Annotated in this window: 47 protein-coding genes; 22 read left to right on the top strand and 25 right to left on the bottom strand. The window is 39.5% G+C overall.

Features of this window, described 5'->3' with window-relative positions:
• Positions 1 to 123 precede the first annotated feature (123 nt).
• The gene (gene pfkA / locus FZF08_RS20440) at positions 124 to 1098 is read left to right on the top strand and encodes a 6-phosphofructokinase (RefSeq protein ID WP_159472438.1); all 975 of its coding nucleotides are present in this window, start codon (positions 124 to 126) and stop codon (positions 1096 to 1098) included.
• Between the two features lie 102 nt (positions 1099 to 1200).
• On the opposite strand, the gene FZF08_RS20435 is transcribed toward pfkA, so the two are convergent.
• A complete protein-coding gene (locus tag FZF08_RS20435; protein WP_159472435.1) occupies positions 1201 to 1971 on the bottom strand; it encodes a YdcF family protein in 771 nt (256 codons plus the stop codon).
• A 106-nt stretch (positions 1972 to 2077) separates the two neighbouring features.
• Between FZF08_RS20435 and FZF08_RS20430 the strand changes: the two genes are divergently transcribed.
• Positions 2078 to 3487 carry a TlpA family protein disulfide reductase gene (locus FZF08_RS20430; RefSeq protein ID WP_159472432.1) on the top strand — a complete coding sequence of 470 codons (1410 nt, stop codon included), beginning with the start codon at positions 2078 to 2080 and terminating at the stop codon, positions 3485 to 3487.
• A gap of 64 nt (positions 3488 to 3551) precedes the next feature.
• Here the strand turns inward: FZF08_RS20430 and FZF08_RS20425 are convergent, their stop codons facing one another.
• Positions 3552 to 4655: a lactonase family protein gene (locus tag FZF08_RS20425; RefSeq protein ID WP_159472429.1), complete on the bottom strand. Its 1104-nt coding sequence runs from the start codon at positions 4653 to 4655 to the stop codon at positions 3552 to 3554.
• Between the two features lie 107 nt (positions 4656 to 4762).
• On the opposite strand from FZF08_RS20425, the gene FZF08_RS20420 reads away from it, so the two are divergent.
• Positions 4763 to 5101, top strand: coding sequence for a tRNA-binding protein (locus FZF08_RS20420; protein ID WP_159472426.1), 339 nt, complete (start codon positions 4763 to 4765; stop codon positions 5099 to 5101).
• Between the two features lie 81 nt (positions 5102 to 5182).
• Positions 5183 to 7420 carry a cation-translocating P-type ATPase gene (locus tag FZF08_RS20415; RefSeq protein ID WP_159472423.1) on the top strand — a complete coding sequence of 746 codons (2238 nt, stop codon included), beginning with the start codon at positions 5183 to 5185 and terminating at the stop codon, positions 7418 to 7420.
• A 3-nt stretch (positions 7421 to 7423) separates the two neighbouring features.
• Here the strand turns inward: FZF08_RS20415 and FZF08_RS20410 are convergent, their stop codons facing one another.
• The 4 genes from FZF08_RS20410 to FZF08_RS20395 are packed head-to-tail and all read right to left on the bottom strand — an operon-like array spanning position 7424 to position 13705.
• A complete protein-coding gene (locus tag FZF08_RS20410) occupies positions 7424 to 8281 on the bottom strand; it encodes a Wadjet anti-phage system protein JetD domain-containing protein (RefSeq protein WP_159472420.1) in 858 nt (285 codons plus the stop codon).
• On the bottom strand, positions 8278 to 11946 hold the full coding sequence (locus FZF08_RS20405) for an ATP-binding protein (protein WP_159472417.1): 3669 nt from the start codon (positions 11944 to 11946) through the stop codon (positions 8278 to 8280). The genes FZF08_RS20410 and FZF08_RS20405 overlap by 4 nt, the downstream gene beginning before the upstream one ends.
• Positions 11930 to 12499 carry a condensin complex protein MksE gene (locus FZF08_RS20400; RefSeq protein ID WP_159472414.1) on the bottom strand — a complete coding sequence of 190 codons (570 nt, stop codon included), beginning with the start codon at positions 12497 to 12499 and terminating at the stop codon, positions 11930 to 11932. The genes FZF08_RS20405 and FZF08_RS20400 overlap by 17 nt, the downstream gene beginning before the upstream one ends.
• 6 nt (positions 12500 to 12505) lie before the next feature.
• Positions 12506 to 13705 (bottom strand): hypothetical protein, encoded by a 1200-nt coding sequence (locus tag FZF08_RS20395; protein ID WP_159472411.1) that lies wholly within the window; start codon positions 13703 to 13705, stop codon positions 12506 to 12508.
• 203 nt (positions 13706 to 13908) lie between these two features.
• On the opposite strand from FZF08_RS20395, the gene FZF08_RS20390 reads away from it, so the two are divergent.
• The 9 genes from FZF08_RS20390 to FZF08_RS20350 all read left to right on the top strand — a co-directional run bounded on the left by FZF08_RS20390 (position 13909) and on the right by FZF08_RS20350 (position 22595).
• Positions 13909 to 14496 carry a Uma2 family endonuclease gene (locus tag FZF08_RS20390; protein WP_159472408.1) on the top strand — a complete coding sequence of 196 codons (588 nt, stop codon included), beginning with the start codon at positions 13909 to 13911 and terminating at the stop codon, positions 14494 to 14496.
• 159 nt (positions 14497 to 14655) lie between these two features.
• Positions 14656 to 14865 carry a heavy-metal-associated domain-containing protein gene (locus tag FZF08_RS20385; protein ID WP_159472405.1) on the top strand — a complete coding sequence of 70 codons (210 nt, stop codon included), beginning with the start codon at positions 14656 to 14658 and terminating at the stop codon, positions 14863 to 14865.
• A 48-nt stretch (positions 14866 to 14913) separates the two neighbouring features.
• The gene (locus FZF08_RS20380) at positions 14914 to 15378 is read left to right on the top strand and encodes an HYC_CC_PP family protein (RefSeq protein WP_159472402.1); all 465 of its coding nucleotides are present in this window, start codon (positions 14914 to 14916) and stop codon (positions 15376 to 15378) included.
• An 85-nt stretch (positions 15379 to 15463) separates the two neighbouring features.
• Positions 15464 to 17698, top strand: a complete 2235-nt coding sequence (locus FZF08_RS20375) for a TonB-dependent receptor (RefSeq protein WP_159472399.1) — start codon at positions 15464 to 15466, stop codon at positions 17696 to 17698.
• 61 nt (positions 17699 to 17759) lie between these two features.
• Positions 17760 to 18350 carry a helix-turn-helix domain-containing protein gene (locus tag FZF08_RS20370; protein WP_159472396.1) on the top strand — a complete coding sequence of 197 codons (591 nt, stop codon included), beginning with the start codon at positions 17760 to 17762 and terminating at the stop codon, positions 18348 to 18350.
• 22 nt (positions 18351 to 18372) lie between these two features.
• Positions 18373 to 18633 (top strand): heavy metal-binding domain-containing protein, encoded by a 261-nt coding sequence (locus FZF08_RS20365; protein ID WP_159472393.1) that lies wholly within the window; start codon positions 18373 to 18375, stop codon positions 18631 to 18633.
• A gap of 30 nt (positions 18634 to 18663) precedes the next feature.
• Entirely contained in the window at positions 18664 to 19008 is a 345-nt protein-coding gene (locus tag FZF08_RS20360) for a heavy-metal-associated domain-containing protein (RefSeq protein ID WP_159472390.1), read from the top strand.
• A gap of 106 nt (positions 19009 to 19114) precedes the next feature.
• Positions 19115 to 19267 carry a hypothetical protein gene (locus FZF08_RS20355; protein ID WP_159472386.1) on the top strand — a complete coding sequence of 51 codons (153 nt, stop codon included), beginning with the start codon at positions 19115 to 19117 and terminating at the stop codon, positions 19265 to 19267.
• Positions 19268 to 19463: 196 nt separating this feature from the next.
• Positions 19464 to 22595, top strand: a complete 3132-nt coding sequence (locus FZF08_RS20350; RefSeq protein ID WP_229216615.1) for a TonB-dependent receptor — start codon at positions 19464 to 19466, stop codon at positions 22593 to 22595.
• Positions 22596 to 22709: 114 nt separating this feature from the next.
• Here FZF08_RS20350 and FZF08_RS20345 read toward each other — a convergent pair whose 3' ends face one another.
• On the bottom strand, positions 22710 to 23915 hold the full coding sequence (locus FZF08_RS20345) for a DUF763 domain-containing protein (protein WP_159472380.1): 1206 nt from the start codon (positions 23913 to 23915) through the stop codon (positions 22710 to 22712).
• A 95-nt stretch (positions 23916 to 24010) separates the two neighbouring features.
• Here FZF08_RS20345 and FZF08_RS20340 point away from each other — a divergent pair, with 95 nt between their 5' ends.
• The gene (locus tag FZF08_RS20340; protein WP_159472376.1) at positions 24011 to 24256 is read left to right on the top strand and encodes a DUF1456 family protein; all 246 of its coding nucleotides are present in this window, start codon (positions 24011 to 24013) and stop codon (positions 24254 to 24256) included.
• 152 nt (positions 24257 to 24408) lie between these two features.
• Complete coding sequence (locus tag FZF08_RS20335) at positions 24409 to 25698, top strand: hemolysin family protein (protein ID WP_159472373.1); 1290 nt, start codon at positions 24409 to 24411, stop codon at positions 25696 to 25698.
• An 83-nt stretch (positions 25699 to 25781) separates the two neighbouring features.
• On the opposite strand, the gene FZF08_RS20330 is transcribed toward FZF08_RS20335, so the two are convergent.
• Positions 25782 to 28133 carry a right-handed parallel beta-helix repeat-containing protein gene (locus tag FZF08_RS20330; protein ID WP_159472350.1) on the bottom strand — a complete coding sequence of 784 codons (2352 nt, stop codon included), beginning with the start codon at positions 28131 to 28133 and terminating at the stop codon, positions 25782 to 25784.
• Between the two features lie 112 nt (positions 28134 to 28245).
• Between FZF08_RS20330 and FZF08_RS20325 the strand changes: the two genes are divergently transcribed.
• Complete coding sequence (locus FZF08_RS20325; RefSeq protein ID WP_159472347.1) at positions 28246 to 28602, top strand: hypothetical protein; 357 nt, start codon at positions 28246 to 28248, stop codon at positions 28600 to 28602.
• Positions 28603 to 28671: 69 nt separating this feature from the next.
• On the opposite strand, the gene FZF08_RS20320 is transcribed toward FZF08_RS20325, so the two are convergent.
• The 7 genes from FZF08_RS20320 to atpA form a co-directional block, all read right to left on the bottom strand.
• On the bottom strand, positions 28672 to 29361 hold the full coding sequence (locus FZF08_RS20320; protein ID WP_159472344.1) for an SDR family NAD(P)-dependent oxidoreductase: 690 nt from the start codon (positions 29359 to 29361) through the stop codon (positions 28672 to 28674).
• A 23-nt stretch (positions 29362 to 29384) separates the two neighbouring features.
• Entirely contained in the window at positions 29385 to 30248 is an 864-nt protein-coding gene (gene galU, locus FZF08_RS20315) for a UTP--glucose-1-phosphate uridylyltransferase GalU (RefSeq protein ID WP_137344081.1), read from the bottom strand.
• A 139-nt stretch (positions 30249 to 30387) separates the two neighbouring features.
• Entirely contained in the window at positions 30388 to 31383 is a 996-nt protein-coding gene (locus FZF08_RS20310; RefSeq protein ID WP_159472341.1) for a mevalonate kinase, read from the bottom strand.
• A gap of 223 nt (positions 31384 to 31606) precedes the next feature.
• Entirely contained in the window at positions 31607 to 32143 is a 537-nt protein-coding gene (locus FZF08_RS20305) for a YceI family protein (protein ID WP_159472338.1), read from the bottom strand.
• A gap of 152 nt (positions 32144 to 32295) precedes the next feature.
• Positions 32296 to 33033, bottom strand: a complete 738-nt coding sequence (locus tag FZF08_RS20300; RefSeq protein WP_159472335.1) for an outer membrane lipoprotein-sorting protein — start codon at positions 33031 to 33033, stop codon at positions 32296 to 32298.
• Between the two features lie 290 nt (positions 33034 to 33323).
• Positions 33324 to 34211, bottom strand: a complete 888-nt coding sequence (gene atpG / locus FZF08_RS20295; protein ID WP_159472332.1) for an ATP synthase F1 subunit gamma — start codon at positions 34209 to 34211, stop codon at positions 33324 to 33326.
• A gap of 96 nt (positions 34212 to 34307) precedes the next feature.
• Positions 34308 to 35882 (bottom strand): F0F1 ATP synthase subunit alpha, encoded by a 1575-nt coding sequence (gene atpA, locus FZF08_RS20290; RefSeq protein ID WP_159472329.1) that lies wholly within the window; start codon positions 35880 to 35882, stop codon positions 34308 to 34310.
• Between the two features lie 287 nt (positions 35883 to 36169).
• Here atpA and FZF08_RS20285 point away from each other — a divergent pair, with 287 nt between their 5' ends.
• Positions 36170 to 36928: an FKBP-type peptidyl-prolyl cis-trans isomerase gene (locus FZF08_RS20285; RefSeq protein WP_159472326.1), complete on the top strand. Its 759-nt coding sequence runs from the start codon at positions 36170 to 36172 to the stop codon at positions 36926 to 36928.
• 18 nt (positions 36929 to 36946) lie between these two features.
• Positions 36947 to 39070 (top strand): carboxy terminal-processing peptidase, encoded by a 2124-nt coding sequence (locus FZF08_RS20280; protein WP_159472322.1) that lies wholly within the window; start codon positions 36947 to 36949, stop codon positions 39068 to 39070.
• 31 nt (positions 39071 to 39101) lie between these two features.
• Here FZF08_RS20280 and FZF08_RS20275 read toward each other — a convergent pair whose 3' ends face one another.
• From FZF08_RS20275 to FZF08_RS20255, 5 genes are all read right to left on the bottom strand, one after another.
• Positions 39102 to 39257: a hypothetical protein gene (locus tag FZF08_RS20275; protein ID WP_159472319.1), complete on the bottom strand. Its 156-nt coding sequence runs from the start codon at positions 39255 to 39257 to the stop codon at positions 39102 to 39104.
• A gap of 133 nt (positions 39258 to 39390) precedes the next feature.
• Positions 39391 to 40833, bottom strand: coding sequence for a TolC family protein (locus FZF08_RS20270; protein ID WP_159472317.1), 1443 nt, complete (start codon positions 40831 to 40833; stop codon positions 39391 to 39393).
• Positions 40834 to 40911: 78 nt separating this feature from the next.
• The gene (locus FZF08_RS20265; protein WP_159472314.1) at positions 40912 to 44067 is read right to left on the bottom strand and encodes an efflux RND transporter permease subunit; all 3156 of its coding nucleotides are present in this window, start codon (positions 44065 to 44067) and stop codon (positions 40912 to 40914) included.
• Between the two features lie 34 nt (positions 44068 to 44101).
• Positions 44102 to 45253 (bottom strand): efflux RND transporter periplasmic adaptor subunit, encoded by a 1152-nt coding sequence (locus tag FZF08_RS20260; protein ID WP_159472311.1) that lies wholly within the window; start codon positions 45251 to 45253, stop codon positions 44102 to 44104.
• A gap of 208 nt (positions 45254 to 45461) precedes the next feature.
• A complete protein-coding gene (locus tag FZF08_RS20255; protein WP_159472308.1) occupies positions 45462 to 45887 on the bottom strand; it encodes a hypothetical protein in 426 nt (141 codons plus the stop codon).
• 337 nt (positions 45888 to 46224) lie between these two features.
• Between FZF08_RS20255 and bla the strand changes: the two genes are divergently transcribed.
• Positions 46225 to 46941, top strand: coding sequence for a subclass B1 metallo-beta-lactamase (gene bla / locus FZF08_RS20250; protein ID WP_159472806.1), 717 nt, complete (start codon positions 46225 to 46227; stop codon positions 46939 to 46941).
• Between the two features lie 5 nt (positions 46942 to 46946).
• Here bla and FZF08_RS20245 read toward each other — a convergent pair whose 3' ends face one another.
• Together FZF08_RS20245 and FZF08_RS20240 are read right to left on the bottom strand one after the other, a co-directional pair.
• The gene (locus FZF08_RS20245; RefSeq protein WP_159472305.1) at positions 46947 to 48764 is read right to left on the bottom strand and encodes an ABC transporter ATP-binding protein; all 1818 of its coding nucleotides are present in this window, start codon (positions 48762 to 48764) and stop codon (positions 46947 to 46949) included.
• Positions 48761 to 50500 carry an ABC transporter ATP-binding protein gene (locus FZF08_RS20240; protein ID WP_159472302.1) on the bottom strand — a complete coding sequence of 580 codons (1740 nt, stop codon included), beginning with the start codon at positions 50498 to 50500 and terminating at the stop codon, positions 48761 to 48763. Before FZF08_RS20240 ends, FZF08_RS20245 begins: the two co-directional genes overlap by 4 nt.
• 329 nt (positions 50501 to 50829) lie before the next feature.
• Here FZF08_RS20240 and FZF08_RS20235 point away from each other — a divergent pair, with 329 nt between their 5' ends.
• The gene (locus FZF08_RS20235) at positions 50830 to 51825 is read left to right on the top strand and encodes a GNAT family N-acetyltransferase (protein ID WP_159472803.1); all 996 of its coding nucleotides are present in this window, start codon (positions 50830 to 50832) and stop codon (positions 51823 to 51825) included.
• 87 nt (positions 51826 to 51912) lie between these two features.
• Positions 51913 to 52530 (top strand): YdeI family protein, encoded by a 618-nt coding sequence (locus FZF08_RS20230; protein WP_159472299.1) that lies wholly within the window; start codon positions 51913 to 51915, stop codon positions 52528 to 52530.
• A 95-nt stretch (positions 52531 to 52625) separates the two neighbouring features.
• Here FZF08_RS20230 and FZF08_RS20225 read toward each other — a convergent pair whose 3' ends face one another.
• The 3 genes from FZF08_RS20225 to FZF08_RS20215 form a co-directional block, all read right to left on the bottom strand.
• Positions 52626 to 53135: an HmuY family protein gene (locus tag FZF08_RS20225; protein ID WP_229216614.1), complete on the bottom strand. Its 510-nt coding sequence runs from the start codon at positions 53133 to 53135 to the stop codon at positions 52626 to 52628.
• Positions 53136 to 53311: 176 nt separating this feature from the next.
• Positions 53312 to 54709 (bottom strand): HmuY family protein, encoded by a 1398-nt coding sequence (locus FZF08_RS20220; protein WP_159472293.1) that lies wholly within the window; start codon positions 54707 to 54709, stop codon positions 53312 to 53314.
• A 32-nt stretch (positions 54710 to 54741) separates the two neighbouring features.
• Positions 54742 to 57009 (bottom strand): TonB-dependent receptor domain-containing protein, encoded by a 2268-nt coding sequence (locus tag FZF08_RS20215; protein ID WP_159472290.1) that lies wholly within the window; start codon positions 57007 to 57009, stop codon positions 54742 to 54744.
• A gap of 192 nt (positions 57010 to 57201) precedes the next feature.
• On the opposite strand from FZF08_RS20215, the gene FZF08_RS20210 reads away from it, so the two are divergent.
• Positions 57202 to 57402: a hypothetical protein gene (locus FZF08_RS20210; RefSeq protein WP_159472287.1), complete on the top strand. Its 201-nt coding sequence runs from the start codon at positions 57202 to 57204 to the stop codon at positions 57400 to 57402.
• Positions 57403 to 57671: the final 269 nt, after the last annotated feature.

Below are 57671 nucleotides of genomic sequence, written 5' to 3'. Positions count from 1 at the left end.
TTGATAGAAATCCGAAATAGGAAGTAAAATTTAAGAAAATACCCGATAAATTTGCAGAAATTGTGCCTTTAAGTTAAAAGCACAACTGTAGTTAGAATTGATTAGTAGTAACCCGATAGATAAATGAAAAGAATTGGAGTTTTCACCTCAGGAGGAGATGCACCCGGAATGAACGCTTGTATCCGTGCTGTGGTGCGCGGAGCGGTATACCATGGAATTGAAGTTTTTGGAATCAGAAGAGGATATAGCGGAATGATTGCCGGTGATGTTTACAAAATGGAATCTCACTCGGTAAGTAATATTGTGCAAAGAGGTGGTACGATCCTGAAATCGGCGCGTAGTAAAGAATTCATGACGCCCGAGGGAAGGAAAAAGGCATACGAGCAGCTTACGGCACACGGAATTGAAGGAATGGTTGCCATTGGCGGAAATGGTACGTTTACAGGTGCGATGATCTTTGGTAATGAGTACGGAATTCCTACCGTAGGAGCGCCGGGAACGATTGATAATGATTTATACGGAACAGATTATACAATCGGTTTTGATACAGCCGTAAATACAGCTTTGGATGCAATTGACCGTATCCGCGACACAGCCAGTTCTCACGACCGGATTTTCTTTATTGAAGTTATGGGCCGTGATTCAGGGTATATCGCCGTACAGTCGGGTATTGCCGGTGGGGCAGAGCTTGTGATGGTGCCGGAAGTATTGACGCCGCTTTCAGAGGTTGTGGAAACATTGAAACAAGGATGGAGCCGTTCAAAATCGTCTTCTATCATTGTGGTAGCAGAAGGTGACGAAGCCGGAAGCGCTGTTGAAGTAGCAGAAAAAATTAAATCGCAGGTGGATGAAAACGCGGATATCCGTGTGACAACCCTTGGACATACCCAGCGCGGAGGTTCTCCGTCAGCCTATGACCGTATCCTTGCCAGCCGTTTGGGACTTGGTGCTTTGGAAGGTTTGTTGGGTGGACAAAAAAATGTAATGGCCGGCATTATCAACAACGAGCTTGTTTACACACCGTTTGAAGATACAATCCGTTTGCCAAAACCAATCAGTGATGATTTGCTGAGGATGGTTAAAATATTAAGCGTTTAAATAATAATGAAATTTGTTGTCAGGAATAGTCACTTGTTGTCATTTGTTGTAGGAATACAAGCAGTGACAATAATTGGCAATTACCTGACTTTCCGGGGCGGATCAGCAGTATCCCATGATTTTGTAAATAATAATTCCCACCCATTCACGGAAAAGAAGCTGTGAAAAACCTACAATTTTCGGGTCTGGAACTACGGCTTCTTTGAAACTTGTATTTTCGTCACTTCCATAAAAATCGGCAGGAAATACGTCAGCTGATATTCCGACTTTTTTGAAACAACCGGTTGCCCTGCGCATGTGGAAGGAAGACGTAATAAGCACATAACTTTTGCCGGTAAATTGAGCCTTCAAAATTTTTGAAGTGAATAAAGCGTTTTCTCTGGTATTTTTTGCGTTAAGCTCCAATAATATATCACCTGGGTTTACACCCCAAAGCACTAATAATGCGGCTGCTTGCTGTGCTTCACCTTTTCCTGCGTCTCTCAATGATTTTTGGCTTGCTCCTGTAATCAGTATTTTTCTGATTTTATTATTTTTGTATAACAAATAAGCCTGTAAAAATCTGTCGGCCTGGATTCCTAAACCAGGATGATCAGCCGTTTGTGACAAACTTATCATCCCGCCGGTAAGGACAATGCCAACGTCATAAGTTTTTTTAACTTCGCTGATATTAACAGGTTTATATTCCCACCAATTGAAAGCCTTATTGATTAGGAAAGAATTGGATATCAGGTAGAGAATGAAAAACGAGGAAATAATGGCAATTCTTTTCCTTTTTAGCTTTTTTGTCCCTAAACCATAGATGATTAGTATCAGACTGATACTGAAAGGCATTAGGAGAAAATCGATTGTTTTGGACAGAAAGTAAAACATTTGGGTACGAAGCTGATAGAAGTATGCGTTTTGAGTTTAGTTTTGTATTCTCAGCCACGATTTACCTTAATAATTAAACAGTTCATAATTATCACATCATTTTCAAATGAAAAAAAGAACGCACACGGCCATTTTGATTTCTTTTTTTGTCCTCAGCTTAGCTACATATTCTTTCGGCCAGGGTTATCATATCGAAGCAACATTAAAGGGTTTAAAGGATAGTTCCTGTGTTTTGGGGCATTGGAGTTACAGCAACAAACAATTCGTTGCCAAAGACACGGCCAAAGCAGACGGAAAAGGTCACATGGTTTTTGAAGGAAAGACAAATCTTCCGGGCGGACTTTATCTGCTTCTTTTACCAGGTAATCAAAAATGGCTGGAATTTGTGTATTCAGGGAAGGAAACTAATTTTTCAATGGTCACGGATACGGCAGATTTTGTTGGTACCATGGAGGTGAAAGGGTCAAAAGAAAATCAGCTTTTTTATGCTTATCAAAAAGAATTAAAAAACCGGGTTAAGGAAATTGAAAGTTTAAACAAAACGCAATCTGCTGACGCCTCTGTAAAAATGAAACAGGCGCAGGATGAATTTAAAAATTACCGAGAGAAGTTTATAAAAGATAATGGAGATACTTTTACAGCCAAATTATTGAAAATGTCCAGTGATCCGGAAGTGCCTGCGGCTCCAAAACTGGCAAATGGAAAAACGGATTCAATTTGGGTTTTTAATTACTACAAAGCGCATTACTGGGATCAGGTTGATTTTTCTGACGAGCGGATTTTACGCACACCTTTTCTTGAATCAAAGCTGGATCGTTATATCAAAAACCTGGTTGTACAAACGCCGGATTCACTGATAAAAGATACGGACTGGCTGGTTGCCAAAGCTTCTGCAAACAAAGAAGTAAAATCGTACGTCGTTTTTTATATTATCAATCAATATGAAAATCCTAAAACGGTGGGAACAGAAGCGCTTTGGGTGCATATGGCTACCAAATATTATCTGTCGGGAGACATGGGCGTTTCGGAAGATACCAAGAAGAGAATTGGTGAGAAAGTTAATACGCTGAAATATCTGCTTGTCAACAAGACTTTTCCAACGCTGACCGTTACAGATCCGGCGGGTAAAAAGGTTGATTTGCAGACGGTAACCGCCAGTTATACAGTATTGTTTTTTTACGCCGCTACTTGCGGACATTGCAAAGAAGCTTCGCCGGTGTTAAAAAAGTTTTATGATAAAAATAAGGCAGACGGTGTAAAGGTTATTGCTATCGATATAGAACACAATCAGGAAGAATGGAAATCTTTTGTATCAACGTATCATTTGGACGAAATGATCAATGGTTCCGATCCGTTAAACCAGATTGATTTTAACAGAAAGTATGATGTAGTAACCACGCCAACGATTTATGTTTTGGATAAAAACAAAAAAATAATCGCGAGAAAAATGCCGGTGGAACAGTTAGATGATTTTCTTAATTACTATAAAAAGAAACAGCTGGCATCCGCGAAGTAGAAGAAATTATAATTCAATTACAGAATCCACACGATTTATTTCGTGTGGATTCTGTGTTTTAAACCTATAAAAAAGCGACACAAATTGGCAGTTTAATGGCAATGCTTTCATGTTTAAATGTAAGCTTTCCCGTTTTGGGATTGATCTCGTAAACCACCAGATTATCTTTGTCCTGATTCGCTACAATCATATATTTTCCGGTTGGATCGATATTAAAATCACGCGGAGTTTTGATCGCCTGCTTCACTTCATCCATTTTTTCCAATTCTCCGTTTGCCTTGATATGAAAAGCGCTGATACTGTTATGTCCGCGATTGGACGTATATACAAATTTTCCATTCGGGTGTATATGAATTGCCGCACTAGTACTAGGTTCTTTGAAATCGGCGGGAACGGTCGGGTAGCTTGCAAGCGCCGTGATAACGCCGGTTTCGCTGATCGAGCAGGCGGTTAGTGTCAGGTCAAGTTCGTTAAGCAAAAACATATATTTCCCGGAAGGCGACATTACAAAATGCCTTGGACCAGAGCCCGGTTTGGCATTAAAAGAGGCTTGCGCCGGATTCGGTTTCAGTTCACCAGTCTGCGTATTGACTACATAGTTCATGACATGGTCTGTTCCTAAATCAACAACATAAGCATATTTCCCATTAGGCGTAGTGGACGTAAAATGCGCATGTGCTTTTTCCTGACGTTTTTCGTTGGGGCCGGTTCCGGTAAATTGTTGGGAATACGTTGGCGGATTTACTTTGCCGTCCGCTGCCAAAGTATAAGCTGCAAAACTTCCACCGGTATAATTGGAAACAAAAGCCAATTTCCCGGCAGGATCCAAGGAAACATGACAGGGATTTAAACCTTCGGAAGGCTGGCTGTTCAGATAAGTTAGTTTTTGATCTGCGCCAATGGTGTAAGCAGAAATCTTATTATCAGAAGTTACCGCGTACAGGTTTTTTTTATTTGGAGAAATACTGACATATCCAGGTCCCGGACTTGTTTTAAAATTATCCTTCAACGTGATTTTTCCGGTTGCCAGATCCAGCTCACACAAAGAAATAGAAGCACTTTCTGTTTTGTCCTGACTTCCGATATAAAACAAAACCGTTTTCTCTTTGAAAGAAATCGCTGAAAAGCCCAAAATGAGGACAAGAGCAATACTTACTAATTTTCTCATGAGGTTGTAATTTAATGAACAAGCATTAAATCAGGAAAGCAGTTATTTGTAACTTTTTAATGGTGAAATGAATTATATATTGAAACATACCTCAATTTTAAGAAAAAATGGATCCAATTACCTGGCAGGATTTTGAAAAAGTCGAACAGCGGACTGGAACAATTATGCGTGTCGAAGACTTCCCGAAAGCACGGAAACCCGCTTATAAACTCTGGATTGATCTGGGCGAAGAAATTGGGATAAAACAAAGTTCGGCTCAGATTACCAAACTTTATACAATGGAAGAATTGGTTGGAAAGCAGGTTTTATGCGTCGTTAATTTTCCAATAAAACAAATTGCTGGTTTCCTCTCGGAAGTTTTGACAACAGGTTTTGTTTTACCGGACGGAGAAGTTATTCTGGCTTGTCCCGATAAGACCTTACCGAATGGAACACGCCTGGCCTGATAATCTTGCAAGTCTCAGCCTCAATTCTGTAATGCTAACTGTTTCGGGATGAGTTAACTTTGTATCAAAGAATTAGAAATCATGGAAGCTGATCATAAAGTTATCAATACAAAAAAAGTTACGGTGCCGGTCACCGGCATGTCGTGTGCGGCCTGTGCTGTTAGTGTGGAGTCGATGTTGAAAAGTACTTCTGGAGTGGAAAACGTCGGCGTGAATTATGCCAATCAGTCTGCCCTCGTAGAATTCGATCCAAAATCAACAAATTTGGAGTCTCTGGATAAAGTTTTGCAAGGCATAGGGTATGGTTTTATCATCAATGATGATGACGATGAAGCGATTGCAGAACAGGAAAAAATTCAGCTTGAACATTATCATGACTTAAAAAGGAAAACAATTCTTACCGGAATATTGGCTGTTCCGGTAGCCGTTATCGGCATGTTTTTCATGGATTTGCCATTCGGTAATTACATCATGATGGCTTTAACCATACCTGTTTTATTCATTTTTGGTAAAGATTTTTTTGTGAATGCATGGAAACAAGCAAAACATGGAAAGTCGAATATGGATACCCTTGTGGCGTTAAGTACCGGAATCGCCTTTCTTTTCAGCACCTTTAATACACTAAATCCGCAATTCTGGCATGCACGCGGTTTTCATCCGCACGTATATTTTGAAGCTGCTTCTGTAATCATTTTCTTTATTTTGTTAGGAAAATTGCTTGAAGAAAAAGCCAAAACTAATACTTCTGATGCGCTGAAAAAGCTGATCGGTTTACAACCTAAAACGGTAAAGGTAATTCGTTCTCAAAAGGAAATTGAAATTTCAGTTAAAGATGTCCAGCTGCAAGACGAAATCATTATTCGTTCAGGAGAAAAAATTCCGGTTGACGGCAAAGTAATCAGCGGAAATTCTTTTGTTGATGAAAGTCTGATGACTGGTGAACCAATTCCATCTGAAAAAATAGCGGGCTCGCAGGTTTTTGCAGGAACAATTAATCAGCAGGGAAGTTTTACTTTTTTGGCTGAAAAAATTGGAAAAAATACTGTTTTGGCACAAATCATAAAAACCGTTCAGGCGGCACAGGGAAGTAAGGCTCCGGTCCAACGTCTGGTTGATAAAATTGCCGGAATTTTTGTGCCTGTTGTGATCGGAATTGCGGTGATGACATTTTGTGTCTGGATGTTTTTTGGAGGAGAAAATGCAATTACACAGGCGTTGCTGGCTTCCGTTTCTGTTTTGGTAATTGCCTGCCCCTGTGCTTTGGGATTAGCTACTCCAACGGCGATTATGGTAGGTGTAGGAAAAGGAGCTCAAAATAATATCCTGATTCGTGACGCTGAAAGTCTTGAAAAAGCGAAAGAAGTGAATGTTGTTGTTTTGGATAAAACGGGAACTTTAACGCAGGGACATCCGGAAGTTACGAACTGGGAATGGGCGGAAAATCTGGCAAATCAGGAACGGTATGCCGAAGCGATCCGTCTGTTAGAATCCCGCTCAGAACATCCTTTGGCGCAGGCGGTCGTCAGGTTTATTAAGACAAATTCAGGTGCCAAAATAGAAAAATTTGAATCTGTAACAGGAAATGGGATAAAAGGTACTGTAAATGGTGAGAATTATTTAATCGGCACGCTTTCATTTCTGAAAAAAGAAGGAGTTGTGTTAAATCCTGAACTGGAAAAACTTGCAGAAGTTCAGTGCAAAGCTGCGCAAACGGTCATCGGCGTAAGCGTAAATTTGGTACAGGTTGCGTTAATTTCCATTGCAGATCAATTAAAAGCTACATCAGCCGAAGCAGTTCAAAAATTACAGGAACAAGGTATTGAAGTGTATATGCTTACCGGCGATAACGAACAAACAGCGGCCGCGGTTGCAAAACAGGTAGGGATTGTCAATTATATCGCCGAAGTAAAACCGGATGATAAAATGAAATTTGTCCAAAAATTGCAATCCGAAGGTAAAATCGTTGCTATGGTAGGTGACGGTGTTAATGATTCTCAGGCACTGGTGCAGGCGGACGTCAGTATCGCGATGGGGAAAGGATCTGACATCGCGATGGATGTGGCGAAAATGACGCTGATTACTTCGGATCTAATGGTTTTACCAAAAGCATTACAACTTTCGAGAAAAACGGTCGCGACAATCAAACAAAATCTTTTCTGGGCATTTATTTATAACCTGATCGGAATTCCAATTGCCGCCGGGATTTTATATCCGATCAATGGATTTTTATTAAACCCAATGATTGCAGGAGCTGCAATGGCGCTTAGTTCAGTTTCGGTTGTGACGAATAGTTTAAGGTTGCGTGGGTTGAAATTGTAAAATTTACAGGCTAAGTATCAAAGCTTCCTGTTCCAGACCTTTTTTATATTTATGAAGTAAAGTGATCAGCGAGCGGATATTTTCCTCAGATATATCCAGGATATTCAGTTGCTGCTGATCATACAATTTCCGGTTGCCATATTTCTCAATCAACTTTTCTATATTTTCAGGAATAAAAAATGATGCTTTTTTACCGGGAAAATGTCTTTTATATTCCTGAATGTAAATGTTAATTCCGGCAAAATCGTAGTCGCCAAAATGCCAATACGGATTATCTATGGATTGCAGCCATTTGATCAGATCTTTGCTTTGATTTTGCGGATAACGGCTAACAAACAAAACTTTACTATTGGGGAACAAATAACGCTGTTTCCGTATCTCAGAAAAGTTTTCTGAATTTTCTACCCCGACGATAATCACATCCGGTGCAGGAATAAATTTGTCAAAATCATAAATGAACTGAAAAGTACCTGAAACTGGATTGATAAGAAGTGGGACGTCGTTCAATACAGTTTCAATTGGTTCGTAACTATTGATAAGAAAGCCTTTGAAAGTCCTTCGGCTTATAGATTTTGAATCACTGGCAACCTGCACTAGCTTTGCGCGCGTAATTTCGGTACTTGTCAATAAATTCACATACTGTTGTAAGTCAGAAATTGAAAATTTATTGAACAAATATTTACTTAAAGCATCCGGATTTATTACCTGTAAGGTACTTTTGGTACGACCAGATCGCTTGTCTGTTATGATGCCTTCCGCAATTAAATCATTAATAAAAGTATGTTTTAAACTGCTTGCAGAAAGTTGTCCGCCATTTGCAAGAATCAATAGTTTTTCGGCCAAAGAGCGTGATAATATCATAGGTCAGTTCCTTTTTTAATCAGGCGCTTTATATTCGTTATACTTCTGCTGTCCTTGGATAAAAGATAGGTATACCGATAATCGCTGGCATTGTATGACGTTGGCGAGCTGTTGATGAGGAGTATATTCCGGTCATTCGCAAATTTTAAGATACCTTTTACATTGTTAGGATGGAGTTTCCCGATTTCGTCCATCATACAATGCAATCTAAAATCCTTGAATTTTCTGGATGCGTTATCTTTAAAAACATTAAGCAGCATAATATTGATCATCGCCTTTACCAGAATATCTGTCCCTTCCGAGCCTACATTGGCGAGTTTTTCCACCCAGCCGCTATCATTGTCATTTTCCATAATCCTGAATTGCAGCTCAAACGAATCAGAAAGACTGATCTCTTTCTCTTTTCTGTTTAATATTTCCTTTGCAAATTCTTTGAGCAGCGTAATTGCCTTTTTATTTTGAGCATCGCTGTCAACGGTGGAAAACAAATTGGCAACACCTAAGCTTAATGCATGTTCGTCATTAAAGCTTTTTATCGCCAGGAGCAAAGTAACGATTCTGTTCTGGCTTCCTGAAAGTCTTAATTTGATACTTTTGATCACGCCGGCAAAATTCCGCTCTTCGAAATCTCCATTAATGTCCGTAATCACTTTTTGAATTTCTCCTTCTTTGGAAACCAGTTCTGTCGTTTCCTTTCCAATTTGTCTGATCAAAGTGGCAAACCGTTCATTAACTCGTTTTTCATACTGGGCAATTTTATTTTCTTCCAGAAATTCATACAACATCTCAGCAAAAGCGATAAACTCGTCCCGTTCACTGAGATTGGTTTTAAAATCAAAAACGTTATTGAAAGAAAAGTTGCCTAGAAAGGTATTGACTGCTGCCTGTAAATTGCTAAACCGAACTTGTAAAGCATATATTTTGGTATTAACCAAATCAATAAGCTCTTTAAGCGCTAGTCTCTCTTTTTTGAATTTTTGTTGTACTATATTAAACATTGAAATCTCACCATAACTTTCTGTCAGCTGATATTCGTCGAAAGCTTTAATGCCTTCCCTAGCTGTTGATAGTCTTTTATTCAACTCAGATATGGTGTTATTTGAAATATTAATTTCAAATCTTAACCTGTTTCTCTGCAATTCATGCTTCTCTTTTTCAGTTTCAAGCTGGTTTTCTTTTAATTTTCTATCAGCCTTAAAACGGTCTACATGATCAAAAAGCTCTCGTTTATCTTTATTAAATTCGGCTACTTTATCCCTGTTAGCTTCAATGAAATCCAGTTCGCTTTTGACTTTTTCCAGTGCATTATCAATTTCCGAAATACGTTCGATATCGGCCCCGTCACTTTTCAAATTGTCGTTTTGCTGTTGTTTCAGTTCCGATACTCTTTGATCAATTTGTGCTTTTTTCTTTACTAATTCAGAAGTCAGTTCAGTAAACTGGATATTTACTAATTGCTCTTCTGCAATTGTCTTTTTCTTCTGTTCTTTTTCTTTGGCCTCTATTTGCTTTTGTATACCAGTTTCAAGGCCATCATAATACGCCTGCTCCTTTGACAATTCTTTGCTGGCAATGATAAGATCCTGTTCAATTTTTAATATGATATCTGCTTTTTCTGCTGCCGCTTTCTTTTCCAATTCTAAAAGATTTACTTCATATTCCTGCAAATCGTCTTTTGATTTTTGAAGTAAATATTCTGCTTCAAAACCCGCATCTTTAAGCTCTTTTATTTTAGGCTGATATTTCTGTTTCAACTTCTCTGCATCCTTCTTTTTTTGCTCATTCAGCGCATTCAGACTGGCATCATTTACTTCTGCATTTTTCTGAAACTGTAACTTCTCCTGTTCATAGTCTGCAACTGTTTTTACTTTTTTGTTTATCTCTTCCAAATCTATTTTAACACCAAAAAATGTATCATTGCCAGGCGCTAATTGCGGTGATAGTCCGGTATGGAACAACACTTTCTCTTCATCAATTACTTTCCCGATTGTCAACTCCCAGCCAGGTATATTTTCTGTTAACCAACCGTATAATGAATCTTTATCCTGAGCAAGTTTTGCTTCAATGATAGCAATAGAAAGTACAATTTTCTCCGTCTCTTTTTTTATTTTTTCAGCATTTGTTTCAAAAATCAGTTCATTTGTTTTCGTATCCAGCTCCCATTGTTTTTGGTATGTTTCGACTTGTTTTTTGAAATCAGCAATATCTACATCACTTACTTTTATTTTTTGCTTTAAAGCGCCGATTTCGGCTTTTGCGAATTCAATCTCTTTTTCGGAAAACCGTTCTATCTGTGCTTTTTGCTTTTTTAGTTTCAATTCCTGAATAACTTCCTTTTTCTGATCAACTGTATCTCTGGCTGTTTCCAAAGCACTTTTATTCTGCTTTCTTATTTCGTCAAATAATTCTTTGTATTGATCATTAATATCATTTTTGAATTGTAACAATGATGCTTGAATTGCATTTTTACTGGTTTGTGTTTCGTTTTGAAAACCGGCATATGCATTAATTTGTTGTAAAATCAGGGCATCATATCGACTGGTTATTTCCCGGAATTTGGAAGAAAGTAATTCCTTTTCTTCCAGCAATCTTCTCTGTTCCTTTTCTACATCCTGTTTTTTTGCAATACGTTGTATCATGCCGGAAATGTTCATTATTTCATATTCATCAGCTTTACGTTTTGCTTTTTTTATATCGCTTTCCAGATAATTTATGACCTTTTGGATTTCTTCTTTTCTGGTTTCAAACTTTGCATAAAGTTCTTTGTCTTTTTTCGATAATATCTGCAATTTCCCATCTTCAATAAGCACTTGTTTTTCCAATTCTGGCAAATCCCTATGTTCGGCTTCATAGGTCTGGAATAGCTCAATAGCTGCCTGCTGTTTTTCTTGATTTAATATCCTGATCTCAGCATGTAAACGGGCAATTTTTTCAGCCTGCTTTCGCACAGGAATTTCACCCGCTTTATTCTTTTCAGTCCATTTATTAACGTCTGCAAGTTGGGTATCAAAGTCGCGGAGATGGAGTGTATAATTGTCAAGCGGGATCTTTACATCTTCTTCATTCAAAGACATAATGATCGTTTGCTTGATGAATTCCGCATCCAGTTTGGAGTTCAGAAACACGTTCTGGATCGTACGGGGAATGTTTTGATATTGACGACTTTCAATTAATGCGAATTTGCGTAATTCGGAATCCAGTCCTCTGTTGTTACCATATAAAATGTCCCTGTATTCTTCGTAACGATCAACTTTTCTGGAATAATGATTTCCATTACGTGCCAAAGCATTGCGTATACCATCCCATTCTCTTGGTATCCTGTTTTCATCAATAAAATTTTCCATTTTATAAGCCCCATCCAGAAACCGGAAGCAGGCGCGGCCTTGTGATCGGTAGGCAAGAATACAGTATGGGCCGGTTTCGCGGACGACTTCATAAATAATAGAGGAATTGCCCTTTGGGAAATAATATTCATCAAAAGAATCTTTGCTTTTTTCAATCCCAAGCTTCATTTTATCTGCATTATAAAAAAACAGAATTGCACGTAATGCAGTACTTTTTCCAACGTCTTGCGTACCAATAAAATGGACATTTCCATCTATTGCGATTTCCGCGTATCTGATTTTCGCACTTTCAATAAAAATAATTTTATTCAGGAATCTCATTGATTACGGCTTCGGGAATGTTGATCGATAATATTAATTGCTCCATGTAATTGAAGGAAGCAAGGACTTTGTAAGAGGTTGAAATTTCGTTTTCAAGATCAATGAAATTGTCCCTGGTCAGTAAATCTAAAATCTTGTCGAGGATGTCGGCGTGTTTTTCTTTTCCTGGAGAATACTTTTTGAGTCCTTCCAGTTTACTTTTTAAATTCGTGTCAACCGATAGTTTTACCAGAATATCCGAAGGCGTAAACCGATAACCAGAGCCGAAAGAATGATCGAAGGTTTTGAAAAAGTCCAGCACGTCAATCCATTTAAAAGCAGCTTCCAGTTTTCGTTCGAGGTCTGTTTTATTTTCCTTTCTGGTAAACATAAAATACTCGTCACCTTTTTCTAGAATAAAATTGATCTCTGTAAAATAATCATACAGATCGTCAAACCTGTCGTCAATAATGGAATATAATTTGCGCAGTTTTTCATCACTGCTATTGGAACAAATAAATTGTCCCTTATTCATGATTTCAAATATTTCAGAAGTCTGTTTAGGTACCTGCATGTCGTTTTATTTGGGATAAATTATGGCAAACTCCACGTCCTGTCTACTGTTATAGGCATCAGTGATTTTAAATAACGAATCATACTGAGAAACCATCTGACAATATATCGTAATACGCTCGTCAAAACTCACCTCTTTATCAAAATTGTAATTTAAAATAAAGTCAAAAAGGTTATTACTACCGGCCAGAAACCCATTTTTAACTTCATCCAGATTGATCTGGAACTCTTCTTCTGTCTGTGTTTCAAGATATTCATCCGAAATACTTCCGGCCAGCGACTGTGTTACTTTCGCACCTGATCGGATTTTCTTTGATATTTTTCCAATTAGATCCAGTATTTCAGAGTCAGTCTGAATGACTTCCAGGGATAATTTGAGTGGAAATACCGGATTGGCTTCAAAAATAATGGCATTATTCTCACCAAGTATCTCCAGAATATTAGTTTTGCTTTTAAGGGTAAACTGATCTTTCAGATATTTGATCTGACGTAGTTTTTCAATAACGCCACTATGATATTTAATTCGGTTAAGAAATTCTATAATCTGTTTTTGAATATCGATCAGGTTGTGCTGACATTCATTTAACTGTGATTTGAGTATAATGATAATGCGGTTTAACTCTTCATCCGAGGCAACTTTAAAAAACGTTAGCTCATCCTCTCCGGATATAAGCTGGTCCGTTTGCCCTATAAGTGCATAGATATCATGTCTTTTTTCATCCAGATGTTCCAGCTTTGCTTTTTTAATCTTGTAGTTTGGTTCATTTTTGAAAGCATGATCAATATTTCTATTAAGATCGACCACGTTACGAAGGGCGATAATACCTATTTTTCTAAGTGCATTTTTGACCTGACGCAGATATCCGTATTTTCTGGTTTCATTATTTTCCTGTAAATAATAAAGAATATTATGCCTGATATTTTGAATGTGTTCATTGATATATGACACATTGATTTCTTCATTTACTTCCAGCACCTGCTCGAAAAATTGAAGGAACTGGTCATCCAGTTCAAGGTTAGTTCCATTCTCGCGGATAACTGCATAGTCGATCAGTATCCTTATTTTATCTTCATCGAAATCGACGAGCTCCAACGCATGATCATACTTATAAGAAAGATTTTTGCGTTTCTCGAACAAAGCAATAATCAGCTTATGCTCGCGGTTGAGTACGGACAGCAGTTCTTTAATGGACGAGAATGTTTTCATAAATAGCTGCGTTGGGAATTTTGAAAATGCAATTTATCAGTTCTTGTCAATGATTATAAATAATTCTGGAATGAATTGAAAATCAAATAAATTTGCAAACTATGCTTGTGACGTTTATGGCGGAAGTTTGTCATTTTATTATTTGCATCATATACATAAAAGCTTAAATTTGATAGAATATCACACACAAAAATCAATTTTTTATGCAAACAACTACACAGGTGACGCACGAAGAATATTTTGAGATATTGGCAAAATCTGACGTAAAACTGGAATATCATGCAGGAGAGATTGTTGCTATGGCGGGGGCGCAACCGGCTCATAATATAATAGCAGCCAATTTAATTGGTGAATTTGTGCACTGCCTGAAAAGAAAAGGATGTATTGTTTACACAAGCGATCAGCTAATAAAAATTGAACAATGCGATCGTTACAGCTTTTCGGATTTGGTGATTGTATGCAATAAACCTGCTTATGAAAAATCGCCTCAGGGACTAAATGCGCTTGAAAATCCTGAAATTATTATTGAAGTTTTGTCAGACACCACGATGGGTTACGATCGCTCTGAAAAATTTGACTGTTACAAAACAATTCCTTCTTTTAGTGAATATGTGCTGGTTTCCTCGAAACAGAAGAAAGTCGAGGTAATAAAGAAATTAAGTGATGCTGTATGGTTAAGTCATACCTATATAAATGATGATGAAAATGTTGCTATCGGTGACTGTCTCGTTTTACTGGAAGATATATATAATAAAGTCGAGTTGGTGGGAACTGCGTTTCCCGGGTTTTGAAAAATAGAGAGAATTTGAAATTTAATTATTTAAAAGATATTCACAAAACCAATAACTATACAATACCATCCCCGAATTCTGTAATACTTTTCAATCTTTCCTGCCGATCTTTGTAAAGAGATAACAGAATTAATCTCTGTCCAATTACATTTCAATCCTATGGAAACGATAAAATTCAAAACCAATATAAAATGCGGAGGCTGTATTGCTGCCGTGACTCCTTTTTTAACAACTGAGAACGGAATAGAGAAATGGGCGGTAGATTTGCAAAGTGCAGATCGTATTTTGTCTGTTGAAACAGATAAAACAGCTGAGGAAGTTGCCGATGTTGTTAAAAAAGCAGGGTATCTTGCAACCGAAATTGCCTGATAATTAGTAACTTTGCTTCTACAATTGGCTAATAAGTAAAAGCTGAAAATGAAAAATAAATTTCATAGATCCATAACCATTCTGATGGCCGTTCTGGTGCTGATAAGCAGCACAGGATTCGGACTGACGGAGCATCAATGTCTGATGCAGGGGATGACTATGAAATTTGTTAAAGAAAAAAAAGCTGATTCCTGTAAGGAAAAAGTCGTTTCTTCATGTTGCGCGAAAAGTAAAGCTCTAAAAGAATCAAAGAAAAATTTCTTCAAAAATACTGATTGCTGTAAAGACCAGCAGAAATTTGAAAAAGTTGATGTCGTTTCATCGCTTGCTCAAATGCACGCAAAAGCACTGAAAATGGTAGCGGATGGCGATCTTTGGTCGGTACAGTCTTTTGTATTTTTATTTCAGGAATGGGTGTACCCACCTGTTCAATCTTCACTTCATACCATATCATTCTCTTCCTTGTTTCATGGGAGAAGTATGCTCTCTTTTGTACAGTCTTTTTTGATATAAATCGCCGATTGTTAGATTTTTGATGTTCTCGTTTCCATTTTGTGAAACAGGCATTAGTTTCTCTTATTTCGTGATTTAGTCAATAATGAATAGATATTTAATCGGAGCAATGTTGCTTCTCTGCGTGCAATTCTCGTTTGCACAACGAATAACCGGGAAAGTGTACGAACAGGTAGCTGGTGGGAAAACGCTAAAACCACTTACCGGCGCTAACGTATACTGGGCCGGAACTTCACTATCATCTGCTACCGATACAAGTGGCAAATTCTCAATCCCACGTATTACACAATCCAATAAACTGGTAATCAGTTTTGTTGGTTTTAAAAGTGATACCGTCAAAATCGGTGCGGAAAGTGAATTGGAAGTGGTTTTGAAAAGTGATCAGACTTTGAATGAAGTTGTCGTAAAAGCAAGTTCATCTACAATCGACAGATTATCCCCACACCAAACTGAAATTATTACTACCCGCGCTTTGGCGAAAGCTGCCTGCTGCAATCTTTCCGAAAGTTTTGAAACCAATGCCTCTGTTTCTGTTTCGTACAGTGATGCCGTAACGGGTGCAAAACAAATTCAGATGCTGGGTTTGAATGGAACGTATATTCAGACAAACATTGAAAATATCCCGACGATTCGTGGTTTAGCTTCTACTTTTGGAATGAGTTTCGTGCCCGGAACCTGGATTCAATCGATTGATGTAGGGAAGGGCGCGGGCTCGGTTGTAAATGGATATGAATCCATGACCGGACAAATTAATGTTGAACTTCAAAAACCGGATACACGCGAAAAACTTTATTTCAATACCTATGTCAACAATTTCGGTCGCGCCGAAATGAACCTGAATCTGGCGACCAAGTTATCTGAAAAATGGAGTACAGGATTATTAACGCATGCCAGTACTTTAAGAAACAGAATTGATAAAAACGGCGACGGATTTCTGGATTTGCCGCTTTATAACCAATACAATGTGATCAACCGCTGGAAATATCAAAGTGACAGAACCATGGTTCAGCTGGGTGTAAAGGCGCTGCACGAAGACAGATTAGGCGGACAAACGGGTTTCCGGGAAGAAATGAAAGGTACAACTCAGGCTTATGGTTTTGGTGCTAATGTGAATCGTTACGAATTCTTTTCAAAAATAGCGCGTCTTTATCCTGATAAGCCCTACAAAGGTTTGGGCTTAATAATCAATGCTTCACTTCATGATTCCAAATCCTATTTTGGTCTGACAAACTATAATGGCCGTCAGGAAACCTTGTATGGAAATCTGATCTATCAGTCGATTTTGGGCAGCACGAATCATTCATATAAAGCTGGTGTTAGTTATATGCTTGACAATTATAATGAAAAGTACAAAGACACAACTTTGCTCAGAAGAGAATCTGTGCCCGGTGTTTTTGTTGAATATACGTATAATAATCTGGACAAATTTGTTCTGGTTGCAGGCTCGCGCGTTGATTTTCATAACCTGTATGGAACGCAGTTTACGCCTCGTTTGCATATGAAATACAGTCTGACGGGCAACACAACTTTACGGGCTTCGGCGGGAAGAGGTTTCCGGGTTGCAAATCCTTTGGCAGAATATTATGGAAATCTGGTTAGTTCGCGTCAGGTTGTTTTTCTTGAAAAATTACGTCCCGAAGTTTCCTGGAATTATGGGGCAAGTCTGACACAGGAATTCAAAATTGGTGATATGCAGGGAACATTTGTTACTGATTTTTACCGGACAAATTTTGAAAACCAACTGGTAGCAGATTTTGAAAACCCAAAATATATTCGATTTTATAACTTGAAGGGAAAAGCATATGCCAACAGTTTTCAGGCCGAGGTTAATCTGACACCTAGAAAACGACTGGATTTTAAACTGGCTTACCGTTTATTTGATGTAAAACAAACGGTGTATGGATTGAATAACGAAAACGTATTGCTCCCAAAAATGCTTGTAAGCCGCGACCGCGTTTTGTTCAACGCCGGTTATGCTTTACCTTATGACAAATGGAAGTTTGATGCGACAGTGCAATGGAACGGAAAAAGACGTTTGCCAAGTATGAATCCCATGTATGGAATGTTGGGCCATGAAGATACATCATCTTATATGTCGACAGAAGCTCCTTCCTATTTCAATATCAATGCACAGATCACGAGAACTTTTCCGAAATGGGATATTTATTTGGGTGGTGAAAATCTGAATAACTTCCGTCAAAAAAATCCGATTTACGCAGCAAACGATCCATTTGGAAAACAATTTGACGCAGGAATGGCCTGGGGACCAGTAGTAGGAAGAATGATCTACGCCGGCGTCAGATACAAAATTATCAGATAAGGCAAAGACTTTGAATTCCCGGCCATTAACAATTAACCATTAATCCTTAACAATAAAAAAAATGCGGTTATTTATCAAAAATATGGTTTGCGATCGCTGCATCAAGGTTGTCCGGGAAGAAATGGACAAACTTGGAGTAGGATTAAGTCATATTGAATTGGGAGAAATTGAAACAGAGGCTGAACTGGATAGTGAAAAATTAATTCAGGTAAAACGTATTCTCGAAACAAACGGTTTTGAATTGCTGGATGATAAGCGTGCCACATTGGTAGAAAGTATTAAAACGCTGATTATCGAAGAAGTGCAATATCTGAAAGGACATAAACCGGCCGCAGTTAATTTTTCAGATTATTTGTCTCAAAAAGCGGGTTATGAATATTCATATCTGAGTAATTTATTTTCATCAGAAACCGGCCAGACGATTGAACAATACATTATCGCTCAAAAAGTGGAGAAGGTAAAAGAATGGCTTTCCTATAACGAATTAAGTTTGAGCGAAATGGCCTGGCGATTATCTTACAGCAGTTCGGCACATTTAAGCAATCAGTTTAAAAAAGTTACCGGAATGACACCCGGAGAATTTAAAAAAAGTAATACACTTCCTAGAAAGGCGCTGGACCGGGTAGGAGCGTCGAAAATTAAAACAGTATAATCCATATAAATCAAAATATACAATGAGGAAAATTCTTTTTGCTTTGCCATTAACATTATTATTCGCTTGTTCAGGAAATCAGGAAAAAACCAAAGAGTCGACCGAGAAACCGGTTGTGGTAGAAACGGCTGCGGTGGACAGTACTGCCGCAAAAAAATACGCTTGTCCGATGCAGTGTGAAGGAGAAAAAACCTATGCACAAGCGGGGAAATGTCCGGTTTGCAAAATGGATTTACAGGAAATCGCTTTGGCAGAAACCGATTCTACGGCCCACAAACATTAATTTTCACTTACTAATAATTAAAATAAAATCATGAAAAAGACGATCATTTTATTCGTAGCTGCACTTTTTTTAAGTGTAAATTTTGTGAATGCTGATGGCAAGGACAAAGAAGTGAAATTCAAAACTTCTGCGATTTGTGAAATGTGCAAAGCGCGTATCGAACGTAATCTGGGACTTTCAAAAGGGGTAAAAGAATCGAATCTGGATTTGGCAGACAAAGTGGTAACGGTTAAATATAATCCTGATAAAACCACCGAAGAGGCAATTAAAGCAACAATCAACAACACTGGATACGATGCAGATCTATCAGTTGCCAATCAAAAAGCACACGATAAATTGCCTAGTTGCTGCCGTAAAACTGCGGCGGCTCATTGACCACTAAATATTGAATTTATGAAGGGCAGATAGTTAATTTTCCTATTTTCGCGTATTTTAATTCTTGTTTCAGAATCCGTTTCTGCGCAGCATAACCATATGGGGAATGCCTGTGAAAAAGGATTCTGTAAAACAGAAAATTAAGAATGTGGATAAGCCAGATTCGACGGAGTTAAATGGTTTTAATAGTTTTTATGGAAAAAGTCCTGTTTCAGGACAGGTATATCTTGGACTGACGCCTGGATTAATGCGCATGTAATTCATTTTTTCAATCTTCGAAAAGTAACAATCTTTGAAAGTTTTGGATGTTACCCAGACAAAACTCTGCTTTCATTTCCCTTCACATTTTCATAACATATCCAACACATACGCATAACCTGACGATTCTAGTTTTGCAGCCTTAAAACTACTCATCCCAGGATATGAAACTTAAATTTACAGTGTGGACATGTATTATGTCCTTTTTTCTCACGTGCAATCTTTTTGCTCAGACCAACCAGGCCACAATTCAGGGATCGGTTGTTGACGGAACGAAATCATACGTTCCAGGTGCAACTGTTCAGGTTCGCAACGAATCAACCGGATTTACTTCGGCAACAACGACCAACGACAAGGGAGAATTTATTATCAAACAGCTGCCCTTGGGTAAGCCTTACACAATCGTTGTTTCATACATCGGTCATGGTGAACAAAAGAAAACGGGTTATTCTCTAAATCAGGGCGATTTAGTAACCGTTGATTTTGAAATTAAAGAACAGTCAAACGAACTGGATGCAGTTCAGGTTTCGGGTTCAGGTTTAAAAAATGCGGTTAGAAACTTTGGCGCTGCTACTTCCGTAACAGCCCGTGATATAGCCAAACTTCCTGTGAACGGACGGAATTTTACATCATTGATCGATTTATCTCCATTGAGTAAATCAGGTGGAAGTATTGCAGGTCAATTGGCTTCTTCCACTAACTATACTATCGACGGAATGACAGCGAAAAATGCAACATCCGGTGGTACAACAAACCGTAATGGCTCTCCTTATGCCATTTCTATGGAAGCTGTTCGTGAGTTTAAAGTTGTTACGAATCAGTATGATGTAACCTACGGAAGAAGCGGTGGTGGAGCGATAAGTACCGTAACCAAATCAGGGACGAATACGTTAAGTGGAAGCGCATTTGTATTTGGTCGTACGGATTGGTTGTCAAGTCAATATGATATTCGTGGTAATAAAAGAAATGTTCCGTTTTCTACCTATCAATATGGTTTTTCTTTGGGTGGACCTATCATTAAAGACAAAGCTCACTTCTTCGTAGTGTGGGATCATCAGGCAGATGCCCGTCCTTTGCAAATTGCAGATATTCAGGGCCCTACGGATGAAAAACGTTTCAGCGTAACCAAGACTTCTCTGGATCGTTATGAAAACATCGCAAGAAGTAAATACGGCGTTGCCAATTCTCCGCAATTTGGATCTTTTGACAAAAAAGAACAAACAGAATCTATTTTTGCCCGTATCGACTGGCAGTTGAGCAAGAAACATTTGCTTACAATTCGTAACAACTTCGGTTTTGATAAAAATAACCAGAGTATTGGTGATAACAGCTCGATCAATACCTACGAAACCTACGGAACTTCAAGAGGTCTGGACAATAGTTTGTTATTCACGCTTCGTTCGGTTGTTAGTCCGAAGTTGATCAACGAAGCGAAATTACAGCACATGTATACGAAGGAAAACAGTATACCAAATCCGCAATTGCCAGCTGGAAATATTCCTCGTGCGATTGTGGAACGTGTCGCTTCTTCGATTGAAGGAAAGGACGTTTTTACAACGATTCAGTTGGGTGGCCAACGTTATATTCCTGAGCATTTTTACAACAACACGATTCAGTTTACGGATAATGTTTACTACAATACAAACAACATCAGTTACACTTTCGGAACGGATTTGATGTATACCAACATGAATTCGCTTTATGGAAGTGAGATGAACGGACGTTTTTATTTCACAGGTCTTGATGCTTTTGAAAATCTGAAACCATACCGTTACGCTCGCGAAATCGCACTAAATCCTGATCACAGTGTAAAACAGAATATTCTGAACATGGGTGTTTACGGACAAATGCAGACAAAATTGTTTACCGGTTTTGAATTAATGGCTGGTGTACGTGTGGATTATGCCAACTATATCAACAGACCAAATTTTAACCAGACGGTTTTTGACGAACTGGGATTGAGAACGGATAATACGATCAAGACTTTCCAGATTCAGCCTCGTGCCAATGTAACCTGGGATTTTAACGAAAGAGGAAAAGATATTTTGCGTTTCGGAGCGGGTGTTTTTGGATCCGATCTCAACAATTATGCGATGATCAACAATATGTTGTTTGATGGTACAAAAGTAGCCTCGGTTGATATTCAGGGAGCAAATGTACCAACGCCTGATTTTGTAAGTTACAGAAACAATCCGGCAACAGCGCCGGGCGTGGAATTGCTTAAACTTCCGGGCGTAACGAATAATGCGACGATTAACATGAACGCGGCGGATGCAAAAGTTCCGACGATATACAAGGCGAACGTTTCATACAGCCACTTTTTCAATGACCGTTTCAAAATGGGTATCAGCGGTTATATGACTTTGGGTCGTAATAACTATATGTATGTCGATGGAAATATGGCAGATCAGCCGTTCTTCCGTTTGTCGAATGAAGGCAATCGCGGCGTGTTTGTTCCTGCTGAAAGTATTGCTACGTCAAACGGTTCAACAGACTGGCAGAAAGGTCGTAAATCGACAAAAGTTGGTCGTGTGCTGGAATTGAACAGTAAAGGAAAAGTTAACTCTTACGCTGTGGTTCTGGATGCAACCTATCAATATTTCAGAGACGGAGAAATTACGGCAAGTTATACTTACAATGATGTAAAAGACAATACTTCGTATAATGGAAACGTGGCGAATTCTGCAACTTTGTCATTGATGGTAAAAGATGATCCACGTAATTTGAGCCAGGTTACTTACTCGGATAACCAATTCCGTAACAAGCTGGTGATCTATGGTACGTTGCCAACATTCTATGGTGTAAGTGTAGGTGTGCGTTATTCTGGAACAGGCGGAACGAGATATTCTCTTGCCGTTGGTGGAAACGTAAACGGTGACTTTGTAAACTCAAATGACCTGGCTTATATTTTCGATCCAAACAATGCCGCAGTTTCGGAAAAGTACCGTACCGGAATCCAGTCGTTGCTTGACAACCCGGAAGTGAACAGTGGCTTAAAAGATTATATCCGTAAAAGTGAAGGTAAAATTGCTGAAAGAAATGGTGGTATCAACGGTTTCTACGGAACATGGGATTTAAGAATTGCCAAGAAATTCCGCACTTATAAAACTCAAAGTATCGAGATTTCTGCTGATATTTTCAACGTAGCCAACCTTTTAAGCAAGAAGTGGGGAACGCAGGATATCCTTTCAAAACAAAATATCTACTCGCTTAAAAGCTTTGACGCGACTTCGAAAAATTACAACTATGACGTGAGTCCAACAACGGGTATCGTGGTTCCTACGGGAAATCCATACCAGATCCAGTTGGGATTGCGGTATGCATTCTAATCTGTTGTTAAACGCAGAGTAATTTGAGTTTTACACGGAGTTACGCTGGGAGTTTTTTCTCTTGGCGTAACTTCTTTTTTTGTAGGGTTTGGGAGTTTAATATGTTTTTTCTTTTCAGAATAATTCTAGCTGTCCGTTGTTTCCTTTTGGTTTTTTGGCTTTTCCCATAACGGTCCGGCCTTCGTATTTCCAGGAATTATTTCGTTCTTCTTCAATCAGATCATCGAATCGGTTATTGGGCTGGAAATCTTTTTCAAGTTGTGCGGCTACTTTTGACAAATTTTTAAGTGCTTCGGATTTGTCGTTATCTCCCAATCTTGCTTTTTGAACAGCCTTATCCAGAATCTGAATTGATTCGTCATAAATCGAGATGGGTACCGGAAACGGATGTCCGTCTTTTCCGCCATGCGCAAAAGAAAATCTTGCAGGATCTGAAAACCGGGAAGGTGTTCCATGAATAATTTCACTTACCAGAGTCAGCGACTGAATTGTTCTCGGGCCGACTCCTTCAAGTAAAAGTAGTGATTCCATATTCTGAACAGGATTGTCGTGTGCTAATGCTAATACCGATCCCAATCTTTTCAGGTTCACATTTTCGGCTCGCACATCATGATGTTCAGGCATGATCAGTTTGCGAACTTCCCGCATGATTTTATCCGGATTTTCAGTCGTCAATTCAAGTATTCCTGAACGCGTTGGCGCCGCAGCTTTGTCCGTCAGGTTCAATATTATTCCCTGATTTTTACCGTAAATAGAAGTATGCGGTTCTTCAATAAATGATTTTATACTTGGAGAATGCCAGTGATATCGTCTGGCCATTTTCTCATCCGTATTCATTCCCTGTTGGACCACAGCCCAGTTTCCTTCTTTGGAAACAACAAAAGAATGCAGATACAACTGAAATCCATCCTGAATGGCGGTATTATCAACTTTGGCTGAAAGGCGGCTGTTATGAACTAAAAGATTTCCATCCAGTCCTGTTTTGTCGGCGATTGCCAGTAATTCTGCCGGTGTTTGCCTGGATTGTTTTCCCCGACCCCCACAAATATAAATCCCCAGGTCCGCGGATCTTTTATTAACAGAGCGTTTCAAAGCGCCCATCACAGAAGTCGTAATTCCGGATGAATGCCAGTCCATTCCCAAGACACAACCCAGCGACTGGAACCAGAAAGGATCACTTATTTTTTGAAGTAAAACATCCCGTCCATACTCGATCACGATGGATTCTACGATTGCTCCACCTAATAAGCTCATTCGCTGAGCCAGCCATTCCGGCACTTTTCCGTAGTGCAAAGGCAAATCCGCATGTCCACTTTTCATAGATGTAAGGTACTCAAAATTTAGTTTTTTTAATTTTAAGAAAAACAAGAGCGATATTTGTATATCATTATAGTAAAAGAATCAAACCGAACAAAATGACTAATAACGATATTCTTAAAAAATTACGTGTGGCGCTTCATTTGAGAAATGATGAAATCATTCAAATTCTGGCGCTTGTGGATTTTAAAGTAACAGCGAGCGAGCTTGGTGCATTATTTCGTAAAGAAGGGCATGAAAATTATAAACCTTGCGGCGATCAGCTGTTACGTAATTTTCTTAATGGCTTAATCATCCATATGCGCGGATCGGCGGAAGATGGTAAAATCCGTGATGAAGCTTAAAACACAAAAAATGTGCTGAAATTCACCAGCCATCAAACAAAGACTTCCTGATCACCTCATTTTTTCTACCTTTGAGTTTACCGGATTTGTTTCATTTAAATTGATCCGGTTATTCATTCCATTAAAAGCTAAAATCACTTAAAAAATAAAAAATGTTAATTCAGGTTGTTATTACCCTTGTACTCGTACTTCTGAATGGTTTTTTTGTAGCTGCCGAATTCGCTATTGTTAAGATCCGAGCTTCCCAATTAGAACAAAAAGCACAGGAAGGTAATAAAATGGCCATTTTGTCGAAACAGATCGTTTCTAATCTGGATGGATATCTGGCTGCTACACAATTTGGGATCACACTGGCAAGTTTAGGTTTAGGTTGGATTGGTGAGCCTGTTGTTTCAAAAATATTAATTGGCGGTATGGAACTTGTCGGCATATCGCTGGATCCTGTTTTAGCCCATCAAATCGCTTTACCTGCTGCATTTGCTATTATTACCGTTCTTCATATTGTTTTTGGAGAACTTGCTCCCAAATCGATCGCGATTCAGCGTCCGGAAGCCACAACGTTATTCCTGTCGTATCCGTTACACGCATTTTTCCTTGTTTTCCGCCCGATCGTCTGGATTTTAAATGGTATTGCCAATTTTATTTTGGGACTATTGGGTATTACGCCTACACACGGAAGTGAAGTTCATAGCAGCGATGAATTGCGATATCTTGTTCAGCAGCAGAAAGATAGTGGAATGATAGAAGCGGCTGATTACGATTTGATTAAAAATGCTTTTAACTTTTCAGAGCGTATAGCACGACAGGTTATGATTCCGCGAACAACTGTTGTTGGTGTGGATATAAATGATTTTACAGAAGCGGATCTTGAAAAAATATTAGAAGAGGGTTATTCCAGAATTCCGGTTTACGAAGATTCCATGGATCAGATTATCGGTGTTTTACATTTAAAAGATCTGTTGATGAAAATGCGGAAAGGAGATGAAATTGTTCTTTCCGAGCTTGTTAGACCAATTTCGATGGTTCCAGAATCAAAGCCAATTGGAGCGATTTTACGAGATTTCCAATTAAGTCGTCAGCAAATGGCTGTCATTGTGAATGAATATGGCGGTGTGGAAGGCATTGTGACGATGGAAGATATTCTGGAAGAACTCGTTGGAGAAATTCAGGATGAATACGATAACGAAACGCCGATTGTAAAAAATGAAAACGGAAATTATCTGGTATTAGGTTCTGCCTCGATAAGTGATATCAATGAACATTTGCCCAATGATATTTCAAGAGAAGGTGATTATGAAACATTGGCTGGTTTCCTGATTTCTAAATTTAACCGTATTCCTTCGATTGGCGAAAAAGTCCGCACAAAGGATTATGAATTTATGGTCATGAAAAAACAGCGCAGTACCATTTCTTTGGTTCAAATTACTGCTTTGGAAGAATAGTAAATTAATAAACGGAGGCTCCGAAGAAGCCAGGTTACCATTGCAGCATTATGTGTTTATAAACAGAAAGCTCTAATTAGCTGCTATTTTAGGTCGATTTTGATGGTTAATGGTTGCTGATTTCTTAAAATTTCAACCTCCATGTTTCCTGTCCAGTTGTATTGCTGACGGATCGCTTCCAGTCTGACTACATTATCAGCAGCTTCTTTGTTGGCGATTCTGATGACATCACCAGCTTGTAATTTACTTTTTGTCAAAATACTTGTTGAGGGAATTTCAACCAGAATAACACCTTTTTCATCAGGCAGACCAAAAGCTGAACGATCTCCCAAACCTTGTACATTTCTGATCTTGGCGCCTAGCCAGGTTATTTCCTGTAACTCTTTTTCCAACGACGCATTAAGCAAAATTGGCAATTCCACTTTCTCAGAAATTGCTTTCAAACTTTCTTTTAAAACCCCAAAATCATCCATTGGAAAGTTTTTGAAACCAATGCCGAGAGCCGGACTGGTGGTTTTAACCTGATAATTTCCATTTTTTGCATCGATAAAATCAGCATCTCCAAAATGGCTGTTTTTATCAATACCAAAGGCTTGCGCGCTTTTCAGAGCAGTTTCGTCTGGAAAAAGATTATGATCGACTTCCTGTCCCCAATCATTAACCAGAATTGGAAAGTAAGGACGCATCACAATGTTATGCCGGAAAACGTCGCCGCTGTTTTTGAACCAGACATGCGGATGAAAGGAATTGTTGATCAGGATATTATTTTCAGCAATTCTCTTAAATCCCTCGCGAAATTTCAATCCGCCGCTCAAACAAACATTGTTATAAATGTGATAATTGCTGCTGCCATCGTCCAGATCTATATCCCAGCCGTGATCGCAGCGGAAACGATTGTTACGGATAACCACGGGCTTTTGAGCATCCAGCAGAATTAATTCAGGATGTGCCGCTACCAGACTATCCATCACTTTTCGGTTTGGGTGCCAGAAACGATCCCGGCCCCAGGAATTGAATGCGCCGTGATCTCCGGTTTCCATTACGGTTTCAAAAACATCGTTATTTTCAATCAAATGTCCGCCCCAACATCCATCACCGATATTGATTCCTGCACGCGGCACACGGTAAATCGTATTATGCCTGACCAGAATTTCAGAAGCCATTTCAATTTGTACTCCCGTGGCCTGTTTTTCAATTTGTCCAATGTTATGAATCAGATTATTTTCAGCAAAACAATTGGATGGAAATCTGTTATTTTTCGGACCGGGCGTTTTATCCATTTTGGCATAAGGAACGAAATTGTCATAACCAAAAGCTGCGGAACGAACCGCGGAACTATCACCTACAAAACAAATCGCACTCGATCCAAGAGCATGAAAATGAGAACCAGTGACACCGGATGCATGATTATGTCCGCTGATCATGACCGCATTTCCACCAAGATTGGAAAACTCAGAATCCTCGATAACACAGTTTTCTGTATTTTCAAGCAAAACGGCACCACCACGATAAATCATCCAGTCGCTTCGTAAAAGAGGTTCATAATGATCCATAATCGTTCGTTCGGTATGTTCGAAATGAATGCCTTTGATGGTGATGTTGTGGATAGGTTTTTCTTGTGTTCCTTTTATTTCAATGATATGTTTCAAGTTCGAAACTTCAATTGCTGCCGAATTTAGATCCGTTCCTAAGCGAGGATAAACAAATAAAGTTTTTGCGGTTTTGTCATAAAACCATTCTCCGGGTGAGTCTAGTTCTTCAAAAATGTTTTCAACAAAACGGGATTTAAGATGCAAAGGAGCCGGACGATTGTTTTGCCAGCCACCTTCTAAAACCGGTTTGCCATCTTTAATTTCTTTGATTCGGTAATGAAAGCTGCCCCATTCTCCCTGATGCAGGGCATGGAAATATCCTCCGGCTGGGTTTTTCCATTTTTCTATTCGCTCAGGAGAAAACACGTCTTCTGCAGTGCCATTGAAAACTCTGGCTGTGGAATCATAATTCGGGTAACGCGCAAGAATTTGTGGTTTTTCGTTTATAAATAAACTCTCAAAATCCGGACCTTCTACTTTCGTTTTCCAGATAGTATTCGTGTGTTTTTCCCACTTCGCATTTATTTTCCGGCCGGCGCTTAGTATTACTTTTTCATTTTTATATGCTTCTATTACTACTGATTTTTGGTTCAGTTTAGTATTGTTAAGCAATAAAGTCTGGTCAAGATTATATGCGCCTTTGCGAATGTGGATGGCCACATGCATTTGTCCGGATTTACTGATCCTGGCGATGGCGGCGGCTGGTGTTTTTAGCGGAGACAGAATTGTCCCTTTGTTTGCGTCATTTCCGGTGGGAGAAACGTACAGGTTATTTTGAGCCAGTAAAGGGAGGAAGATACACTGAAAACAAACGAGAGCTTTGTAAAAATATCCAATCCGCATACTGTCAACGTTGAAGTGAGAATTTATTCTATTGTTATCTTTTTTAATTTAAGGGTTTTCTCTTGCTAATCTACCTGTTTTAAGATATTTTCATCCTTTAAACTACACATTTATGAAAACTTATTCCAAAATTTTGATCGCATTTTTGGTCCAGAGTTTAGTCGTTCAGGTGACTTTCGGCCAAATAAAAAAGTCCTCAGATGCTGTTTTTGTAAATGCCCATGTCAAACCGAAATTTTCTGAAATGGTTGATTACGGATTGCCGACTAATAAAGAAGGAATCCACGAATTTCCGGGTGGAAAAGCGCCGGTATCTAATCAGATAAATCCGGATGGCTCAATCAGGGTTAATAGAACGGGGGAAATTATTTTACCTGTCGAAATGATCAGGACAACAGAAGAACAAAGGACAGCTGATCCAAATGCAGGTTTTGAGAGTAAAAAAAAGAGCAAAAAGAGAAAAAATTAATTTTTCGTAAATAAAAAGTCCGCAAGCGTAGAAGATTGCGGACTTTTCTTTTTAAAACGATGTAGCTTTTTAAGCGTTGTTATATACTTTAAAAACCGTTTCTCTCAATTTCTGTCCGCTTTCGGTTAATACAAATGCGATACTTTCGGCGATATCGGTGGCTGAAATCCATTTGGTAAAATCTGCATCCGGCATTGCTTCACGATTTGTAGGCGTATCAATAGTGCTTGGTACAATCACCGTCGCGGTAATATTGTCAGATTTTCCTTCGGCATTTATAAATTCCGCCATTTTAAATAGCAGCGATTTGGAAAGTGCATAAGCGAAATTTCCTTTTCCCTGGTCAGCTTCCAACGCAGGCCTTGCACCAACGAAAATAAATTGTCCGCCGCCATTTGCTTTAAAATGAGCCATTAAAGGTTTTACCAGATGGAACGTTGTAAAGAAATTGAGACTAAACATTTTTTCGAGTAATGCGTCATCCGTTTCATGCAGACTTCCCGGTGCATAGGCGCCAACCAGGAAAATACCGGCCTGAATTGTTTTTGCTTTTTCAAGCGTGGTGTTGACAAAATTCAGTGATTGTTCGCTATCCGTCAAATCCACAATCTGTCCTGTAACATTTTTGAATTCGTCAAAAGCATGTGCGTTTTTCGAACCAAAGGTTACGTACAATTCATTTCCGAGGTCAGAGAGTTTTTTAACAACATCTTGTCCCAGACCTCCGGATGCGCCGCTGATAATTATGTTTTTCGACATGGGTTTGTTCAATTGATTTGAAACTATTTGTTTAAAAGCTCAATCAAAAACTGTCTGAAAGGTTCCGCAAATTCCTTTCTTTTTAAAGCAAATTCTACGGTCGTTTTAAGATAATCCAGTTTGTCACCAATATCATGACGTTTTCCTTCGATATGATGTGCGTAAATATTTTCACGTTTCAACAAAAGTAATAATGAATCGGTTAATTGAATTTCGTTATTTTTTCCTTTTGGTGTTTGTTCGATACAATTGAAAATTTCCGGCGTTAAAATATAACGACCCGCAATAGCCAGATTGGAAGGTGCAAGTTCGATGGCTGGTTTTTCAACCAACGTTGTCAATTCCAGAATGGTATCACTCAAAGAATTTCCACCAACGATACCGTAGCGATTTACCTTGTTTGCAGGAACCTGTTCAACCGCAATAACCGATCCGCCATATTGTTCGTAAGTATCCATCAATTGCTGCGTGACCGGAATGACAGAATCCATAATGGTGTCGCCCAGTAAAACTGCAAATGGTTCGTTACCAACGTGATGACGCGCATAATAAATGGCATCTCCTAAACCGTTAGCCTCTTTCTGACGAACAAAATGTACATTGGCCATATCCGCCAGACGACGCATTTCATTGAACCAGATCATATCTTCTTTTTCTTCCAGGCGCGATTCCAGTTCAACGTTTCTGTCAAAATGATCTTCAATGGCGCGTTTTCCTTTACCTGAAATAATCAGAATATCTTCAATCCCTGAATCAACAGCCTCTTGTACAACATATTGAATGGTAGGAATATCAATAATAGGCAACATTTCCTTTGGCATTGATTTGGTCGCTGGCAAAAATCGGGTTCCAAGTCCGGCAGCAGGAATTACAGCTTTACGAATCATATGTTTTTAGGTTTTAGCTATTAGCGGTTGGGCGTTAGTGCGCGACTAACTGGTTCTTTAATAAAATAACTTCTATTGTGCAAAATGTTGGTTCGGGCAACTTAGCTAAAAGCCAATCGCTAAAAGCCAACAGCTTACATCAAACTACAAACGGCTTAATAACCCTCGCGTTATGTTTTTTTAGTTTGACAAAAAGCTGGTTGAGCATATCGTCATCTTTATAAATCCCTATAATTGTTCCACCTGAACCTGCAAATTTTGCAGATGCGCCACATTCTCTGGCAGCATTTATCAATCTTTTATTAGACTCAGGAACATTATAAATTTTACAACGAAGGTTGAAATTTTCATTCATTAATTCATGCAGATCGTCAGGCCTTCCTTCTTGCAGAGCCGTATATCCCTCCTTTGCTTTATTCCCAATTTTACCTAATACATCAATGACATCCTGTTCTCCCCGATCAAATCTTGTACGTACATCACTATGGACTTTCCCGGAAACCTTGCTCAGATTTGTATTATAAGCAACATAAAGTTTAGGAAGTAATGCAGGATTTATTCTCTCGTAAAGCCCGTGGCCTTGTCTTTCAATTAAGGTTTTATCAAAGTCCATATAAACGCAGCCTTCATAACACTGAATGACCCGATCCTGTAAACCTGCGGCAATACCGAGTTCTTCCGTTTCAGAAACCATCACAAGTTGCGGAAGTATTTCAATTGGAATTTCAACTTTGTAAAACTGCATGAGTGCACGAAAAAGCGCCACAACAATAGCACTGGACCCGGACATGCCAACCTGACGTGGAATGGACGAACGATATCTGACCGTAAAATTACGATTAGGCAATTTGATATTATTGTCTTCGCAATAATCGGCAAATTTTTTGATACCTGCTTTAATAAGCGGAATACCACCATTATAACCCAGCATACTGACAGATTCCCGCAAATGAAATATGCTTCTGAAAGTGCTGCCGTCCTGTGGCTCCGGCTCTATGTGAAGCTCGGGAGATTCGTATAACGAGATGGATGCACCGAAATTCCGTACAGAAATCGATATTGTTTTTCCAAAAAAACCATCTGAAGGATTTCCCAGTAGCCCGGCCCGGGCGTATGCGCGCGTTTCAATGATCAAAGTGAGTCTTTTTTTGCTTCAAAAATAGTAACTAATTGACGACACTTTTCACATTTGGCCCTTAAATAAATCTATCATTCGAAAGTGGTGGTATGGAAATATTACAACGCCTTTTTTCGACTGAAAGAATGAGTAAGAAATAGCCGGTTATAAATAAAAAAGTGGTCAGAGAGAAGTTTACAATTACTTCTCTCTGACCACTCCTAAACTTTACTTTGAAAAATTAAGCTTGTTTAATCAATTGAATATTGATTGCCAGTTTAATTTCGTCGCCTACAACTACGCCACCTGCTTCGGTTGTTGCGCTCCATGTAAGTCCAAATTCTTTACGGCTGATTTTACCGTTAATTTCAAAACCTGCTTTGCTTTGGCCATAAAAATCCGTCATAGCTCCGCCATATTCAGCATCCAATACAACTGATTTTGTTATGCCTTTTATTGTCAAATCACCTTTCAGATTGTAAGTATCATCACCAGTTTTTTCAAGACCTGTTGACACAAAAGTCAATTTAGGATGGTTTTCGGCATCAAAGAAATCGCCTGAGCGAAGGTGCTCATCGCGTTGTGTTTGGTTTGTATCAATACTTGCTATATCAGCAGAAAACTGAATATTAGCAGTTGTCAAATCGTCACCGTCTGTTTCAGCACTTCCTTCAAAAGTTTTGAATGAACCTGTTACCGTTGAAATGACAAGGTGTTTTACTTTGAATTGAATTTCGGAATGCGTTGGGTCAATAACCCATGATGTTTTAGCTGACATAATATAGGATCGTTTAATTAATATGTTTCTACATTTAATGTATATACATGTAAACGTAAAAAAAAGTTTAAATAAAGATAAAAAAAATTCTCAATCATTTTAGATTGAGAATTAAAGTATTGATAGTAAGATATTTACTGTTATTAATTAATTTATTCTTTTGGCATAGTGAAAATGGCTTCGTCAATTTTTGGATTAACTTCTAACGTTTTAATATTCATTGCCATCGTAGCACCTGGCATAGCAGAGGTTTCTACTTCAGATGTAAATGGATACGTAATTCCATCTACCTGTTTGAAGTTGGATTGGGTGTTTTTCGATTCAATTTGCTGTCCCTGAACAGTGACCGAAGCTACAACCTTAAGAATATAGTAAGTATCCTGGGAAATGTAATTGGTGCGTTTTGAACCACTTTTTAAGTTTTGTGTAACCTTGTATACTTTTGTGCCACCAAGATCATCTTCTCCGTCGAGTGTCAAAGTCTGCCCTTTTTCCTTATAGTTATATAATCCTGTCAAATCCGTTTCGGCAGAAAGTGATTTAACGATTTCGTCGGGAAGTGGGGTAGCTTTTGTTTGGCCCGCCATCGGATTTATAGACCAGCCCTTATCATTGTCAATAACTTGTGTGATCGTAGATCCCTGAACAACGGTTTCACTACGAAAGCCGCGATCCTGAACGATGGTTGTGGTAACTGGAATCTGCATTTTCATCACTTCCATTTCAGCGGTAATCTTCACACTTTTCAGCTTCGACAATTTTTCTTTGCCACCCATAGCGGTCAAATGCAAAGCGACGATTTCGTCAAGTGTTTTTTGAGCAAATGCGGAAGAAAATATTCCTGAGATTATTAAAATAAGTAGTGACTTGAAATAAGTGGTTTTGTGCATGTGGAGTTTGTTTTGATAAAGTGTAAAACTAGGGAATATTAATTTAAATGTGAATTTGATTGAGGAAGAGCGGATTTTATTGCTGTTGAATGTGACAGTTTTTATTACCCGTCGGATGTCGGAAAAAGCCATCCAACAGGGTCGCTCGCTCCGTCGGACTGCTTTTTCTGCTGTCGGACGGATATTAAAAGCTGTTTAGGCAAAAGAATTTTATTCAAACTTTGCATAAAAAAAACGAACGAACCACAAAGGTGGTCCGCTCGCCAAAATATATAAGTTCTTAAAACTAATTATGAATTTTTCAATGCTTCTGCACCACCAACGATTTCAAGGATTTCCGTTGTAATCGCAGCCTGACGCGTACGGTTGTAAATCAATTTCAGTTCTTTCAAAAGATCCTGAGCATTTTCAGTCGCTTTATCCATTGCGGTCATACGTGCACCTTGTTCCGAAGCATTTGATTCAAGAACGGCGCGATATAACATGATCTTCAACGATTTTGGAATTAATTCAGCAAGAATTTCTTCCTCGTTTGGCTCAAATATATAGTTTACCTCCGGAGCTTTTACTTTCTGGGTAGTAGTATCAGCAACGATCGGTAGATAAGGATCTGTGTGAATAATTTGCGTAGCAACATTTTTGAACTCGTTATAAACGAGATCAACCACATCATAACGACCTTCTGAAAAGTCCTTCATGATTTTTTCTGCTGCTTCTTTTACGTTCACAAATTTAAGTCTTGTAAACAAATCGGTATAAGCGGTGTTAACTTTAAAACCTCTGCGGTTAAATGCTTCTGCACCTTTTTTACCGATTGCAAAAATCTCAACATTTCCCTTGCCAGCCTGTACTGAATATTTTTCTTCAATCAGTGCCAGGGTAGCTTTAATAATATTTGTATTAAAAGCACCACACAATCCACGATCGGAAGTAACGACAATGATCAATATTTTTTCAGCAAAACGGACTGTTTTCAATGGGCTGTCCACTGAGTTTTCAGAACCTGCCGAAACTGTCGAAAGCATTTGTCCCAATTTCTGGGCATAAGGACGCATTTGCAGGATATTATCCTGAGCTCTGCGCAATTTAGCAGCTGCCACCATTTTCATGGCTTTGGTTATCTGCTGGGTTGAATTAACCGAAACAATCCGGTTACGTACTTCTTTTAAGCTTGCCATCTTAGGGAAATTAAATGCGGTCCGCCTGAGGTAATCAATAATTAAAAAATCAAAAATGGGAAGACCACTTCTGATTTTTTAATTAAAGCTTCTCTATTAATATTTAGCTGCCAGTTCTTTTGCAACTTTGTCGATCACGTCAGTAACGCTGTTATCAAGTTTACCTGCACGAAGCGCGTTCAAAGTCTCTTTGTATTGCGCTGAAAGGATCGTAAGGAATTCTTTATCGAATTCTTTTACTTTATCAACAGGAATTCTGTCTAACAATCCTTTTGTAGAAGCATAAACAGTAGCAACCTGATGTTCAACAGGAACCGGAGCATATTGAGGTTGTTTCAATACTTCCTGGTTACGGCGTCCACGGTCAATCGCAAGTTTAGTAGAAGCATCAAGATCCGAACCGAATTTTGCAAAAGCTTCCAATTCACGGAATTGAGCCTGATCAAGTTTTAACGTACCTGATACCTTTTTCATCGACTTGATCTGCGCGTTACCACCCACACGTGACACCGAGATACCTACGTTGATCGCAGGACGGATACCCGAGTTGAACAAGTTGGATTCAAGGAATATCTGTCCGTCTGTAATCGAAATTACGTTCGTCGGGATATAAGCAGAAACGTCACCAGCTTGTGTTTCAATGATTGGAAGTGCAGTTAATGAACCACCACCTTTAACCTTGCCGATTAGAGAAGGAGGAAGATCGTTCATGTTTGCCGCAATGCTGTCGTCATTGATAATCTTCGCAGCTCTTTCCAAAAGACGGCTGTGAAGATAAAATACGTCTCCTGGATAAGCTTCACGTCCCGGAGGGCGACGAAGTAACAGGGAAACTTCACGGTAAGAAACCGCTTGTTTTGAAAGGTCATCATAAACAATAAGTGCAGGACGACCAGTATCACGGAAATATTCACCGATTGCAGCACCTGTAAAAGGAGCATAAAATTGCATTGGTGAAGGATCCGATGCACCAGCTGCTACGATTACCGTATAGTCCATTGCACCATAACGACGAAGTGTAGCTTCGATACCTTTGATTGTTGAAGCCTTCTGGCCGCAAGCTACGTAGATACAGAATACAGGTTCGCCTTTATCAAAATATTCTCTTTGATTGATGATCGTATCGATTGCAACAGCAGTCTTTCCAGTCTGGCGGTCACCAATGATCAACTCACGTTGTCCACGTCCGATAGGAATCATCGCATCGATCGCTTTGATACCTGTTTGTAGAGGTTCAGTTACAGGCTGACGGAAAATTACCCCCGGAGCTTTACGCTCAAGCGGCATTTCGAATGTTTCACCCTGGATAGGGCCCATTCCGTCGATTGGTTCAGCAAGTGTGTTAACTACACGGCCTACAATACCTTCACCAACTTTTACTGAAGCGATCTCTTTAGTCCGCTTCACTGTGTCGCCTTCTTTAATCTCACTTGAATCACCAAGTAAAACGGCTCCAACGTTATCTTCCTCGAGGTTCAATGCGAGGGCCTTCAAGCCATTCTCGAAAACAAGCAGCTCACCTGCTTGCACTTGGGAAAGGCCATAAATGCGGGCAACACCGTCACCTACCTGAAGGACTGTTCCTACTTCTTCGAGCTCTGCTTCAGATTTAGCGCCTGCAAGTTGTTCGCGCAGGATGGCCGAAACCTCGTCCGGTCTAACAGATACCATAGTATAATTGACTTATTTAGAGTATAGTAGTAAGTTTTTGAAATCAGCCGCAAAGGTATGGTTAATTCTTTAAATAAAGAAAACTTCACTTAAAAAATGCACCATAAAAATTAGATTTTTCCAAGTTTGCTTTCCTACGCTATTATAGCGGTGCAAAAATATGGAAATTCAAGCATTTAAAAGGTTTTTAAAACTTTTTTAGGTACTAATTGTGTTTTTGTTGTAATTGAGTTCGTTAATAACAATTAATTATCAAAAATTTAATTCTCAGACCATCCTTAAGTAGAATGTACAAATTAGAAAAAACCATTTTAGCATCAGTTTTATGTATCGGCTTAGCTGCTTCACAGGGATTTGCGCAAGCACCGAAGAAAGTTACTAAACCGGCTAGTGCAGTAAAAAAGACTACGACTACGGCAGCAAAAGCAGCAACATCACCAAATGTACTCAGGAATAAGCTGGATTCACTATCAGCGGCGATCGGTGTAAGTTTTTCCAATTCATTGGCATCTCAGGGAATTAATAATATCAATACTGATATTTTAACAAAAACAATACAAGCATCTCTGAAAGGAGAGAAAACTACTTTTTCGTCAGAAGAAGCAAATAAATTTATAGGAGAATATTTTCAAAAATTAACTGAAGAAAAAGGAGCCGTGGTAAAAATCGAAGGAGAAAAGTTTTTGGAAGAAAACAAGAAAAAAACGGGTGTTACAACAACAGAAAGTGGCTTGCAGTACTCTGTAATTAAAATGGGCGACGGACCTAAGCCTTCTGCAACGGATAAAGTTAAAACCCATTATCACGGGACTTTAACGAATGGAACAGTTTTTGATAGTTCAGTTGACCGCGGTGAGCCAGTTGAGTTTCCGGTGAATGGTGTAATAAAAGGATGGACAGAAGCATTGCAGCTTATGCCGGTTGGTTCGAAATGGAAATTGTATATTCCATATTCGCTGGCTTATGGTGAACGTGCGGCGGGTCCTCAAATTCCAGCTTATTCAGCTTTAGTTTTTGAAGTTGAATTATTAGAAATTGTTAAATAGTTAACAAAAATTCGACGAATGAAAAAATACCTGATCACTCTTATTCCTGTTGTATTACTTGGCTGGCAGCGAGGTCCCGTACAGCAAAATGCAATTGTTACTACGGAAACTTCACTTGCGGAAGATATTAAACCGACGGCAGCTCAGTATAAGGCGGAAGAGCTTTCGACGCGAATCCTATCAAATTATCACTATCGTAAAACGAAACTGAATGATTCGTTATCGTCAGCGATTTTTGACAAATATATTGATGGGATCGATCACGGTCGACTGTACTATCTTGCCTCTGATATGGCGGAATTTGAAAAGTACAGGTACTCTTTCGACGACTTTTTGCAAAAGCGTGAACTGGACGTTCCTTTCAATATGTATAACCTTTTCAGAAAGCGTTATCAGGAAAGAAGTGAATATATCCAGACGCTTCTGAAAACGCCAAAGCCGTTTGACTATACTGTTGACGAATCACTCAACACAGATCGTGAAAAAGTGGCCTGGGCAAAATCAACTGACGAACTGAACGATACCTGGAGAAAGTATCTGAAAAGTGAAGCGCTTGATTTGAAACTTGCCGGCAAAGCGGATACTTCTGTTGTGAAAACCATGAGCGATCGCTATAAAAGTCGGGATCGTGGTTTAAGCCGCATTCGTACTGAGCAGGTTTTTCAAATGTTTATGAACGCTTATGCTGAATCCCTGGATCCGCATACAAGTTATATGGCGCCAACGTCTGCGGATCGTTTCAAACAGGAAATGAGCCAGTCGGTGGAAGGTATTGGAGCTTTACTTCGTGAAGAAGATAATTATATTAAAATTGTTGAGGTTATACCCGGCGGACCTGCATTTAAAGGAAAGCAGCTGAAAAAAGAAGATAAGATTATCGGTGTCGCCCAAGGCGATGATGGTAAATTTGTTGACTTGGTAGGTTGGTTTGTTGATGATGCGGTGAAACTGATCAAAGGCCCCAAAGGAACTGTGGTTCGTTTGCAGATTGTTTCTGCGGATGCGCTTTCCAGTACGCCGCCTAAGGAAATCAGACTAGTTCGCGAAAAGATCAAATTGGAAGATTCTCGCGCTAAGAAAGAAATAGTTTCGGTTAATTCTGGCAATAAAGATTACAAAATTGGTGTGATCGATGTTCCTTTGTTCTACCGTGACTTTGAAGGAGCACAGCAGAAAGAAAAAGAGTTTTCCAGCACAACACGTGATGTTCAAAAAATTATCACGGAATTACAAGCTGAAAATGTGGATGGTATTGTGATCGATCTTCGTAATAATGGTGGTGGTTCGTTAACTGAAGCGGTTTCTCTTACGGGTTTGTTTATCAACAGAGGGCCGGTTGTTCAGGTTAAAGAAGGACAGGGTGAAGTGGAAGTGCAGTCTGATAATGATCCAACAGTTGCTTACAATGGCCCAATGGCGGTTATGGTGAATAGGTTCAGTGCTTCGGCATCGGAAATTTTTGCAGCAGCTATCCAGGATTACAAACGAGGAATTATCGTAGGGGAACAAACTTATGGTAAAGGAACCGTTCAGACTTTGATTGATCTTAACCAATGGGTTCCAAAAGAAACGGATCAGCTGGGTCAGGTTAAATTGACTGTTGCTAAATTCTACCGTATCAACGGAAGCAGCACGCAGCTAAAAGGTGTTATGCCTGATCTTGAAATGCCAACGGCTTTTAAAGTAAATGAATATGGCGAAGGTTCTCAGCCAAGTGCTTTGCCTTGGGATCAGATTGCATCTTCAAAATATGAAGCTACAAATGATATCAATGAAAAAATTGTTAGCCAGCTTCGTGATAAACATAATCACCGTTTGAAATCGGATGAAGAGCTTAAAGCTCTGGCGAAAACTATGGATGAGTTCAAAAAAGCACGTGAAAACAAAATAGTTTCTTTATTAGAATCAAAACGTAAAGTAGAACGTGATGAAGCGGAAAAGAAACGTGCGGCGTTGAAACAGCTTGGAGAAGAATCTGATGATGAAGACGAAGATTCTGCGGATGCAAAACCGAAAACGGCTGATGCTCCAAAAGAAGTTAAGAAGAAAAAGGATATCTACATTACTGAAACCGGACGTATGCTTGCTGATTTGATTGTAATTTCGAAAGAACCAAGTTTGGCAGGAGCTAAGAAGAAGTAGTTTCAGAAAATAGATTATATTAATAACACGGTTAGCTTATGCTGGCCGTGTTATTTTTTTGAATCCCAGGGTTAAAACCCTGCGCTACAATGTCGGTCATGCCTACGGCATTTTGGCTTGGATTGATGTTGGTTATGTTTTCCCCGGGTTTCCCCGGGTTAAAACCCGGGGCTATGATATCGGTCATGCCTATGGCATTTTGGCTTGATTGATCTTTGTTTCTTTTTTCGGGTTGAATTCCAATACCGTAGGTATGACCGACATTGTAGCCCCGGAATTTATTCCGGGGATTGCGAAACGGATTTTATTTTGGTTGGCAATTATTCCCAACCACCGCCCAATGATCTATATAAATCAATCAAAGCCAAATGTTGATCTTTTTGTACTTCTGTTAATGCTAATTCAGCTTCCAAAACATTTTTCTGAGCCGCAATTATTTCAAGATAAGTGGCATAGCCGGTGGTGAAAAGATCCCTGGATGTAACCACAGCTAGTTGCAAAACATCAACTTCCTGCTTTTTGAAATCAGAGATTTTCTTTGTGTTTTCTATCTTTTTCATACTGGTACTTACCTCTTGAAAACCTGTCAGAATTGCTTTGTTGTAAGCAAATAAGGATTCCAGACTTGCGGCCTCAAACCTTTTTTGGCCAGCTTTAAGCGCTTTTCGATTAAATATTGGCGCGGCTAAACCTCCTAGTGCGCTATAAGCTATCGAACCTGGATTAAATAGTAATGAACCCTTAAACGCATTAAAACCTAATAATCCTGTAATATTTAAAGAAGGTAAAAATGCTAATCTTGCCGCCTGCAAATCCGCATGGTTTGCCAATAATTCCAATTCAGCCTGCTGGATATCCGGGCGCCTTACCAACATTTTTGAAGGAATTCCTGTCTGAACTCTTTCTGGTAAATTTTCATTTAATTTTCCGCTTCGTGTAATTTTTTGAGGGAAACGCCCTAATAAAAAATTCAGATTATTCTCTGCTTCAACGATTCGTTGGTTAATCTGTATTTCAAGACTCTGCGTATTTAATAATTGTGCGGTAAACTGTCTTACACCCAATTCGTTCGCTCTGCCACCTTCTTTCTGAATTTTGATATTTTCAACAGCGGATTGTTGCAGGACGATATTTTTTTGGATGATTGCCAGTTCGGAATCCATTGCCAGAAGCTCATAATAAAGTCTGGATACTTGTGCGATTAAACTTGTTACAACCAGATTTCTTCCTTTTTGAGTAGCAAGAAAACGTGTGTAAGCAGCCTTGCGCTGGGTTCTTAATTTTCCCCATATATCGACCTCCCACGTACTTCTGAATCCTACGAAATAATCGGGCATGAACGGTGCAGGAAGTTTTCTGTCACTGTCTAGGTTTTCTGAGAAATTGGTATCATAATTACCAACACCATCCATCGTGTAGTCTCCAAATTTTCTGCCGCCGCCAGAAACTTCTGCATTAATAGCAGGTAACAAAGCACCTTTTGCAAGAAAAATATTGGATTTTGCCATCTCTATCCGTTGTACCGCCATTTTTAGATCCGGATTATTCAACAGAGCTGTATCGATCAATGCGATCAGATTGGGGTCTTTAAAAAATGACTTCCATTGGATAGCGGCAATTCCGGTTGAATCCGTTTGACTGTCAAAATTTTGAGGCGTTTTAATAGATGAGGCATGTTGAACGGGCTGCATCATTTTACACCCGCTCAAAAATAGAAATGTCCCCGCCAGAAGGATTTGATTAACTTTTTTATATGTTTTCATTAAAGGAATGCAGTTAGTATAGCAAGACATTCAGGGTCGTTAATGCGAACCCTGAATGTCCGAATGATCATATCAGATTTAGTGAACGAGAACTTCTTCTCTTTCCACTTTGGGGGCAGAAGGCTTTTTAGGACGCGCCATTGTTGCAAACAATACATAGAGGCCAGGGATAATAATCACTCCAAACAACGTCCCGATCAGCATACCTCCTGCTGCGGCCGTACCAATAGAGCGGTTACCAATTGCGCCAGCTCCTGAAGCCGTTACCAGGGGAATCAAACCTGCAATAAATGCGAAGGATGTCATAAGGATGGGACGAAGGCGTTCAGTGGCTCCTTCCAGAGCGGCTTCCAAAACGCTGCGGCCTTCCTTTTGCCTAATGATCGCATATTCCACGATCAGAATAGCATTTTTGCCCAAAAGTCCGATCAACATGACTAGCGAAACCTGTGCATAAATGTTGTTTTCAAGACCCAAAAGTTTTAGGGAAAGAAAAGCACCGAAAATACCGGCTGGCAATGAAAGAAGAACCGGGAGTGGAAGAAGGAAACTTTCATACTGCGCTGCCAAAAGCAGATAAACAAATAGCAGACAGAGCGCAAAAATGTAAATGGCCTGATTACCTGATAGAATTTCTTCCCGGGTCATTCCAGACCATTCGTATGTAAATCCTCTTGGTAAGTTTTGTTTTGCGATACGTTCAACAGCTTTAATCGCATCTCCACTGCTATAACCCGGCGCAGCATCACCATTGATCATGGCTGAGGTATACATGTTATATCTCGTAAGAAGTTCCGGGCCGTACACTCTTTCCAGACGTATAAACGTTGAAAATGGTACCATTTCGCCACGGTTGTTTTTGACATACAATTTGAGGATGTCTTCCGGGTTCTTGCGGGACCCTGGCTCAGCCTGAACCATAACCTTGTACATCTGCCCAAATCTTATAAAGTTGGAAGCGTATAAACTTCCTATCATCGTTTGAAGTGAGCTCATCGCCACATCAACGGAAATTCCTTTTTTTGCTGCAATATCGGCGTCGACATGGATCATGTATTGCGGAAAACTGGCATCAAAGCTACTGAAGGCGCTGGCAATTTCCGGGGAGTCCATCAGCGCTTTTACAAATTGATTCGTAATAGAAGCGGTTTTTTGTAGGTCGTCGCTACCTGTTTTGTCCAGTACTCTAAGCTCGAAACCACTGGAGTTACCAAAACCCGGTACAGTAGGGGGCGGGAAAAACTGAATTTCGGCATCGGTGATATGCTTGGTTTTCTGTTCCATTTCTGTGATAATATCTTTCACAGACGCTTTGCGCTGATCCCAAGGTTTCAGGTTGATCATCGCCATACCATAGGATGAACCAGACGATTCCGTAATTAAGCTATATCCGGACAAAGTGGAAACAGATTCGACTGGCCCTAAGGCCTGGGCAACTTTTTGAATCTCGTCCAGAACAGCTTCGGTTCTTTCAACCGTGGAAGCCACCGGCGTTGTTACGTTAACATTGATAACGCCCTGGTCTTCTGTTGGGATAAATCCTGTTGGCAGTATGCTGTTGATTCCGTAGGTGCCGATACAAAAAGCCACTAAAAGCCCAATGGTTATCATTCTTCGGCTTGCAATACGTGATAGCAGTTTTCTGTATTTATTGGAAATGCCATCATATCCATTGTTGAATCCTCTGAAAAACCGGTCAAGAGGTGTATTCTTGGCGGGTTGGCCATGGGTATTTTTTAGCATCAACGCACAAAGTGCAGGGGTAAGTGTCAATGCGTTAATCCCGGATATTACAATTGAAATAGCCAGGGTTATCGAAAATTGCCTGTAAAAAACACCGACAGGCCCTGACATGAATGCTACCGGAACAAATACGGCTGACATCACCAGTGTGATCGCAATAATGGCTCCGCTCATTTCCTTCATCGATTCAATGGTTGCTTCTCTGGCGTCAAGATGTTTTTCGGCCATTTTTGCATGAACAGCCTCTACGACGACGATGGCATTATCCACCACAATACCAATGGCAAGTACCAATGCGAAAAGCGTCAGAAGATTAATTGAGAATCCAAATAATTGCATAAAGGCAAAAGTCCCTACCAAAGCAACCGGAACTGCCAACGCAGGAATAAGTGTTGATCGCCAATCCTGCAAAAAGAGGAAAACAATAATAATAACCAGAATAAAGGCTTCGATCAGCGTGCGGACTACCTCATGTATGGATGCATCCAGAAACCTTGATACGTCATAGGATACAGCGTAATCCATACCAGGAGGAAAGGTGGTTTCTTTCAATTCTGCCACTTTCTTTTTTACATTTTCAATGACTTCCTGAGCATTGGATCCGGGCCGTTGTTTAAGCATGATGGATGCGGAGGGTTTTCCATTGGATTTAGAAGCTACGTCGTAATCCAGGGTCCCAAACTCAACATCGGCCACATCTTTTAATTTCAACATGGAACCATCCGGGTTGGACCTTAATACAATATTCTCATATTGAGCCGGTTCAAATAGTTTTCCTGTATATTTCAATACATACTGCAACGCCTGAACTTCCCGTCCTGAACTCACACCCGTTTTCCCGGGAGCCGCTACCACATTCTGGTCGCGAATTGCTTTTACGACTTCTTCCGAGGATACATTATAACTGATCATGCGGTCTGGTTTTAGCCAGATCCGCATGGAGTAATCCTTGCTGCCCATAATAACAGCCCGGCCGACTCCATCAATTCTTTTCAATTCTTTAAGAATATTGATATCTGCGAAGTTATAAACAAAATCCTCCCCGGCAGAAGAATCTGAACTCATGATATCAAGGTACATGAGCATACTATTTACTTCTTTTTCTGTGGTTACCCCTGCCTTGATCACTTCTTCGGGAAGTTCGTCAATTACAGTCTGAACGCGGTTCTGAACATTTACAGCTGCCAGGTCGGGATCAATCCCAACGTTAAACGAAATGGTGATCGTGGTTACACCGTCATTTCCGGAAACGGTATTCATGTAAGTCATGCCGGGCACACCATTAATCGCTCGTTCAAGCGGTACGGCTACTGCATCGACACATACCTCTGAATTGGCACCGGTGTAAGTTGCCGTAACAACAACGGAGGGAGGAACAATATCGGGAAATTGAGAAACAGGAAGGCCGAAGAAGGCCAGAAGTCCTAAAAGTGTTATAAATAAAGATATGACCAATGAAAGCACTGGCCTTTCAATGAAAGTTTTAAACATAATTCAAAGTTTCTGGTGAGGAATAGGTTTGCTATTAACGTGCTGTCAAATCCACTTTTGCAACTGACACATTAACGCTGTCCATTGATATTATTTTGGGATTGATTATAGCTCCATCCTTCAAACCTTGGAGGCCTTCATAAACAATAATGTCACCTGCCTCGAGTCCGGATTTAACCAGGTAATAACTGGCAAATCTTGATTTGGGTGTAAAACTTCGCGTTTTGATTTTATTGTTTTTATCAACCACGTAAACAAAACTTTTATCCTGAATTTCAAATGCAGATTTCTGAGGAACAAGTATTGCGTTTTCAACCGTGTTTGTTAACCTTATAGTACCGGTTGAACCGTGTTTTAATAATTTTTCAGGATTTGCAAAACGAGCTCTGAAAGCTATTGATCCGGTTCCTTCGTCAAAAGCACCTTCCATTGTTTCAATTGTACCTTTATGTTTGAAAAAAGAACCATCTGCCAGTTCCAGCTCTACGATGGCATTTTGTTGGGATGCACTACCTCTTGCTCTTGTATATTCGAGATATTCATTTTCAGAGACATTGAAATAAGCAAAAACATTTTTAGTATCTGAAAGTGTAGTGAGCAATGTTCCTTCATTGATCAAACTACCAATTTTAAAAGGAAGGCGATCTACCATTCCGTCGAACGGAGCTTTAATCTGAGTGTGAGCAAGCTGAATAGCAGCATTTGATTTCATCGATTTAGCTTCTTCAATTCTTGCCGTTACGGCTGCATATTTGGCTTTGGCGACGTCCAGTTCTGTTTTGGCGACCACATTTTTTTCTACCAGCATTTTCACCCTCCCCATTTCCAGTTCTGCGCCTTTGGCATCAGCAATGGCACTTTGCAGACTTGCGTTCGCTTTGGCAAGTTCAGCCGCATATTCTTCATTATTGATGCGGAAAAGTATTTGACCTTTTTTTACTTCCTTGCCTTCATCGACATATACTTGTTCCAGATATCCTTTAACACGGGCATAAATTTCTACGTTTTTTACAGCATGAATATCACCTACATATTCCCGGTGTAATTCGGTTTTCTGTGTCTTTAATTCTGTAACTGGTATGGTTGGAATGGAGTCTTTACTTTCGGCGGTATCCTTACTTTGTGTTGAACAGCTGGCAGTAAATATGACCAAGCCAAGTAAAACAACCAAATGGTAATTTTTCATGATGAATAGGTAAGAGGTTAAAAATTAATATTTTGTATGAATTTTGGAGTATTAAATAGCACGCAGACTTATATCCCGTAAAGTTTACAGGAACTGGAAAAATTATAAACTGAAACGATGCGTCGACCTACCGGCGTTTCACGTCAGGTTATAGAGTAAAATATTGCGGCTAAATTGTACTGGAAAGGCAGAAAGCCTTAGTGGTTGACTAGAACGGACAGAGTCGATAAAGGAAACTATAATAGTCGGGCAAGATGAGTAACCCCTCCATGGAGCCGATAACTTGCCATGTATAATGTTGGAAAACTGATTTTTCGGAAAAATGAAAATAGTCAGAAAGGACCGATTCGAAGCAGATGAAGCGGTAACTGGAAGTTCTGTGGCGTAAAAGACTTGAAAGATTTTCCTTCCATTTAAATTCTTCAGCACTAAGAAATGTCTCATGCAGGCTAATGGAATCATCAAATACAATTAACTCCTCTTCTTCTTCTTCAATGTAATATTTATTGTTGAATGGAGAAAGCTGTCTGATACCGAAATTGGTCCTGCACGATGCCTCCACCTGTCCTATGAACAGTAAAGAGGCAAGGATTTGCCCGATGCAAAAAAACAATACAAAAGTTCTTTTAAGCATGGTATGAGTTAGTATCAAAACATTGGAAAATTCATATTTTTATAATGAATTCAAGAATTTTTGGAATTAAATTATTGGAAATACAATACTGTTGTCTATTACTTCAAATATAACAATTCAGGCTTTAAGGCAAATTTTCTGGATTGTTAATACATGTTAACGAAATTTAATTTTTTTCTAATAATGCATGAGAACGGTAAAGGTTGCAGCGCATAATATATTTCGAGATTATATATTGCACTTCAAATGCTCCTCTCAAAATCAGGGTGATTTTTTTTAAAACGTTTCTTGCAGACAACCATATACTTGCAAACTTCATGCCAAACTATTTCTCTTTATTAGCCGTCATTTTATTTCCGAATGCAAATGGTCTAAGGAGGCAGATAGGGGAATTAATTCGGATAAAATAATTATTCAGAAAGTTACTGACAATGTTTATCAGCATATTACCTATTTTCAATCCCAAACATTCGGAAGGGTTGCCTGCAACGGAACGATTGTTTTTAACAAAAATGAAGCGGTAGTTTTTGATACTCCGGTTGACGATTCTACATCCCTGATATTAATAAATTGGGTGTGGGATAGTTTGTCTTGTAAGGTCACAGCCGTAATCCCGACTCATTTTCATGAGGATTGTCTTGGCGGTTTGGCGGCATTTCACAAAAAGGGAATTCCATCTTACGCTTCAAATCAAACTATTAAATTTGAGAAAGCAAAGAACTACCAAATTCCTCAAAATGGTTTTGATAATTTGCTTGAATTGAAGGTGGGTGGTAAAAATGTTAAAGCAGAATTTAATGGAGAAGGTCATACAAGAGATAACATAATCGGATATTTTCCGAGTGACAAAGTAATGTTTGGGGGATGTTTGATCAAAGAAATTGAAACCACAAAAGGAAATCTTGAAGATGCCAATGTGGTTGCCTGGTCGGAAACGGTAACGAAACTGAAAAGGAAATATCCGGATACCAAAGTTGTAATAACGGGGCACGGGAAAACGGGAAATACAGTTTTACTTGATTACACAATTAAGCTTTTTACGCAAACGAAATAGTATTTTCAGGCAAACTGCCCCGTATATAATTGATGATATTTCCCTTTTTTCAATATCAGTTCCTTATGATTTCCACGTTCGATAATACGTCCGTATTCCAAAACAATGATTTCATCCGCATTCATGACCGTCGACAACCGGTGCGCGATGACAAAGGTGGTTTTCCCTTTCATCAGCATATCCATACCTTCCTCGATCAATTTTTCAGTTCTTGTATCAATGGAACTGGTTGCTTCATCCAGGATTAAAATTGGTGCTTCGGCAACCGTGGCACGGGCGATGTTTAACAATTGTCTTTGTCCCTGGCTCAAATTACTACCGTCTCCATCCAAAACCGTATTATAACCTTGCGGCATTCTGGTGATGAAAGAATGTGCATTGGCAAGTTCTGCCGCATGGATAACTTCCTGATCCGTGGCGGACAACCTTCCGTAGCGAATATTTTCCATAACCGTTCCGGTAAATAAATGCGTATCCTGTAAAACAATAGCCATGGATTTTCGCAGACTTTCCCTGGAAATATCTTTGATATCAATGCCGTCAATTGATATTTTTCCTGATTGAATGTCGTAAAATCTTGGAAGTAAATTGATAATCGTGGTTTTTCCTGCGCCGGTGGAACCTACAAAGGCGATTTTATGGCCAGGTTTTACGGATAAATTGATGTCATGCAAAATAACTTTATCCGGACTATAACTAAATGTGACATTTTCAAAACGGACTTCGCCTTCCACTTTTGAAAGTGTAATTGCATTTTCAGCATCAGTGGGTTCAGGAAGTTGATCCATCATTTCAAAAACACGTTCTGCACCGGCCAAAGCAGCTTGCAAACTATTTAGCTGACTGGATAATTCGTTAATCGGTCTTCCGAATTGTCTGGAATATTGAAGAAATGAAGCCAGTCCACCAATATCAAGTCCACGTGTTACGGCCAGAATTCCGCCGATTGTGGCTGTTAAAGCATAATTGATCGTGCTCATATTGATCATAATCGGCATCATCATTCCGGAAAACATCTGTGCTTTTGTCGCTTTATCCCGAAGATCAAAATTTAGTTTTTCAAAATCTGTTTCAGCCTTTTCTTCATAACCAAAAACTTTTACAACCTTGATTCCTGTGATGATTTCTTCAATATAACCGTTTGCCATCCCCACTGCTTTTTGCTGCGCAATGAAATAATTCTTACTTCTTTTAATTACCTGAGAAGCCAGAAAAAGCATCAGTGGCACCATCACCAGCGTTACCAAAGTCAGTAATGGACTGATATATAACATGAGCATAAATGTACCGGTGAGGGTAATAATGCTTGTGAAAATCTGGGTAAGACTGTTGTTTAAAGATTCACTGATCAAATCCACATCATTCGTAAACCGGCTCATTAAATCGCCATGGCTGTTGGTATCGAAAAACTGTAAGGGAAGTGATTGTAGTTTTTTGAAAAGATCATTTCTCATCTCGTTAACCGTTTTTTGAGAAATAATAATCATAAAACGACTTTGCAGATAAGCGGCCGTCGCACCTGCTACATAGATCACAAGCATAATTCCCAACATGTGAATCAATCCATCCACATCTTTTGGGATAATGTAATCGTTGATCAGCGGACGAAGCAAATATGAGCCAGTTAAGGAAGCCGACGTATTAATCAATATAAACAAAACGACTGTAAAAAGTCCTGCTTTATTTTTTTGCAGATAACCCCAAAGCCGACGCATGGTCAGGCTCATATTTTTGGGTTTTTCTACGGCGAAACGTCTTCCTGAACTGGAACCGGGCATTCCACTCGGAGACGCTGATTGGGATTGTGGTTTGTTTTCGCTCATGAGGCTATGGCTTCATTTTGCTGTTGAGACTGATAAATTTCCTGATAAACCGCATTGGTTTTGATCAGTTCATCATGCGTGCCTACACCGATAATGCGACCGTCGTCCAGAATAATAATCCGGTCAACGGATTCAATAGAACTGATTCTTTGTGCGATGATAAACGTGGTTGTATTATTATGATTTTCCTGCAAAGCAGTTCTGATTTTTGCTTCGGTAGCCGTGTCGACAGCACTTGTACTATCGTCAAGAATAAGAATAGTCGGTTTTTTCAAAAGAGCTCTGGCGATACATAACCGCTGCTGTTGTCCGCCGGAAAGATTTACGCCGCCTTGGCCGAGAACCGTTTCATATTGCAATGGAAACGACATAATGAAATCATGCGCCTGGGCATCTTGTGCGGCGGAAATAATTTCGTCATCACTGGCATCCGGTTTTCCCCATTTCAAATTGCTTTTGATCGTCCCGGAAAACAAAACGTTCTTTTGAAGTACAGTGGCTGTTGCTTCGCGCAAATGTTTTAGCGAATAATCGCGGACATCCACATCGTCAATCAAAACTTGGCCTTCCGTAACGTCGTATAATCTTGGAATAAGTTGAACAAGACTCGTTTTGGCAGAACCGGTAGCTCCGATAATGGCAATTAATTCGCCCGGAATGGCGGTGAAACTGATGTCTTTTAAAACGAAAAGATCACTTTCGCTTTTGTATTTAAAACAAACATCGCGGAATTCAACTTTCCCTCTACGGATTTCCAGTTTTTGACTTAATGCAGATTGCGTGTCGTTTATATCAATTTTCGTGTCCAATACTTCCAGGATTCGTTTGGAAGAAGCACTTGCCCTTGAAAACATCATAATGGTCATGGAAAGCAACATCAGCGCAATCAGAATTTGGGTAATGTAGCTGATAAAAGACATGAGCTGTCCAACCTGCAAATCACCCGTCATTACTTTATTTCCTCCAAACCAGACTACCGCTACAATCGAAACATTCATAATCAGCATCATCACCGGCATGATCAAAATGACGATCGTTGAGGCTTTAACCGACATCTCTGTCAGATCATCATTCGCAACAGAGAATTTTTGTTCCTCAAAGTCACTTCTGACAAATGATTTTACAACGCGTATATTGGTGAGGTTTTCCTGGATTGCAGCATTAACACGATCCAGTTTTTTCTGCATTTTGGTAAAATAAGGAATGCCTTTTTTCATAATAATGAAAATGGCAAGGCTTAGTACCGGAATGGCTACGGCGATAATAATCGTCAGTTCTCTATTGATCTGTAAAGCGAAAATCACGGCACAAACTAACATTAACGGAGCGCGAATTAGTAAGCGCAAAGACATCATCACAACTTGCTGTAATGTGTTGATATCGTTTGTCAGCCGGGTAACCAAAGATGCGCTGCTAAAAGTATCTATATTTGAAAAAGAAAATTCCTGGATTTTTTTGAACAGCCCCTGCCTTAATTCACTGGCGAAACCGACGGATGATTTGGAAGAATAATACACGTTTCCGATCCCGCCAACAATGGCTACAAGTGATAAACCGATCATTATAGCGCCCATTTTGAGAATATAATGAGTATCCTGGTTTTTTATTCCAACATCCACGATATCCGACATCAGCATCGGCTGAACGATTTCTCCAAATACGTCGATTATGGCCAGAAATGGGCCGAGAATCATCGCGGTCTGGTATTTTTTTATAAATTGAAGATATCTTTTCATCAGGACAAATGCGTCAGATTTTGGATAAATTGAAAAGAATGAACCGGACGTTTAACTCAAAGCGTGTTTAGACGCGCAAAATAGATATTAAATTTTTTATGCCTGCTAAAAATATCCTGCCCCGATTTTTTCTAATGATTTGTTAATGTCACTTTTGAATTAATATCGGTTCATTTATTTCTATATTTAAGCCTAAAACGTATATTTCGACCCTGATTGACAAATGATGTAATGGCTTGAAAATCGGGTGGTTACTAATCAATTGTGGTGAGCCCTATTTTTATATGAAAGTATTTCAAATTAAAACACCAACGTTCATTTTAACAAAAATGACAAGTGCCGACAGTGACAAATATTATCGGCTGAGTAATAATGACAACGTAATGAAATTTGTGACTGGTGCCGCATTGAGTCGCGAGGAATCGGATAAAATGCTTGGTCAAATTTTGCGTGAAAACGGCACTAACGATTATTTTGGAAGATATCTGATAGAAGAAATTAAAACAGGGGCGCTTGTCGGTGTTGCAAAGCTGGAACCTTACGGAACAGAAGTGGAAATCGGATACCGGATTATGGAAGAATATTGGGGAAAGGGTGTAGCTACTTCCATAGCAAAATCACTGATCAGGTTTTCGATTAAAACCTTTGATCCGTCAGCCGTAATTGCGTTTGTAAACATACATAATACTGCTTCAATAAGGGTTTTGGAGAAAGCGGGGATGAGAAACGTTGAAAGCATTGAAGATATTGATGAAGAAAAATTCAAATTCAGTTATTCACCTAAAACGAACTCGATCATGAAAAAAGCACTCTACATTATTCTTGGGTTAATCGGGATTTTCCTGATTGCAGCCTTTATTATGCCAAAAGATTATGCGGTTGAAAGAGAAATTGTAATTAATAAACCGAAAGCTGAGGTTTTTGAATATTTGAAATCGTTGAGAAATCAGGATAACTGGAGTGTATGGATGAAAATGGATCCGAATATAAAAAAATCATATAAAGGAACGGACGGAACAGTTGGCTATACTTCCATGTGGGAGGGAAATGATGACGTCGGTAAAGGTGAACAGGAAATAAAGAAGATAACCGAAGGCGAGCGCATTGACACAGAACTGCGGTTTATCAAACCTTTTGAATCTAATAATGACGCTTACATGATCACGGAAAGTGCAGGAGAAAACGAGACAAAAGTGAAGTGGGGATTTTCCGGAAAAATGCCATATCCTATGAATGCGATGTTGCCTTTTATGGGTATGGAAAAGTCGGTCGGAAGTGATTTTGCCAATGGGTTGAAAAATTTGAAAGAGATTTTGGAGAAGTAGATTTTTGGTTTTGCCACGAATACACGAATGTTCACTAATTCATCTCTTACAATCGAAAAAATTTTCTTCATAAAATAGCAATTTGAAATGGGTTCCAGACTGCAACGTGTAGATGAATATATTATAAAATCGGCTGAATTTGCTATTCCGATTTTGGATTATTGGCGGGAAACCGTTCATGCAGCTTGTCCCGATGTGAAGGAAATAATGAAATGGAGTATGCCTTTTTTTGAGTACAAAAATTACAATTTGTGCAATATGGCGGCTTTCAAAAACCATTGTGGTTTTCATTTCTGGCTTGCTTCAAAGATGAGCGATCCTGACCAATTACTTTCAGGAGATGAGGGGAATACTGGAATGGCCGGGTTTAAGAAAATAGCTAAAATTGAAGATCTGCCTTCAGAAGAACAAATTGTAGCGCTGATTAATGACGCCATGTCATTGATTGATAAAGGTGTGAAACTTACCAAAGATCCGGCGAAAAAAGTAGTGAAGGAGCTCGTGGTACCAGATTACTTTCTGGAAGCTATCGAGGATAATCCCGACGCGGAGGAAAATTTTGAACGATTCACTTTATCGCAGAAAAAAGAATATGTCGACTGGATTCTTGAAGCGAAAAGTGAAACAACCCGATTGAAAAGAATGCAGCAAGCTGTGGAATGGATAGAAGAGGGGAAAACACGGAATTGGAAATATCAGAGATAGGCTTTCGGCTTTCGGCAGTCGGCTGTCAGAAATTGCCTGAACTAAATCTATTCAGGAAAAGTTGATAGCCGACTGCGGAAAGCCGATAGCTTATTTTAAAACTTCCCGTTTTCGTCGGCCAATACATATCTGAAAGTATAGTATTTTGATTCTTCTGTGGGCACATCTTCGGGAGCGCCTTTGTAATAACTGACGAATTCAATTTTGGCAAATTTACCTTCTGCCGTTTTCACAAGAATAGTTCGGCCGACAATTGGAAGAATTGCGTGGACGGTCATATCATATTTGTACCACGAATTTCCACTACCACTCGCAATGGCATTTCCACTTCCGCCATCCACTTTATAACCATCTTTGGGCGCTTCGGTAATGGTATCAAATGGTTTTTCAACAATCATGGCGCCACCTTGCCCGGATCCACTTGTTCCTCCGTTTGTCAGGATTGTAGTTCCATTAAAAGCAAGATCCCATTTTGTGGTTTTCGCATCCGTTGCAGGTACCTGTGTTCCACTTGCAAAACTGAAATAGTTATATGTATTTGGCTGCGCAATGCCACTGAAAACTTTGATCACATGGATCTCGGCTTTTTGTATTTCGTCACTCATAACAGATTCTGATTTAGTTGATTGACTAAAATAAGACTCGTTTGGCACCGAAGTTACTACTATTGAAATAAATAAAAGAGATGTAAGCATAAGTAAGAATGTGTTTATATCCAAAAATCAGATAAAAGGGCTTTTTAACCCTTATATCTGATTTTTAGAAAATGATTTGAGAATGATTAAGCTCCTTTTTTAACCAGTTTGTATTCCAGTTTTGGCTTTCCTCTTTCTCCGCCATCAGTCGATGTGAAACTTATGAATCTAAGTTTGTAAACGTTTCCGGATGCATCTTTTATAACATAATAACGATCTGTTTTTACACCAACCGTTCCACCTGATGTTACTCTCCATTTCGAACCGATCACATCACGATCAGCACTGAATGTAGTTGTTGCGATATTGCTTTCTGCATAAGCATCGTAAGTTGCAGTTGTTGTCAAAACTTCCGCTGCCGTTATACCGGCAAGTTGATTGATGAAAACAAGATCCGAGAATCCGTAAGGAATATTGGTTGTGCCTGATGCAGTATAGTACATGCTGTAACCCCATTCAAAGTCCCACCGATCTTTTGCAGGCTGAACAGCAACGGTCGCGCCTTTGATAAGTGAAACAAACTGGAAGTTGTAAGTTGGATCTTTCGTAACATCAAGTGTTTTGAAAGTAGTATCATTCAACAATGCGTATTGCAAAGTATAGCCGTTAGTACCTTTACGGATAATACGAATTTTGTAAATCTGATCCGCTGGTAAAACCGTAGCTGAACCACCTTTACGGTTCAGGATATATACTTTATTATCAGCATCGGTAGCAGAAATTTCTTTGATAAGCGTTTCGGCAAGCTTGCCTGAATAGCCATCTGATAAGTCAAGTGTTCCCTGTCCTTGTCCGATTGCCAGTTTTGTTAAGTCAATATCCGCAGCAGTTACAGCATTAAGATCTGATTTATTGATCGCGATTGCAGAAGCACCGTTCGTAGTATTAAGTGTAACTCTGAAATCAGTTCCGGCATAAAAACCAAGATCCCAGCTATCACGTAATACAGGCGTTTGTGTATTGGCGCTCAGGTCAAGAAAAACTGAATTTGCCGCACTTGAACCAGGTTCTGTACCTGCAATCCCGTTAAGCTGAATACTTGTTCCGTCTGAAACGATTGCTTTGAAACTAAGTTTCAAGTCAGTATTTGTACCAACCAAAACAGGTGAAGCAACCGAAGTTACTTTAAACTGGATACTTTCGTCTCCATTCAAAAGAACACCTGTTTTTTTAAGAACCTTAAATGAAACGCTGCTGGCTCCCGCAGGTACTGTTAGAGCCAAAGTATTATTGGTTGCAGCGGGATCTGTCGTGAATTGTGTTCCGTAAGTTAAAAGTGTCGGTGTCAATGAAACCGAAATAGCTGTTGCTGTTTCTGCTGCCCTGCTCAATACAATTCTAACGTCAACAGATTCTCCATCAAAGCCTTGTGCGGTAGATTCAAATGCGGCGGTATTGTCGGGCAACGCGGGATCGTCATCTGAGCAGGCATTGAAAATAGCCAGAAATGCAATAAGAAGTAGAGGCTTAAATAATTTGTTCATAATTGTTTTGATTAATTTAAAAAGGGTAATAATTATTTTTTAGACCAGTGGATATTCATACCAAGAAAATAGGAGCGACCGTTAAAACCTGGTCCGGTAGCATCATGTCCGGAACCAATTGTTGTGTTTTTGACTGATGTCAAATCAAATAAATTTTTTGCCCCGCCAATCAGGTTGATATATTTTCCCAATGTTTTGGTAACGGTAAGATCAGCCATATTGTAGCCGCTGATTTGTCTTAAACTGGCTGTTACCGGAGTACCACTGATCAGTGCGTAAGCAGGTTTCTTGCCGGTATATTTATAGAAGAAATTTATGCTGGCGCCGATTTTTGAAAAGTTGTAAAGAATATTTGCATTGATTTCCGGCGACCATACAAACTGTGGTAAGTCCTCCGTTACCCCTTCTGATTCATCCAGAATTTCATTGTAAGTTCCAATATAGGTAGCGCCCAAAGTTGCCTGAATATTTTTCCAGTAAAACTTGTTATCAAGGCTCACACCCGTTGTTTTGAATAAACTGATATTCAAATAAGTCGTTTGGGTAGGATTGTTTGGGTCAAATCCGGTATCGATCCGGTTATGAAAAATGTTATAAAATCCTCCCAGGGTTGAAGTTACTTTAAGTGAGGATTCCTGTTTAACCTGCCAAACCAGAAAAGTATTAAAGCTATTTGAATATTCAGCTTTCAGATTGACATTGCCATTGATGGAATGTGAGGCATCGTGAAAATCAAAATATAATTCGCGTAAAGCAGGAGAACGGAAACCCCGCGCATAGCCCATGCGCCAATCCAGAACATTGTTCAGAGTGATTTTGGCATTAAGTGAAGGAATTACAGGAGGCGCATCGTACACTGAATTTTTCAGAAACCGCACGCCCGGACTCAACTTGATGGCAGGTGTTATCTTCAATTCTGATGAAACGAAAAACGCATATTCATTGATCGTTGGAGAGCCTTTGATCCTGGCTCCGCTACTATTATTGTTATTAATTTCAATTCCCGGTAGGAGAGATACGTTGGGCGAAACTTTGTATAGCGCTGTTCCACGGAAAAATACAGTGGTGAAAATGGATTTGTCCTGAGCAGCAGGATCCAGAGAAAGTGTTCGTTTTCCAGTATTGAAGTCTATGTTTGTACTAAGGGTTTTCCGGCTGTAATCTGTGTAGGAAAGTGCGCCGGTGAAACCCAGTTTATCACTCGCGTGATATTCACCCTGTGCCTGATGGAACCATCTTTTGGTGATGTAATCTTTGTCTCCCGCTGTATTGGCAACGTTAATATTTCCAAGATATTTAATAGTTTCGTCTGTTCCGTTGAAGCGGTACCACACATTCCATTTTTCTTTCGAATATCCGATTCCTGCGTTATACAGCATTTGTTCTTTCGGCATCCAGGCTTTTACACGACCGGTAGAATCTCCCTGCCAGCCGCCGAAATTATTTCGCGTTACACCTGCGTTTAACTGAAAACCTTTTTTCTGCCAGGCTACGCCAATGTTTTCATTGTGCGTGCCTTTTTTATCAAAAGCCTGATATTCATCACCAACGGATTCTTCCTGGATCCTTGCTGAAACGGATAAGTTATCACTTCCGTCTCCCTTTTTTGTGATAATATTGATAACGCCGGCCAATGCATCCGTCCCATATATTACGGACATCGGACCTTCTACTATCTCTATACGTTCAATGGTATTAATATCAATTTGTCCAAGACTTTCACGTGTAGCTCCCCGATCTACCAGTGGAATGCCGTCGAGTAGAATTTTTACGCTTTGGCCGGTCATACCCATAAGCTGGATATCCGTGGTTCCCAGCGTAGGATCGTTAGAAAACCGGATTCCCAATTCTGTGTTAAGAATGGTCTGAATATTGGTTGCACCTCTCAAACGTATTCGTTCACTATCAATCGTCCGGACCTGGTAGACAGAATTACGAAGAGATTGTTTGCCAAACTGAGCTGTAACTACCGCGTCCTGAAGTGAAATGCCATTTTCCAGAAGCTGAATATTGTCCAGTGTCAGGATTTTTCCAGCGGTTATTGCAACAGGTAATTCCTTCTTATCATTTCCTAAAATACTTACGATCAGTGTGTAATTTCCGTGCGGAGCTTTTAGGTGAAATTTGCCGTCGATATTGGTGGTATTGCCGTATTTGGTGTCTTTCAAAGTGATGTTTACACCTTCGAAAGATTGGTTATCCTGCGTTAAAATCTTTCCTCTGATTTCTCCATTTTGTGCGATTACCGTCTGAGCTCCAAGTAAAGAAAGAATCCAAATGATTGTAAACAGATGTTTCATTTGATAGTATATCAATTTAGACTAATTATATTTTACAAATAAATAGTTAATTAGACTAATTACAAAGTAATTGTTCGAGAAATAATTTATTATCTCGATTTTGATAGATTTCTGAATGAAATTGAGGTGTTAATTTGAGAATTGCGTTGATTTATTTTTCCCGGGTTGAAACCCGGGGCTACAAAGTTGGTCATGCCTACGGCATTTTGGATCTGGGTTTGGGATGCACTTTTCCCCCGGGTTGAAACCTGGGGTTATGAAATTGGTCATGCCTACGGCATTTGGATCTGGGTTTGGGATGCACTTTTCCCCCGGGTTGAAACCTGGGGTTATGAAATTGGTCATGCCTACGGCATTTGGATCTGGGTTTGGGATGCACTTTTCCCGGGTTGAAACCCGGGGCTACAAAGTTGGTCATGCCTACGGCATTTTGGATCTGGGTTTGGGATGCACTTTTCCCCCGGGTTGAAACCCGGGGCTACAAAGTTGGTCATGCCTACGGCATTTTGGATCTGGGTTTGGGATGCACTTTTCCCCCGGGTTGAAACCTGGGGTTATGAAATTGGTCATGCCTACGGCATTTGGATCTGGGTTTGGGATGCACTTTTCCCCCGGGTTGAAACCTGGGGTTATGAAATTGGTCATGCCTACGGCATTTTGCT

It is taken from the genome of Dyadobacter sp. 3J3 (genome assembly GCF_009801115.1).
GTDB lineage: Bacteria > Bacteroidota > Bacteroidia > Cytophagales > Spirosomataceae > Dyadobacter.
This window is presented reverse-complemented; position numbering and strand designations above follow the sequence as displayed.

Excerpts from the sequence above, each read along its gene's own strand:
- pfkA (WP_159472438.1), top strand. The coding sequence starts at position 124 with ATGAAAAGAATTGGAGTTTTCACCTCAGGAGGAGATGCACCCGGAATG.
- FZF08_RS20435 (WP_159472435.1), bottom strand. The coding sequence starts at position 1,971 with ATGTTTTACTTTCTGTCCAAAACAATCGATTTTCTCCTAATGCCTTTC.
- FZF08_RS20430 (WP_159472432.1), top strand. The coding sequence starts at position 2,078 with ATGAAAAAAAGAACGCACACGGCCATTTTGATTTCTTTTTTTGTCCTC.
- FZF08_RS20425 (WP_159472429.1), bottom strand. The coding sequence starts at position 4,655 with ATGAGAAAATTAGTAAGTATTGCTCTTGTCCTCATTTTGGGCTTTTCA.
- FZF08_RS20420 (WP_159472426.1), top strand. The coding sequence starts at position 4,763 with ATGGATCCAATTACCTGGCAGGATTTTGAAAAAGTCGAACAGCGGACT.
- FZF08_RS20415 (WP_159472423.1), top strand. The coding sequence starts at position 5,183 with ATGGAAGCTGATCATAAAGTTATCAATACAAAAAAAGTTACGGTGCCG.
- FZF08_RS20410 (WP_159472420.1), bottom strand. The coding sequence starts at position 8,281 with ATGATATTATCACGCTCTTTGGCCGAAAAACTATTGATTCTTGCAAAT.
- FZF08_RS20405 (WP_159472417.1), bottom strand. The coding sequence starts at position 11,946 with ATGAGATTCCTGAATAAAATTATTTTTATTGAAAGTGCGAAAATCAGA.
- FZF08_RS20400 (WP_159472414.1), bottom strand. The coding sequence starts at position 12,499 with ATGCAGGTACCTAAACAGACTTCTGAAATATTTGAAATCATGAATAAG.
- FZF08_RS20395 (WP_159472411.1), bottom strand. The coding sequence starts at position 13,705 with ATGAAAACATTCTCGTCCATTAAAGAACTGCTGTCCGTACTCAACCGC.
- FZF08_RS20390 (WP_159472408.1), top strand. The coding sequence starts at position 13,909 with ATGCAAACAACTACACAGGTGACGCACGAAGAATATTTTGAGATATTG.
- FZF08_RS20385 (WP_159472405.1), top strand. The coding sequence starts at position 14,656 with ATGGAAACGATAAAATTCAAAACCAATATAAAATGCGGAGGCTGTATT.
- FZF08_RS20380 (WP_159472402.1), top strand. The coding sequence starts at position 14,914 with ATGAAAAATAAATTTCATAGATCCATAACCATTCTGATGGCCGTTCTG.
- FZF08_RS20375 (WP_159472399.1), top strand. The coding sequence starts at position 15,464 with ATGAATAGATATTTAATCGGAGCAATGTTGCTTCTCTGCGTGCAATTC.
- FZF08_RS20370 (WP_159472396.1), top strand. The coding sequence starts at position 17,760 with ATGCGGTTATTTATCAAAAATATGGTTTGCGATCGCTGCATCAAGGTT.
- FZF08_RS20365 (WP_159472393.1), top strand. The coding sequence starts at position 18,373 with ATGAGGAAAATTCTTTTTGCTTTGCCATTAACATTATTATTCGCTTGT.
- FZF08_RS20360 (WP_159472390.1), top strand. The coding sequence starts at position 18,664 with ATGAAAAAGACGATCATTTTATTCGTAGCTGCACTTTTTTTAAGTGTA.
- FZF08_RS20355 (WP_159472386.1), top strand. The coding sequence starts at position 19,115 with ATGCCTGTGAAAAAGGATTCTGTAAAACAGAAAATTAAGAATGTGGAT.
- FZF08_RS20350 (WP_229216615.1), top strand. The coding sequence starts at position 19,464 with ATGTCCTTTTTTCTCACGTGCAATCTTTTTGCTCAGACCAACCAGGCC.
- FZF08_RS20345 (WP_159472380.1), bottom strand. The coding sequence starts at position 23,915 with ATGAAAAGTGGACATGCGGATTTGCCTTTGCACTACGGAAAAGTGCCG.
- FZF08_RS20340 (WP_159472376.1), top strand. The coding sequence starts at position 24,011 with ATGACTAATAACGATATTCTTAAAAAATTACGTGTGGCGCTTCATTTG.
- FZF08_RS20335 (WP_159472373.1), top strand. The coding sequence starts at position 24,409 with ATGTTAATTCAGGTTGTTATTACCCTTGTACTCGTACTTCTGAATGGT.
- FZF08_RS20330 (WP_159472350.1), bottom strand. The coding sequence starts at position 28,133 with ATGCGGATTGGATATTTTTACAAAGCTCTCGTTTGTTTTCAGTGTATC.
- FZF08_RS20325 (WP_159472347.1), top strand. The coding sequence starts at position 28,246 with ATGAAAACTTATTCCAAAATTTTGATCGCATTTTTGGTCCAGAGTTTA.
- FZF08_RS20320 (WP_159472344.1), bottom strand. The coding sequence starts at position 29,361 with ATGTCGAAAAACATAATTATCAGCGGCGCATCCGGAGGTCTGGGACAA.
- galU (WP_137344081.1), bottom strand. The coding sequence starts at position 30,248 with ATGATTCGTAAAGCTGTAATTCCTGCTGCCGGACTTGGAACCCGATTT.
- FZF08_RS20305 (WP_159472338.1), bottom strand. The coding sequence starts at position 32,143 with ATGTCAGCTAAAACATCATGGGTTATTGACCCAACGCATTCCGAAATT.
- FZF08_RS20300 (WP_159472335.1), bottom strand. The coding sequence starts at position 33,033 with ATGCACAAAACCACTTATTTCAAGTCACTACTTATTTTAATAATCTCA.
- atpG (WP_159472332.1), bottom strand. The coding sequence starts at position 34,211 with ATGGCAAGCTTAAAAGAAGTACGTAACCGGATTGTTTCGGTTAATTCA.
- atpA (WP_159472329.1), bottom strand. The coding sequence starts at position 35,882 with ATGGTATCTGTTAGACCGGACGAGGTTTCGGCCATCCTGCGCGAACAA.
- FZF08_RS20285 (WP_159472326.1), top strand. The coding sequence starts at position 36,170 with ATGTACAAATTAGAAAAAACCATTTTAGCATCAGTTTTATGTATCGGC.
- FZF08_RS20280 (WP_159472322.1), top strand. The coding sequence starts at position 36,947 with ATGAAAAAATACCTGATCACTCTTATTCCTGTTGTATTACTTGGCTGG.
- FZF08_RS20275 (WP_159472319.1), bottom strand. The coding sequence starts at position 39,257 with ATGACCGATATCATAGCCCCGGGTTTTAACCCGGGGAAACCCGGGGAA.
- FZF08_RS20270 (WP_159472317.1), bottom strand. The coding sequence starts at position 40,833 with ATGAAAACATATAAAAAAGTTAATCAAATCCTTCTGGCGGGGACATTT.
- FZF08_RS20265 (WP_159472314.1), bottom strand. The coding sequence starts at position 44,067 with ATGTTTAAAACTTTCATTGAAAGGCCAGTGCTTTCATTGGTCATATCT.
- FZF08_RS20260 (WP_159472311.1), bottom strand. The coding sequence starts at position 45,253 with ATGAAAAATTACCATTTGGTTGTTTTACTTGGCTTGGTCATATTTACT.
- FZF08_RS20255 (WP_159472308.1), bottom strand. The coding sequence starts at position 45,887 with ATGCTTAAAAGAACTTTTGTATTGTTTTTTTGCATCGGGCAAATCCTT.
- FZF08_RS20245 (WP_159472305.1), bottom strand. The coding sequence starts at position 48,764 with ATGAGCGAAAACAAACCACAATCCCAATCAGCGTCTCCGAGTGGAATG.
- FZF08_RS20240 (WP_159472302.1), bottom strand. The coding sequence starts at position 50,500 with ATGAAAAGATATCTTCAATTTATAAAAAAATACCAGACCGCGATGATT.
- FZF08_RS20235 (WP_159472803.1), top strand. The coding sequence starts at position 50,830 with ATGACAAGTGCCGACAGTGACAAATATTATCGGCTGAGTAATAATGAC.
- FZF08_RS20230 (WP_159472299.1), top strand. The coding sequence starts at position 51,913 with ATGGGTTCCAGACTGCAACGTGTAGATGAATATATTATAAAATCGGCT.
- FZF08_RS20225 (WP_229216614.1), bottom strand. The coding sequence starts at position 53,135 with ATGAGTGACGAAATACAAAAAGCCGAGATCCATGTGATCAAAGTTTTC.
- FZF08_RS20220 (WP_159472293.1), bottom strand. The coding sequence starts at position 54,709 with ATGAACAAATTATTTAAGCCTCTACTTCTTATTGCATTTCTGGCTATT.
- FZF08_RS20215 (WP_159472290.1), bottom strand. The coding sequence starts at position 57,009 with ATGAAACATCTGTTTACAATCATTTGGATTCTTTCTTTACTTGGAGCT.
- FZF08_RS20210 (WP_159472287.1), top strand. The coding sequence starts at position 57,202 with ATGCCTACGGCATTTTGGATCTGGGTTTGGGATGCACTTTTCCCCCGG.